At 62.6% G+C, this 48462-nt stretch carries 46 protein-coding genes; 24 read left to right on the forward strand and 22 right to left on the reverse strand.

Annotation, left to right across the window (positions count from 1 at the left end; all coding sequences use genetic code 11):
* The first annotated feature begins 240 nt into the window (after positions 1-240).
* The 3 genes from NKI16_RS30515 to NKI16_RS30525 all read left to right on the forward strand — a co-directional run bounded on the left by NKI16_RS30515 (position 241) and on the right by NKI16_RS30525 (position 1953).
* Positions 241-978 (forward strand): DUF899 family protein, encoded by a 738-nt coding sequence (locus NKI16_RS30515; RefSeq protein ID WP_352457556.1) that lies wholly within the window; start codon positions 241-243, stop codon positions 976-978.
* Positions 979-1098: 120 nt separating this feature from the next.
* Positions 1099-1482, forward strand: a complete 384-nt coding sequence (locus NKI16_RS30520; RefSeq protein WP_352457518.1) for a DUF6152 family protein — start codon at positions 1099-1101, stop codon at positions 1480-1482.
* Positions 1483-1953 (forward strand): DUF6644 family protein, encoded by a 471-nt coding sequence (locus NKI16_RS30525; RefSeq protein ID WP_352457519.1) that lies wholly within the window; start codon positions 1483-1485, stop codon positions 1951-1953. It begins immediately after the preceding gene.
* Between the two features lie 268 nt (positions 1954-2221).
* On the opposite strand, the gene NKI16_RS30530 is transcribed toward NKI16_RS30525, so the two are convergent.
* The 4 genes from NKI16_RS30530 to NKI16_RS30545 form a co-directional block, all read right to left on the reverse strand.
* Positions 2222-2803 carry a Swt1 family HEPN domain-containing protein gene (locus NKI16_RS30530; RefSeq protein ID WP_352782423.1) on the reverse strand — a complete coding sequence of 194 codons (582 nt, stop codon included), beginning with the start codon at positions 2801-2803 and terminating at the stop codon, positions 2222-2224.
* Positions 2800-3528: a DUF5343 domain-containing protein gene (locus NKI16_RS30535; protein ID WP_352782422.1), complete on the reverse strand. Its 729-nt coding sequence runs from the start codon at positions 3526-3528 to the stop codon at positions 2800-2802. Before NKI16_RS30535 ends, NKI16_RS30530 begins: the two co-directional genes overlap by 4 nt.
* A 254-nt stretch (positions 3529-3782) precedes the next feature.
* On the reverse strand, positions 3783-7286 hold the full coding sequence (carB, locus tag NKI16_RS30540; protein WP_352782420.1) for a carbamoyl-phosphate synthase large subunit: 3504 nt from the start codon (positions 7284-7286) through the stop codon (positions 3783-3785).
* A 263-nt stretch (positions 7287-7549) separates the two neighbouring features.
* Positions 7550-8440, reverse strand: a complete 891-nt coding sequence (locus NKI16_RS30545; protein WP_352783411.1) for an SH3 domain-containing protein — start codon at positions 8438-8440, stop codon at positions 7550-7552.
* Between the two features lie 263 nt (positions 8441-8703).
* Here NKI16_RS30545 and NKI16_RS30550 point away from each other — a divergent pair, with 263 nt between their 5' ends.
* Entirely contained in the window at positions 8704-11130 is a 2427-nt protein-coding gene (locus NKI16_RS30550; protein ID WP_352783413.1) for a DNA/RNA non-specific endonuclease, read from the forward strand.
* Positions 11131-11236: 106 nt separating this feature from the next.
* On the opposite strand, the gene NKI16_RS30555 is transcribed toward NKI16_RS30550, so the two are convergent.
* Positions 11237-11983 (reverse strand): metallophosphoesterase family protein, encoded by a 747-nt coding sequence (locus tag NKI16_RS30555; RefSeq protein WP_023678317.1) that lies wholly within the window; start codon positions 11981-11983, stop codon positions 11237-11239.
* 94 nt (positions 11984-12077) lie between these two features.
* On the reverse strand, positions 12078-12431 hold the full coding sequence (locus NKI16_RS30560; protein WP_352457526.1) for an ArsR/SmtB family transcription factor: 354 nt from the start codon (positions 12429-12431) through the stop codon (positions 12078-12080).
* Between the two features lie 193 nt (positions 12432-12624).
* Here NKI16_RS30560 and NKI16_RS30565 point away from each other — a divergent pair, with 193 nt between their 5' ends.
* Positions 12625-13803, forward strand: a complete 1179-nt coding sequence (locus NKI16_RS30565; RefSeq protein ID WP_023678315.1) for an MFS transporter — start codon at positions 12625-12627, stop codon at positions 13801-13803.
* A gap of 37 nt (positions 13804-13840) precedes the next feature.
* Here NKI16_RS30565 and NKI16_RS30570 read toward each other — a convergent pair whose 3' ends face one another.
* The gene (locus NKI16_RS30570; protein ID WP_023678314.1) at positions 13841-14299 is read right to left on the reverse strand and encodes a MarR family winged helix-turn-helix transcriptional regulator; all 459 of its coding nucleotides are present in this window, start codon (positions 14297-14299) and stop codon (positions 13841-13843) included.
* 197 nt (positions 14300-14496) lie between these two features.
* Between NKI16_RS30570 and NKI16_RS30575 the strand changes: the two genes are divergently transcribed.
* Entirely contained in the window at positions 14497-15288 is a 792-nt protein-coding gene (locus NKI16_RS30575) for an SDR family NAD(P)-dependent oxidoreductase (protein ID WP_023678313.1), read from the forward strand.
* A gap of 11 nt (positions 15289-15299) precedes the next feature.
* On the opposite strand, the gene NKI16_RS30580 is transcribed toward NKI16_RS30575, so the two are convergent.
* Complete coding sequence (locus NKI16_RS30580; RefSeq protein ID WP_084641358.1) at positions 15300-15941, reverse strand: LysE family translocator; 642 nt, start codon at positions 15939-15941, stop codon at positions 15300-15302.
* A 50-nt stretch (positions 15942-15991) separates the two neighbouring features.
* On the opposite strand from NKI16_RS30580, the gene NKI16_RS30585 reads away from it, so the two are divergent.
* A complete protein-coding gene (locus NKI16_RS30585) occupies positions 15992-16861 on the forward strand; it encodes a LysR family transcriptional regulator (RefSeq protein WP_023678311.1) in 870 nt (289 codons plus the stop codon).
* A gap of 56 nt (positions 16862-16917) precedes the next feature.
* On the opposite strand, the gene NKI16_RS30590 is transcribed toward NKI16_RS30585, so the two are convergent.
* Together NKI16_RS30590 and NKI16_RS30595 are read right to left on the reverse strand one after the other, a co-directional pair.
* Entirely contained in the window at positions 16918-17571 is a 654-nt protein-coding gene (locus tag NKI16_RS30590; RefSeq protein ID WP_023678310.1) for a dihydrofolate reductase family protein, read from the reverse strand.
* A gap of 151 nt (positions 17572-17722) precedes the next feature.
* Entirely contained in the window at positions 17723-19090 is a 1368-nt protein-coding gene (locus NKI16_RS30595) for an Nramp family divalent metal transporter (RefSeq protein ID WP_023678309.1), read from the reverse strand.
* Between the two features lie 236 nt (positions 19091-19326).
* Between NKI16_RS30595 and mntR the strand changes: the two genes are divergently transcribed.
* From mntR to NKI16_RS30610, 3 genes are all read left to right on the forward strand, one after another.
* The gene (gene mntR / locus NKI16_RS30600) at positions 19327-19782 is read left to right on the forward strand and encodes a manganese-binding transcriptional regulator MntR (RefSeq protein ID WP_023678308.1); all 456 of its coding nucleotides are present in this window, start codon (positions 19327-19329) and stop codon (positions 19780-19782) included.
* 223 nt (positions 19783-20005) lie between these two features.
* Complete coding sequence (gene ypfJ, locus NKI16_RS30605; RefSeq protein ID WP_023678307.1) at positions 20006-20923, forward strand: KPN_02809 family neutral zinc metallopeptidase; 918 nt, start codon at positions 20006-20008, stop codon at positions 20921-20923.
* A gap of 150 nt (positions 20924-21073) precedes the next feature.
* Positions 21074-22342 carry a TCR/Tet family MFS transporter gene (locus NKI16_RS30610; protein ID WP_352924312.1) on the forward strand — a complete coding sequence of 423 codons (1269 nt, stop codon included), beginning with the start codon at positions 21074-21076 and terminating at the stop codon, positions 22340-22342.
* A 55-nt stretch (positions 22343-22397) separates the two neighbouring features.
* Here the strand turns inward: NKI16_RS30610 and carA are convergent, their stop codons facing one another.
* Positions 22398-23615 (reverse strand): glutamine-hydrolyzing carbamoyl-phosphate synthase small subunit, encoded by a 1218-nt coding sequence (gene carA / locus NKI16_RS30615; protein ID WP_084641355.1) that lies wholly within the window; start codon positions 23613-23615, stop codon positions 22398-22400.
* Between the two features lie 319 nt (positions 23616-23934).
* Here carA and NKI16_RS30620 point away from each other — a divergent pair, with 319 nt between their 5' ends.
* Both NKI16_RS30620 and NKI16_RS30625 read left to right on the forward strand, forming a co-directional pair.
* Positions 23935-24384: a GatB/YqeY domain-containing protein gene (locus NKI16_RS30620; RefSeq protein ID WP_023678304.1), complete on the forward strand. Its 450-nt coding sequence runs from the start codon at positions 23935-23937 to the stop codon at positions 24382-24384.
* Between the two features lie 57 nt (positions 24385-24441).
* Entirely contained in the window at positions 24442-24999 is a 558-nt protein-coding gene (locus NKI16_RS30625) for a GNAT family N-acetyltransferase (RefSeq protein WP_023678303.1), read from the forward strand.
* Positions 25000-25001: 2 nt separating this feature from the next.
* Here the strand turns inward: NKI16_RS30625 and NKI16_RS30630 are convergent, their stop codons facing one another.
* The 3 genes from NKI16_RS30630 to NKI16_RS30640 all read right to left on the reverse strand — a co-directional run bounded on the left by NKI16_RS30630 (position 25002) and on the right by NKI16_RS30640 (position 28318).
* On the reverse strand, positions 25002-26183 hold the full coding sequence (locus NKI16_RS30630) for an MFS transporter (protein ID WP_023678302.1): 1182 nt from the start codon (positions 26181-26183) through the stop codon (positions 25002-25004).
* Between the two features lie 128 nt (positions 26184-26311).
* The gene (locus NKI16_RS30635; protein ID WP_023678301.1) at positions 26312-26521 is read right to left on the reverse strand and encodes a DUF2061 domain-containing protein; all 210 of its coding nucleotides are present in this window, start codon (positions 26519-26521) and stop codon (positions 26312-26314) included.
* Between the two features lie 132 nt (positions 26522-26653).
* Positions 26654-28318, reverse strand: a complete 1665-nt coding sequence (locus NKI16_RS30640) for a Na/Pi cotransporter family protein (protein WP_023678300.1) — start codon at positions 28316-28318, stop codon at positions 26654-26656.
* Positions 28319-28696: 378 nt separating this feature from the next.
* On the opposite strand from NKI16_RS30640, the gene NKI16_RS30645 reads away from it, so the two are divergent.
* From NKI16_RS30645 to NKI16_RS30665, 5 genes are all read left to right on the forward strand, one after another.
* Entirely contained in the window at positions 28697-29068 is a 372-nt protein-coding gene (locus NKI16_RS30645; RefSeq protein ID WP_352623558.1) for an RcnB family protein, read from the forward strand.
* A 156-nt stretch (positions 29069-29224) separates the two neighbouring features.
* On the forward strand, positions 29225-31186 hold the full coding sequence (gene dnaG / locus NKI16_RS30650; protein WP_352623560.1) for a DNA primase: 1962 nt from the start codon (positions 29225-29227) through the stop codon (positions 31184-31186).
* Between the two features lie 374 nt (positions 31187-31560).
* A complete protein-coding gene (gene rpoD / locus NKI16_RS30655) occupies positions 31561-33582 on the forward strand; it encodes an RNA polymerase sigma factor RpoD (RefSeq protein WP_023678297.1) in 2022 nt (673 codons plus the stop codon).
* Positions 33583-33787: 205 nt separating this feature from the next.
* Positions 33788-34081 carry a GYD domain-containing protein gene (locus NKI16_RS30660; RefSeq protein WP_023678296.1) on the forward strand — a complete coding sequence of 98 codons (294 nt, stop codon included), beginning with the start codon at positions 33788-33790 and terminating at the stop codon, positions 34079-34081.
* A 202-nt stretch (positions 34082-34283) separates the two neighbouring features.
* Positions 34284-34664 carry a thiol-disulfide oxidoreductase DCC family protein gene (locus NKI16_RS30665; protein ID WP_031212109.1) on the forward strand — a complete coding sequence of 127 codons (381 nt, stop codon included), beginning with the start codon at positions 34284-34286 and terminating at the stop codon, positions 34662-34664.
* A gap of 63 nt (positions 34665-34727) precedes the next feature.
* On the opposite strand, the gene NKI16_RS30670 is transcribed toward NKI16_RS30665, so the two are convergent.
* Complete coding sequence (locus NKI16_RS30670; RefSeq protein WP_031212108.1) at positions 34728-34985, reverse strand: DUF2798 domain-containing protein; 258 nt, start codon at positions 34983-34985, stop codon at positions 34728-34730.
* A 270-nt stretch (positions 34986-35255) separates the two neighbouring features.
* On the opposite strand from NKI16_RS30670, the gene NKI16_RS30675 reads away from it, so the two are divergent.
* Positions 35256-35939: a PadR family transcriptional regulator gene (locus NKI16_RS30675; protein WP_023678292.1), complete on the forward strand. Its 684-nt coding sequence runs from the start codon at positions 35256-35258 to the stop codon at positions 35937-35939.
* A gap of 113 nt (positions 35940-36052) precedes the next feature.
* Entirely contained in the window at positions 36053-36343 is a 291-nt protein-coding gene (locus NKI16_RS30680) for an HlyU family transcriptional regulator (protein WP_023678291.1), read from the forward strand.
* A gap of 8 nt (positions 36344-36351) precedes the next feature.
* Here the strand turns inward: NKI16_RS30680 and NKI16_RS30685 are convergent, their stop codons facing one another.
* From NKI16_RS30685 to NKI16_RS30695, 3 genes are all read right to left on the reverse strand, one after another.
* Positions 36352-37887: a polynucleotide kinase-phosphatase gene (locus tag NKI16_RS30685; RefSeq protein ID WP_502897640.1), complete on the reverse strand. Its 1536-nt coding sequence runs from the start codon at positions 37885-37887 to the stop codon at positions 36352-36354.
* Positions 37888-38016: 129 nt separating this feature from the next.
* Complete coding sequence (locus NKI16_RS30690) at positions 38017-39399, reverse strand: 3' terminal RNA ribose 2'-O-methyltransferase Hen1 (RefSeq protein ID WP_352623564.1); 1383 nt, start codon at positions 39397-39399, stop codon at positions 38017-38019.
* 130 nt (positions 39400-39529) lie between these two features.
* Complete coding sequence (locus NKI16_RS30695) at positions 39530-40174, reverse strand: FMN-dependent NADH-azoreductase (protein ID WP_352924314.1); 645 nt, start codon at positions 40172-40174, stop codon at positions 39530-39532.
* A gap of 110 nt (positions 40175-40284) precedes the next feature.
* Between NKI16_RS30695 and NKI16_RS30700 the strand changes: the two genes are divergently transcribed.
* Positions 40285-41241 carry a LysR family transcriptional regulator gene (locus NKI16_RS30700; RefSeq protein ID WP_352623568.1) on the forward strand — a complete coding sequence of 319 codons (957 nt, stop codon included), beginning with the start codon at positions 40285-40287 and terminating at the stop codon, positions 41239-41241.
* Here the strand turns inward: NKI16_RS30700 and NKI16_RS30705 are convergent.
* Positions 41174-41800: a TetR/AcrR family transcriptional regulator gene (locus tag NKI16_RS30705; RefSeq protein ID WP_352623569.1), complete on the reverse strand. Its 627-nt coding sequence runs from the start codon at positions 41798-41800 to the stop codon at positions 41174-41176. The two genes, NKI16_RS30700 and NKI16_RS30705, sit on opposite strands and share 68 nt — an antisense overlap.
* A 66-nt stretch (positions 41801-41866) precedes the next feature.
* On the opposite strand from NKI16_RS30705, the gene NKI16_RS30710 reads away from it, so the two are divergent.
* A complete protein-coding gene (locus tag NKI16_RS30710; protein ID WP_352623571.1) occupies positions 41867-42292 on the forward strand; it encodes a VOC family protein in 426 nt (141 codons plus the stop codon).
* Here the strand turns inward: NKI16_RS30710 and NKI16_RS30715 are convergent.
* The gene (locus NKI16_RS30715; protein WP_352623572.1) at positions 42289-43248 is read right to left on the reverse strand and encodes a S1C family serine protease; all 960 of its coding nucleotides are present in this window, start codon (positions 43246-43248) and stop codon (positions 42289-42291) included. The genes NKI16_RS30710 and NKI16_RS30715 overlap by 4 nt on opposite strands.
* 169 nt (positions 43249-43417) lie before the next feature.
* Here NKI16_RS30715 and NKI16_RS30720 point away from each other — a divergent pair, with 169 nt between their 5' ends.
* The 3 genes from NKI16_RS30720 (at position 43418) to NKI16_RS30730 (ending at position 45911) form a co-directional block, all read left to right on the forward strand.
* The gene (locus tag NKI16_RS30720) at positions 43418-44287 is read left to right on the forward strand and encodes a S1C family serine protease (RefSeq protein ID WP_352623573.1); all 870 of its coding nucleotides are present in this window, start codon (positions 43418-43420) and stop codon (positions 44285-44287) included.
* A 7-nt stretch (positions 44288-44294) separates the two neighbouring features.
* Entirely contained in the window at positions 44295-44930 is a 636-nt protein-coding gene (locus NKI16_RS30725) for a helix-turn-helix transcriptional regulator (RefSeq protein WP_352623574.1), read from the forward strand.
* 114 nt (positions 44931-45044) lie between these two features.
* On the forward strand, positions 45045-45911 hold the full coding sequence (locus NKI16_RS30730) for an SDR family oxidoreductase (RefSeq protein WP_352623588.1): 867 nt from the start codon (positions 45045-45047) through the stop codon (positions 45909-45911).
* Positions 45912-45965: 54 nt separating this feature from the next.
* Here NKI16_RS30730 and NKI16_RS30735 read toward each other — a convergent pair whose 3' ends face one another.
* Together NKI16_RS30735 and NKI16_RS30740 are read right to left on the reverse strand one after the other, a co-directional pair.
* Positions 45966-46481, reverse strand: a complete 516-nt coding sequence (locus NKI16_RS30735) for a TIGR00645 family protein (RefSeq protein ID WP_023678280.1) — start codon at positions 46479-46481, stop codon at positions 45966-45968.
* 239 nt (positions 46482-46720) lie between these two features.
* On the reverse strand, positions 46721-48462 hold a 1742-nt coding region (locus NKI16_RS30740), incomplete at its 5' end, for an OmpA family protein (protein WP_352844222.1).

The following is a 48462-nucleotide window of genomic DNA, read 5'->3' on the forward strand; positions in this document are numbered from 1 at the left end:
CTTCTCCCCGCCGGGGAGAAGAGGCTGGCATCAACGCCGCCGACCTCCTCTCCCCTCGGGGAGAGGTCCGCTTGCCCCGAATTTACGTTCGCAAATAGGTTGGCACTCCGGGTGAGGGGGACTTGAGCCGCCCGCCGCAAAAAATGTCGGAACCGCCCTTCGCCATGCGTCCTTGAGAGGCAAGGCGCGTTGCCGGAACCTTGGCGCGCGTGGTCAAAATCCTAAGAGATGGAGATGACGATGATCAGCTTTCCCAACGAATCCGCTGAATACCGCACCGCCCGCGACACCCTTTTGCAGAAGGAAATCGAGCTGCGCCGCGCCATGGAGGATGTAGCCGTCGCCCGCCGCGCGTTGCCCAAGGGCGGGCTGGTGCCGCAGGATTATGTGTTCGACGGGCTTGGCGCCGACGGCAAGCCGGCCAAGGTCAAGCTGTCGGAGCTGTTTGCGCCCGGCAAAGACACGCTGCTCATCTATAACATGATGTTTCCGCGCCATCCGAATGAGACACGCGACGTCGCGACCAGCGGCGGCACGGCGAAGCTTGCGCGGCAGGATCAGCCGTGCCCGTCCTGCACGGCGCTGCTCGATCAGTTCGACGGCGCCATCGGCCATCTCGAAGCCGCCGGATTCAATTTCGCCGTGGTCGGCAAGATGGCGCTGGAAAATCTGCTGACGCTCGGCCGCGACCGTGGCTGGACAAACATGCGGCTGGTCTCCTCGGCCGGCAACAATTTCAAGCGCGATTATCACGCCGAGGACGAAGCCGGCGCTCAACTCCCCGTCCTGTCGGTGTTCCACCGCGATGCCGACGGTATCAGGCATTTCTGGAGCTCCGAGCTGGGTTTCACGCTGCCGGAACCCGGCCAGGACCCGCGCGCCATCGGTACCTGCGAGATCTTGTGGAACCTGATGGATTTCGCGCCGGAGGGCCGGCCGGACTGGGACGAGCAGCTGCAGTATGATTGCTGCCACTGACCTTGGCATTCCCTGTCGGCGTATCGGGAAATCCTGCCGGTGCCGGGCTCTTGTCCCGATGTGATTTGACGCTGCGGCGCGCTGACCTACCCTCTAGTGCCGGAACCGGGGAGACGAGCGATGCAGTCACCTTTCAACCGGAGCGTCACGCTGGCAGCGGCGGTGATCCTTGCTGCCGTCACCGCAGCCTATGCCCATCACGGCTGGTCGTGGACGCAGGACGGGTTTTTCGAACTCAAGGGCAGGATCACGGCCATCTATATCGGCAACCCGCACGCCACGCTGGACGTCGATGCCGAGGGCGAGGCCTGGCGGGTGGAGATGGCGCCGCCGTCCCGCACGATCGCCGCCGGCTTCACCGAGGAGGTCGCCAAGGTCGGCGACGAGGTGACCGCGATCGGCCATCGCTCGCGCGACGAGAGCGAAAAACGCATGAAGGCAGTCCGCGTCATCGTCGGCGGCAAGACCTATGATGTCTATCCCGACCGCGTGCCGCCGGCTTGAATGGACGGGTTTTTCGCCGGCATTGAGCAACTCGCTTTGGTGCGGGGGCTGAAGGCCTCCTTCGTCGCCTACCCAATCGTCAACGCGCTCCACATCATGTCGATCGGCGCGCTGCTGACCAGCGTCTGGCTCATTGACCTCAGGATCCTGGGCGCCTTCCGCTCGCTGCCGCAGGCGGCGTTCGTGGCGCTGCTGCGCCGCACCGCGTTGGGCGCGTTTGGCGGCGCGCTGGTCACGGGGTCGCTGCTCTTTTCAGTCAGGGCGAGCGAGTATGCGGCGATGCCGATCTTCCTCGCCAAGATGACACTCATCCTCCTCGCCGGCGCCAATTTCCTTGTCTTTATGCGCCTCTGCCGCGCAAGAGGCGGTGACGAGCCGGCTGGCGGGACCGTCACAATTCTGGCGGTGCTCTCGCTGGTGCTGTGGACGTCGGTGCTTTTCGCCGGACGGTTTATTGGGTTTCTCGGCTAGGCTGAGCGTCGGCAATGGCCTTCCCCAGGCGAGAGATAAGCTCCCTGCAAATGCAGCCAGAGGGAGTTTGCTATAAATCATTGAGTTGCCGGTGATGTCGGCCAAGGTGCGGGCGCACGGCCTACCGTGTTCAACAGCGGTCCGGGCCAACGGTTATTCATCTCGGCGACGCCGCCGGTGGACATCGTGACGGGCGAGATGGTGCGTGGTGACATCGGGACACAGACCGAGGCATCGCTGATCCCTTGCATTCATTGGAGATAGAAAACTACTTTGGTCCTTCTAGAAGCCTGAACCAATCCTTTACAGTCAATTTCAAACGGTCAATTTCGTCTTCGGCAAGCAAGCCGCAGTGGGCGATAGGCCCCCGAAGGGTATTTAAGGAAAACATTACTCTGCCTAGCGCTTTCTGATTGCTAAGGATCCCACCGAACAGAATCCAATTCGATCGAATTATTTCGCCCAATTGACCGAACGAAACATAATCAAGCTCATTCTCCGAGCGGCTAGTAACAGCCGCTTCTTGCTCTCGTTGCTGGTTAAATTTACACTCTTCTTTTGCGCTACCGGGTGAATATTGATCCCACCAGTTAAGACCGTAAGCTTCAGATAAAGTTTCATCGATTAATTTTCTAATGTCATTTTCGAGCATAAAGAATAACTTGTAGTACCGGGACATAAGGTCGGCATTTGCGCGCACATCACTAGAAAACTGATTGATTGATGCGAAAATTTCCGGTTCTTTTTCAATCGTCCGAGCGCCGACGTCTGCAGGAGAGTTGCCATCGACAGACATCTTTAGAGAGGCGCACTTAAGTATAAATAGCTCTATCTTTTCGGCTTGTCTCATTTCATCAAATTCTCTTTTATGCTCTTAAATATCGCATTAAGAACATTCAGGTCTGATGTTTCTGGTAATACAATATTTATATTGTAAAGCAATCCGATTTCTCGCGACGGGCCATCGCGCACTTCAGGTCGTAAAGGCGCTTTGTTCTCCAAGGGTTCCGTCGCTTCATTGATTTCAGCGGTGGGGGCGTTTAGATCGAGATTTGACGGGACGTAGGATTTGATAACGTTGAATGTGCCGCGGATAGCCATTGCGACAGGATCGTTGGATTTTAGGCCTGTTATTTCGACGATTATGTCTTTGAGCTTCGATTCTTCCGCCGAATGTGCATATTCGCTCCGGCGAAAAATCTCTTGAAACGCGCTTCGCAGACCTTGCCAAGCTGCCATTCCCCGACCGCTATCTGTTCTAAATTTTGTGTACAGCTCGGTCGGCGTACCGTCGCTGCCAAGGAAGTTCATTTTCTTTAGTACTGGTATCGTAGCTCTCGCAGCTCCGCCCGAGAGCTTGAGTACATTCTCAAGAAAATCAACGCTGAATCTTTCTGGGCGTTGGGCTTCGATCAGGCGGTCTAGCGCTTTTTTTAGAGTTCCGCTGGCAGTCAAGTAAGGTAGATTGCCGGGTATTTTTCGTTGCACCGCAGTTTGTTTGTCTCCGCCATTTGCCGCCGGGTCTGGCATTTCAGAAGGTTCTTTGTTCTCATTATCCTCAATTTTCTTCGCCATTTTCTACCCCATTATTTGAAGCGAGCCTGACAGATAAATTGATGCTTATCAATTGTAAGCGTTGTCCTTTTCACGGTGATCCCGTGTTGAGGCACTCCTCCGGCGGAAAGACTCTCGATCTTGTGGGCGAGATGGATCGGCACTTTTCTGCCACGACGGATGGAGGCTTCTGGCTGGCTTGCAACGTTGGCGGGACAGCGCGCCCCTCTGGCCTGCCGGCCATCTCCCCCACAAGGAGGGAGATTGGCTAATTGTCAGGCAAAATATTCCTGCAACGGCCTGACCTCGAGGCTCCCCGCCTTCAGCGCAGCAATCGCCTCCGCCACCGCAGCCGCGCCCGAGAGCGTCGTGTAATACGGCACTTTCTGCATCAGCGTCGCCCTGCGCAGCGATTTGGAGTCCGACACCGCCTTCTGGCCGTCCGTGGTGTTGAAGACGATCTGCACCTGGCGGTTGCGGATGGCGTCCTCGATGTGGGGGCGGCCTTCCAGCACCTTGTTTATTTTCTCGGCGACGACGCCGTTCTCGGCGAGGAAGCGGGCGGTGCCGGAGGTGGCGAGTACTTTAAAGCCCTGGCCGGCGAGACGCTTGACCGCCGGCAATATGCCTTTCTTGTCCTCGTCGCGCACCGAGACAAACAGCGTGCCCGCGCGGGGGAGATCAACACCCGCCCCCAACTGGCTCTTGGCGAAGGCGAGCGCGAAGTCGCGGTCGAGGCCCATGACCTCGCCGGTCGAGCGCATTTCCGGGCCGAGCAATATGTCGACGCCGGGGAACCGGGCGAAGGGGAATACCGCTTCCTTGACGGCGATGTGGCCGGGGTTGCGCGGGTCGGGCATGGCGCCGTAGTGGGCGAAGGCGTCTTCCAAGCTTTCGCCGGCCATGATGCGGGCAGCAATTTTCGCAATCGGCCGCCCGATCGTCTTGGCGACGAAGGGCACGGTGCGCGACGCGCGCGGGTTGACCTCCAGCACATAGACGGTGCCGTCCTTGATCGCATATTGCACGTTCATCAGGCCGCCGACATTGAGCGCGCGGGCAAGCGCTGCCGTCTGGCGCTCCAGCTCATCGACGAGTTCCGAGGGGAGGGAATGCACCGGCAGCGAGCAGGCACTGTCGCCGGAATGGATGCCGGCCTCCTCGATGTGCTCCAATATGCCGGAGACGTAGGTCGACCTGCCGTCGCAGAGGCAATCGACATCGACCTCGATGGCGCCCGAGAGATAGGTGTCGAACAGAAGCGGGTTCTTGCCGAGCAGCGTGTTGATCTGGCCGGTCTTGTCGTTGGGGTATTTCTGCTTGATGTCCTCCGGCACCAGGCCGGGCACGGTGTCGAGCAGATAGGATTGCAGCATGCTCTCGTCGTGGATGATCTGCATGGCGCGGCCGCCGAGCACATAGGACGGGCGCACGACCAGCGGGAAGCCGAGCTCGCCGGCGACGAGGCGGGCCTGCTCGACCGAATAGGCGATACCGTTCTTCGGCTGGCTGAGGCCAAGCTTGTGCAACAGCTTCTGGAAGCGGTCGCGGTCCTCGGCCAGATCGATCATGTCGGGCGAGGTGCCGAGGATCGGGATGCCGGCCTTCTCCAGCGCATCGGCGAGCTTCAGCGGCGTCTGGCCGCCGAACTGGACGATGACGCCGACCAGCTCGCCGGACGCCTTCTCGGCGCGCAATATCTCCAGCACATCCTCCGGCGTCAGCGGCTCGAAATAGAGCCGGTCGGAGGTGTCGTAGTCGGTCGACACGGTCTCCGGGTTGCAGTTGATCATGATCGCCTCGAAGCCGGCGTCGCGCAGCGCAAACGCGGCGTGGCAGCAGCAATAGTCGAATTCGATGCCCTGACCGATGCGGTTGGGGCCGCCGCCGAGGATGACGACCTTTTTCCGCGATGAGACCTGCGCCTCGTTGGCGAGCGCGCCGGCGAACGGCACCTCATAGGTCGAATACATGTAGGCGGTGGGCGAAGCAAACTCGGCGGCGCAAGTGTCGATGCGCTTGTAGACCGGATGAACGTCGAGTGTACGCCTAATCTTCTCGATCTCTTCGACGTCCTTCCTGACCAGGGATGCGAGGCGGGCATCGGAGAAACCCATCGCCTTCAGCATGCGCAGATTGGCGGCGTCCTCGGGGATGCCGTGCTCGCGAATGCGCGCTTCCATGTCGAGAATGCCGGCGATCTGCTCGAGGAACCACGGGTCGATCTTGCACATGGCGTGCACGTCTTCCAGCGAGGTGCCCATGCGGATCGCCTGCGCCACCATGCGCAGCCGGTCCGGCGTCGGCGTGCCCAAGGCGGCGCGGATGGCGTTGCGGTCGTCGACGTGGCTGGCAGCTGTCGTCCCATGGCCGATGCCGGGGATCTCGATTTCGTCCAGACCGGTCAGGCCGGTCTCCAGCCCGCGCAGCGCCTTCTGCAGCGATTCCTGGAAGGTGCGGCCGATGGCCATGACCTCGCCGACCGACTTCATCGAGGTGGTCAGCACTGGCTCGGCGCCGGGAAACTTCTCGAAGGCAAAGCGCGGGATTTTTGTCACGACATAGTCGATGCTCGGCTCGAACGAGGCCGGCGTTGCTCCGCCGGTGATGTCGTTCTCGAGCTCGTCCAGCGTGTAGCCGACGGCGAGCTTGGCGGCGATCTTGGCGATCGGGAAGCCTGTCGCCTTGGAGGCGAGCGCCGACGAGCGCGAGACGCGCGGGTTCATCTCGATCACCACCAGGCGGCCGTCTGCCGGGTTGACGGCGAACTGCACATTGGAGCCGCCGGTCTCGACGCCGATCTCGCGCAGCACCGCGATCGAGGCGTTGCGCATCATCTGGTATTCTTTGTCGGTCAGCGTCAGCGCTGGGGCGACGGTGATCGAATCGCCGGTATGCACGCCCATCGGGTCGATGTTCTCGATCGAGCAGACGATGATGCAATTGTCGGCCTTGTCACGGACAACCTCCATCTCAAACTCCTTCCAGCCGAGCACGCTCTCCTCGATCAGCACTTCGGTGGTCGGCGAGGCGTCGAGGCCGGACTGGACGATCTCGAAGAATTCGGCGCGGTTGTAGGCGATGCCGCCGCCGGTGCCGCCCATGGTGAAGGAGGGGCGGATAATAGCGGGCAGGCCGACATGGTCGAGCGCTTGTGCTGCAATCGCCATGGCATGGCTGATATAGCGCTGCTTGCGGTCGCCTTCGCCGAGGTTCCAGCGCGTTTCCAGAGCATCGAGCGCGGCGTCGAGATTTTCGGGCTTCTCGGCCTTCAACTCGGCGCGCTCGGCCTCGTGCGTCTTGCGGTCGGCATTCTTGACGTCGGTGGCGTTGGCCAGCATCGACTTCGGCGTTTCCAGGCCGATCTTGTTCATCGCCTCGCGAAACAGCGCGCGGTCCTCGGCCTTGTCTATTGCAGTGGCGTCGGCGCCGATCATCTCGACATTGTAGCGGTCGAGAACGCCCATGCGGCGCAGCGACAGAGCGGTGTTGAGCGCGGTCTGGCCGCCCATGGTCGGCAGCAGCGCGTCGGGCCGCTCCTTGGCGATGATCTTGGCCACCACTTCGGGCGTGATCGGCTCGATGTACGTGGCGTCGGCCAGCTCCGGATCGGTCATGATGGTGGCCGGATTGGAGTTGACCAGGATGACGCGAAAACCCTCTTCCTTCAGCGCCTTGCAGGCCTGGGTGCCGGAATAGTCGAACTCGCAGGCCTGGCCGATGACAATGGGGCCGGCCCCGATGATCAGGATCGACTTGATGTCGGTGCGTCTTGGCATGTCGAGGGTCCGTTCGGCGGGCGGCTTGCACAAAAAGCCGGACGGGATGACCCGGCCGGTTGTGCTCGCGATTCTGGTATCAGGCTAGGAGGGCCTTATAGGGAAGAGTTTTGCCGGATGTAACCCCCTAAAATGCGGGTAGGGCAGTAGGGCAGTAGGGCGGTAGGGCTGTAGGGCAGTAGGGCAGTAGGGCAGTTGGGAAGTAGGGCTGTTGGGCAGTAGGGCAGTAGGGCAGAGGTCCGCGCCCCCTAAAGCAGATTGCCCTACTGCCCTACTGCCTTATTCCCCTTACCACTATCCCCCAGCGCCAACTGGTCCGTGATCTCGAAGCGTTCGGAAGCACCGACGCGGATCATGTTCAGGCTGCCCTCGCGGGTGAAGCGGAATTCGCCGGGCGCGTCCGCACCGGCCGGCTTGCCGGCCTGGAAGCTGATGATGCGCGTGCCGCCATCGGGCCAGGTCACGGTCACGTCGGTTTTGTCGCCGGTGCGCGCGACGCCTGCCTTGCAGCTGGTCATCGGCTGGCCGAGATAGCGCGCACAAGGAATGACGTTGCCAGCACCTGGGACCGGTGTCCCCGGCGGCTGCAGCCGCGCAACGGTCTGCGCGTCGGCCGGAGGCGCCGCATTGACCGCGCCGAAATTCCGGACGGGGTCCGCAGCCACGGGCGGCGATCCATCAACCTGTCCAGTCGAGGGGTTTCCAGCGGCCAGGGCCAAGCGGTAAGCATCCTCGATCGCCACCTTGCCGATTGCGTCAGCGGAGTTCAGCGCCGTTTCGGGACCGGTTGCGCCGAGGCGCGTTGTCAGGTCGGGCAGCGGTTGAGAGGCAGGGCTCTCCGTATCGGCTGCCGCCTGGGGCGTCACTTGCTGGGGATTAATAGGGTCGAGGTAGCGTGCGGGAGCCCATCCGCTCAGCTTCGGGTCGTCAATGTCTTGGACCTTGCACCACTTGTGGCCGCTGACGTCGCCGCAGCCGAGATTTTTCACGCTCGATCCACTCGGCAACCGCGCCTCGACCTTGCCCATGGCCGACGCCGTGGCGCGCACGTTCAGGAGATCATCCGGAGCAAGACCCGTCACAATCGAGATGATGGGCTCCGGCTCCTGGCCGTTGGCCGGCAACTCCGCCAGCATCAGCGGAGCGGCAACCATCGCAAGCAGCGTCGTCGGGAGTGTTACTGTGCGCCTAATCATCTGCCATGGGCGGTAGGTTCAATTGCCGAAGGCGCGGCCAGGCACGAAAGCGCCATCGCACGCCAGCCGGTTTTTATAGGCGACGAGACGGCGCTGTGTAAGCCCGAAAAGGTGCCGCGTGTTGAATCGCGACCAGGCCACTTCCGTGAACTAACAGCCGGCAAAATATTGCACATTTCATGTAAATATGCACTCTCTCAAGTAAGGTTGAGGAGGGCAATATGGTCGACCTTGAAACATTTGCGCAGGTGGAAAACATAGTTCGCCAGCGTATCAAGAAAACGCGCGCCGAGATTGAGGCTTCACTTGGTCACATCGCCAACGGCAATCCGCTGGCCGCCGAACAGACCCTCTCCAGGCGCCTCGACAGGTTGCAGGTAAAGGCGTCGCTCAGCCGCACCGAAGCGGAGATGATATCGGCAGCGATCGACATGAGGTCTGCCGGGGAAAGAAAGGCCGCCGCCAAGCAGCCAGGGCCGGAGGCAATTCTCGGCCCAACGCTCGATTTCATCGGGGTCGCATTCCTCGAGCGTGGGCGCCGTGCTGCCGATGCGGTCGGCCGCGTTGCCTTTCTCAACGGCAATCCACAAGGATCGGGTTTTCTGGTCGGGCCAAGGCTGTTCCTCACAAACAACCATGTGATTTCGTCGCCGGCGGATTCCCGGCGCTTCCAGGTCCAGTTCGATTATGAGCAGGACGGTGCGAATGCCGTGCGTACGCCGACGACGTTCCTGTTCGATCCTGAATCCTGTTTCGTGACCGATAGCATAGAGGGTCTGGACTATACGCTGATCGGGGTCGGCGAGCGGCGTTCCGGTCCAAAGGAACTGGGGGAGTTCGGTTTTATCTCGCTGTCGGATGCGCGCGACAAGCATATGCTCGGCGAAATCGCCAACATCGTTCAGCATCCCGATGGCCGCTTCAAGGAACTGGTGTTGCGTGAAAACCGGCTGGTGGCCCGCGACGAAACGGTGCAAGTCCTGCACTATGTCGCCGACACCGAACAGGGTTCGTCCGGCTCCCCGGTCTTCAACAATGAATGGGAACCTATCGCCCTGCACCATTGGGCCGGCCCATTCCACGAGGTGACGGGCATAGGTGGCTATGCGCTCGCGCGCGAGATCAACGAAGGCATACGGATCAGCGCCATCGTTGACCATCTGGGTGCTAGAAAGTCCAAGCTGCCGGGCTCCTCGGCATCGGCGGTTTCGCAAGCGCTGGCGATTTGGGCCGGCATGCCGCGCATGATGGACGAGACAGTTCGGCTGAACGCCGATATTCGCGAAGATGTGCCGGACAAGCCGGTGCAGCGGCCGGAACCGGATCGCAATCCGCCGGCGACGAGACACAATGCCGATGGCTCGGTCACCTGGACTTTTCCCGTCGAGATAAATGTCCGGGCGCCGCTGATCGACCGCGACGGAGGCGATGCTAGACGAAACGACGGCAAAGGCCCGGCAAGCGAACCCGGGAAGGTGGCCATCGCCGAGGCCGCGGGTTGGAAAACAGAGGATTTCGACGATCGTGGAGGGTATGAGCCCGGCTTCATACCGGGCTTTGTCCTGGCAATGCCGACGGTTGCCAATTCACCCTACCGGTTGGCCAAAAACCTTCTTGCCAAACCGGGAGAGGACCCACACGAATTGCGTTATCATCATTTTTCGATCTTGATGAACGCCGATCGCAGGCTTGCCTTCGTCACCGCCTGCAATATCGATGGATCCCGCACCAAGGCGGTCAATCGTGAGGACAAGACGGTCATCGACAACCCGTCGCTTGTCGAATTGGGGGTGGAGTCGATTTCCGGTTCGGAAGCCAGCGATGCTTTCCGGCCGGATCGGCGCATCGACCTTGGCGAGCAGATGAACCAGGAATTCTATTCGAGCCAGAATGTGCCTGGATTTCCCGTCGCAAAATCCAAGGAACGAATCGCTCGAATGTTCCAGAAGGGCCATATTACACTTCGCGGCGACCCCGCATGGGGCGTCGATCAGGAGGCGGTCGCGGCAGAACGCGACACGTTCTTTTATACCAATGCTGCGCCGCAAGTCGGCTTCTTCAATCAAGGAAGCTCGCTTAACCATCCCGGCTCCAAAGGGAAGTTGAGATGGCGCGCGGTAGAAACCTATGTGCTGCGCAACGCCTATACGACGCGAGGCCGTGTCACGGTGTTTGCCGGGCCAGTGTTCGGCGAGGACGATCCTCCCTACCGCTTCGACAGCCATGTTCCGCTGAAGTTCTGGAAGATCGCGCTGTGGTCCGATCAAGCTGGCCTGCGCGCCATCGCGCTGCTGGCGGACCAGAAGCCGGTTTTGGAAGTGATGCCCGAAGCGTTCGGCGAGCGTGCCGAGGCATTCGATGACCCGCTTGAAATTGCCAGGGTATCGGAGTTCCTTTCGACGGTGGCCGAGATTGAAGAGCTGACCGGCCTGAACTTTGGCCAGCAGGTGCGCGACGCCGACATTCGGGCCGGTTCCGAATCCGCCCCAGCACAGACTTTCAACCCAACGCAACTAGCGCCCAAGACGTCACGGCCAAAGCCTTCGGCGACCAAGACTTCGACGTCCAAGACTTCGACGTCCAAGACTTCGGCGGCCAGCACCCGACGTCCTGCCAAGCGATCGAAGCGATCGGCGTCTGACGACTGAAGATTGGACCGGTCGCGACTTCTGCCGCTCGAAGGCGGTCATCCGTTCAGCTAGGCATGAGCAAGCTCAGCCTGGGATGAGCAAGCTCAGCCTGGGATGAGCAAGCTCAGCCTGGGATGAAGCCGGTGCGCAGCGCGTGAGCCCATTCGGGCCGTCCCGCCTGCTCGGCCTGATACGCCGCCGCCTCATGGTCATAGTCGACGGCGATGGATTCGAAACGATCGGGATGCAAGTCGACGATGCCGTAGCGGGCGTGCGGCGAACCCTGTTCGGAGACATGCGCCGGCGGGGTTGAATCGTCATAGGCGGGGCAGCCGATGCTGCCCGGGTTGAAGATGACCGGACCGCCGGGAATGCGGACCAGCTCGCTGCGATGGCTGTGGCCGCAAAGCATGATGCGGCAGGCGGGATCGATCGCGCCGAGGCGCCGCTGGATTGCGACCAGCGGCGCGCGCACCAGCCGGCCGTCGACGATCGCGTCAGTCAGGTATTTTTCGTCGTGGTCGGGCCGGGCGTGGAAGGCGAGTATGCCGGGCGCCACCTCCAGCCTGACGGGCAGCGCAAATAGCGCCTCGCGTTGGCCTGCGGTCAGCCGTTCCTGCGCGTAGCGGTCGGACGGCCACATGGCCTCGTCGGCGGTGTCGCGGGCAACGCGGCGGTCGTGGTTGCCGCGCACCGTCGGCAGTTCGAGCGTCTCGAGCCGCTCCATGGTCTCGCGCGGCCAGAGCGGGCCGGAAACGCAATCGCCGAGATTGACGATGAGGTCGGCGCCGCCGCGCTGCCGCAGATCATTGAGCACGGCGTCGAGCGCCAGGACATTGCCGTGGATGTCGGCGAGGACGGCAATGCGCATGGCAGGCTCCGTTAATTGGAATGGCTGGAGGGCGGGTGAAGCTACTTTGCTCGCCTCGCGAGGCGGGCGAGAGCGGAACCCAGCTTCGGGTCGTTCAGGCGCGGACTTCGATCTCGTGGCCGCCGACCGCCGGCAACGATGCGTCGCCGGCCGCGGCAATAACACTGTCGAGCAGGCCCGGGAAGCGGCGGTCGAGATCGTCACGGCGCAGCGTGATCAGCCGGCTGGTTCCAACCGCCTCGGTGCGGGTGACGCCGGCCTCACGCAGCTTGGCCAAATGGTAGCTCAGATTGGTCTTCGAGCAGAGATCGAGGAACCGGCTGCAATTCAGCGGCACGCCCTCTTTGCTGGCGAGATAGCGCACGATGGCCAGTCGCGTCGGGTCGCCGAGCACGGCAAGCACGTTCGGCAGGCTGATCTGGTCGGCGGTGGGATGGGGCAAGGTCATGCCCAGGAATTAAGCACATTCGGAGCCGATTTCAACGCATCTCCTCTCGTGGCTAATGGACACATAGTTTCGTCCCGTCGCCCCGTCCTGACACCGGGCTGTCAGGATGGTTCGGCTATTTTGCAGCGGGTTTATTGACATCATGCCCTGTTATGTCCAATTGTTCAATAACCTTTGAACTAAGGAAATTGCCATGGATAAGCGCCTCATCTGGCTTGCGCTCGGATCGTTCACGATTTCGACCGAAGGTTTCGTCATCTCCAGCCTTTTGCCCGACATTGCAAAGGATGCCGCCATCTCCGTTCCGCTCGCCGGCACGCTGATCACCGCGTTTGCGCTCGCCTATGCGATCGGCACGCCGATCCTGGCAACGCTGACCGGCGAATGGGACCGGCGCCGCGTCATCCTGTGGACGCTGGTGTTCTTCGTGGTGGGCAACGTCGCCGCGGCGCTAAGCTCCTCCTTCGAATTGCTGTTGATCGCGCGCATCGTCATGGCGCTGTCGTCAGGCTTGTTCGCGGCGACCGCACAGGGAACGGCCGTTGCGCTTGTCGACGATCATCACCGCGCCCGCGCCATTGCCGTGGTCGTCGGCGGCACTACGGTTGCGGTCGCGGTCGGAGCACCGCTCGGCGCGCTCGTTGCGACGGTTGCCGGCTGGCGCGGCACCTTCTTTGCCATTGCCGGCCTTGGTGCGCTCGCCGGCGCGATCCTGTGGTACCGGCTGCCGCGCGGCATCGTCGGCACCAGGCTGCCGCTCCGGATGCGGCTGGCAGCGGCACTTCGCCCCGGCGTCATGCCTATCCTGGTGACGACCATCCTGGCCCTGATCGGCGCCTTCACCGTCTTTGCCTTTGTCGCGCCGTTCGCGATCGAAGGCGGCGGACTGAACCCGATCGCGCTTCCCGGAATGCTGCTCGCTTTCGGCGTTGGCGCGGTCATCGGCAATATCGGCGGCGGTCAGGCCGCCGACCGTTTCGGCGCGACGCGCACCGTCTGCTGGTCACTGGCGCTGAGTGCCGCGATGCTGGTCACGTTTTCGCTGATCCCGATGTTCCTGCCGCGCGAGATCGCCGGGCCGGCATTGATGGCCATGATGGTGCCGTGGGGCATCGTCGGCTGGGCATTCCCGCCGGCGCAGGCCAGCCGCATCATCAAGCTGGCGCCCGATGCCGCGCCAATCGTGCTGTCGCTGAACGCTTCGGCGCTCTACCTCGGCGTGGCACTGGGCGCCGTGGTCGGCGCCGCGGTGCTGCGCTATGGCGCACCGGCCGACCTCGGTGTGGTCGCGGCGGCATTCCCGATCGTCGGTCTGGGCGTCGTGCTGGCGGGCCACCTGGCGGCGCGACCGGTGGCGATGCCGGCCGAATAAGGCTGTCAGTGGAGCTTGGCTGCCGGCCGCCGATAGTTCAAGTCGCGGCCGGCGGTGCGTCAAAATTCAGCGCGGCGATTTCGTCCAGCGCCGCTCGCAGGCTTGCCGCCTGCTCTTTGCCAAACATCTCCTCGAAGCGCTGCTGAGCGACTTGCCACAGCTTCAGGGCTTCTTCGAGCTTGGTCCGGCCCTGCGGTGTCAGCCTGACGCGCCTGATGCGGCGGTCGGCAGGGTCGGCGAAGGTCTCGACATAACCGTCGCGGATCAGCGGCTTCAGCGTATGACCGAGGGCCGACAGGTCCATGACGAGGGCCGCGGCAATGGCACCCATCGTCGGTTCGTTGCCGACGTGGATTTGATAAAGCAGGCCCTGCTGCGTGGCCTTCAGACCCGATGGGGCCAGCACATCGTCATAGAACTGGCCGAGTTTCCGCGTCGCGCGGCGCAGCATGGCGTTATTGCAAAGCGCCAGGCCGGGCAGGGTGGTTTGGGACATTGGCGGATTTCCGATGAGGGACCGGAAGGGACCCCTCGATGCAAACCAGAAATAGTCCTTGCTCCCCGGATTGACAAGATGGTGGCATATGCCTACGTTAAAATAGTGGCATATGCCAATAATTCATGTGCCAGTCGAAGCAGGGTGTGTTGCCGTGCGGCACTGGCATTTGGAATCGAACCAGAAGGAGCAAGACAATGAGCAATCAGGACAAAGGTACAGCGGTCGTCACCGGCGCCTCGTCCGGCATCGGCGCGGTCTATGCCGACCGGCTCGCCGGCCTAGGTTATGATCTGGTGCTGGTGGCGCGGCGCGCCGATCGGTTGGAGGAATTGGCGGAGAGGCTCCGCTACGCGTATGGCATCAAGGTCGGCGTCATCAGCGCCGACCTGGCCGACGACGGCGATCTGCGACGGGTCGAGCAGGCGATATCAACCGACGACAGCGTGACGCTGCTGGTCAACAATGCCGGCCTTGGCGGCGCGCAGATGGTGGCAACGGCCGACGCTGATGTGGCCGAGCGCATGATCAAGGTCAATGTCGTGGCTTTGACTCGTTTGACCCGCGCGGTCCTGCCGGAGCTGCTGGCGCGCAACCGCGGTGCCATCGTTAACATCGCGTCGGTGCTGGCCTTCGACACCTCGTTCGGCGGCATCTACAGCGGCACAAAGGCTTATGTCGTCAACTTCACCGAGGCCTTGCAGCGGGAAGTCGCCGACAGCAAGGTCGCCATACAGGTCGTGCTGCCGGGGGCTACGCGGACCGAGTTCTGGGAAGTTGCCGGAAGCGATATTGCCGACCTGCCGGCAGAGATCGTTATGACTGCCGACGATCTGGTCGATGCAGCGCTTGTCGGCCTGGCCAAGGGCGAAACCGTCACCGCGCCCGGGCTCTCCGATCCGGCTGGGTTGGAATCCTATCTTGGTGCGCGGCAAGGTTTCTTCGGCAGCCTGCTGGCCGGCAAGCCGGCGGCACGCTACGCTGCCTGAAATAACTTATCTTACGCTGTCCGCCACATAGGAATGATCGAGGCGGCCAGCAGCAGGCCAAGCACGGCGTTGAGCATGCGCCACTGCCGCTCGGTTCGCAGCAACCGGGCGAGCAGCGTGCCCGCCACGCACCACGCCGCCAGCGATAGGGCCGCTGCAAGACCGAAGACCGTGCCGAGCAGCACGGCGAGCTGCAGCGGCCCGTTGGCGAGCGCGGCAAAGGATGCCGCCGCTCCCAGCCCCATGGCCCAGCCCTTTGGGTTCATCCATTGCAGGCCGGCGCCGCCCAAAAAGCTGTTCGGCTTTGCCATGGCCACGTCCAGGTTGGGCGGACCGCTGCGGCCGATCTTGAGGGCAAGCCACGTCAGATAGAGGGTACCGGCCATTTTCATTGCCAGTTGCAGCGAAGGAGCGGCAGCCAGCAGACCGGCGAGCCCGGCAGCACCTGCCGCAGCCACCGTAGCCAGGCCGGCCGCACTCCCGGCCATCAGCGGGATAGAGCGGCGAAAGCCGAACTGCGCGCCGGACGCCGTCGACAAGGTCGTGGCCATGCCGGGCGTTGAGGTTGAGACCAGCGCGAACAGGACGAGGGGAAGGCCGGTTTCAAATATGCTGCTTCCTTTGAAGCCTGCACCGTAGGCTGTTCGGCTCATCAGTAAATGCAATGTTTGCTATGACAGGCATTAGCAAATATAATAGCCGGATGCTCCGCAACCTCGATACTGCCCTGGTTCGAACCTTCGTCACCGTTGCCGACAAGGCTAGCATGACGGCGGCGGCCAACGTGCTGCATTTGACGCAAGGTGCCGTCAGCCAGCAGATCAAGCGTTTGGAAGAGGTTCTCGGCTGCAGCCTGTTCGATCGCGATCGGCGCGGATTGCGATTGACCCGCTCCGGCGAGCGATTGTTCGGCAAGGGCAAGCGCCTGCTTTCCCTCAATGACGAGATCCTGGCGGAGATGGCGGGCGATGCGGTTGCCGGTCAGGTGCGGCTCGGGGTGCCGTACGACCTTGTCGGCACCTTGCTTGCGCCGGTGCTGAAGGCCTATGCCGAGGCCTATCCGCAGGTCGAGATCTCGCTTGTCTGTGCTTCGTCGCCAGAGTTGGCCGCAGCCTTGGCGAGCGGCACGATAGAGCTCGCGGTGATCGAGGAGCCGATCGGTCGGTCGGCCGGTGAATGCCTTGTTGTTGATCGCCTGGTCTGGGTCGGCGCCAAAGGCGGCGCCGCCCGCGGCAAGCGGCCCTTGCCGGTTTCGATGGTCGCCGAGACCTGTGCGTTCCGCCCGGTGGTGCTGGAGGCGCTTAACGAGCATGGGCTGGAATGGCGCACCGTATTCGAAAACGGCAGCATCGACGCGACGACGGCGACAGTGCGTTCGGACTTGGCCGTCACCACCTGGTTGGCGTCGACCGTGCCTGTCGACCTCGACATTTTGGCCAACGATCCGGAGCTGCCGTCATTGCCGAATTTTTCGATCAATCTGCATTTGCCGAAGCACGACGTCGCGCCGGCTGCACTGGCATTCGCGGGCCACCTCCGCGATGGGTTGGCAGGGCGACGAGAGGCGGCTTAAAAACAGCAAAAAGGACGGCCAGTGTTCAGCCGTCCTTGATCGCCCCGCGGCGGCATCTACTTCCAGTTCTTTCGCCGCTCGATCTCGGCTTCGGACGGCTGCTCCGTGGCAAATGACCCGGTCTTGATCTCGCCGGAGCGTTCATAGCTCGCCATGAGGACGCCGGTGGTCGATGCCTGCGAACGGGTCAGCTTGAAGGCGGCAGGTATCGTGCCGCTGCCGAACAGTTTTTTGCCCTTGCCCAGCACCAGCGGGAAGATCAGCAAGCTGATCTCGTCGATCAGGTCATTGGCGAGCAAGGTCTGGATCAGCTCGCTCGATCCCTGAATGAGCAGGTCGGGGCCGTCCTCCTGCTTCATCCGGCGCAACGTCGCCACGACATCGCTGCCGAGCGGCTGGCTGTTTTGCCAGGACAGCGAATCCGGCCTGTGCGTCGCCACATATTTGGTGACGGCGTTGAAGCTGTCGGCGATCGGATCATTCTTCTGATAAGGCCAGTGGGCGGCGAAGATGTCGTAAGTCTTGCGGCCGAGAAGCAGCGCGAACGGTTTTGAAAACGTCTCGCCCATCGCGGCGCCCATCACATCGTCCCAGTAGTGAAACGTCCAGCCGCCGAATTTGAAGCCGCCGACAGGGTCCTCTTGCGGGCCGCCAGGCGCCTGCATGACGCCGTCGAGGCTGACGAATGTTGCGGCGATGATCTTCCTCATTGGAGCTCCCTTTCCCTGGTCCGTGCCGTCATGGCCGGAGTTCGAGCCAAGGACGGGCGAACGGACATTTGTCCGACAGCGGCCGGCAAATTTCTAGGACCGGGGGCAGGTGACTGCCGACCTTATCGTCTCAGCTTGGAGCCGAGAACGCTCAGCCCAAGCCAACGACCGTATCGTAGAGCAGCTTGAAGTTGAGCACCAGGATGAGCGCGGCAACCACCCAGGCCAGCACGGCAACAGCGCGGGAAATGGCGAAATTGCCCATCTTGCGCTTGTCCGAGACGAACTGCACCAGCGGTACGACAGCGAAGGGGAGCTGCATCGACAGGATTACCTGGCTGAAGACCAGCAACTGGCCGGTTCCCTTCTCGCCATAGAGCGCGGTGACCACCACCACCGGAATGATGGCGATGCCGCGCGTCAGCAGGCGGCGCGCCCATTGCGGGATGCGCAGCCGCAGGAACCCTTCCATCACGATCTGGCCGGCGAGCGTCGCCGTCACCGTCGAGTTCAGGCCGGAGGCGAGCAGCGCTACGGCAAACAGGATGGAAGCGATGCCGAGGCCAAGCAGCGGCGACAGAAGCTCGAAGGCCTGGCCGATCTCGGCAACGTCATGATGACCGGTGCCGTGGAACGCCACCGCCGACACGATCAGGATGGAAGCATTGACGAACAACGCCAGTATCAGCGCGATGGTCGAGTCGGTCGTCGCCCATTTGATGGCGTCGCGCTTACCGCGATCGGTGCGCTCATAGGCGCGGGTCTGCACGATCGAGGAATGCAGATAGAGATTGTGCGGCATCACCGTGGCGCCGATGATGCCGATGGCGATGTAGAGCATGGCCGGATTGGTGACGATCTCGGACGACGGCACGAACATCGAATGCAGGATGGAGCCGACCGGCGGGGCGGCGGCAAAGATCTGGATGGCGAAGCAGCCGAAGATGATAATCAAAAGCGCTATGATGAAGGCCTCGAGGAAACGGAAGCCCTTGTTCATCAGCAACAGCAGCAGGAAGGCATCGAGCGCGGTGATAATAGCGCCGCCGATCAGCGGAATCCCGAACAGCAGTTGCAAGGCGATCGCCGTGCCAATGACCTCGGCCAGGTCGCAGGCGATGATGGCCAATTCGCAAGCGACCCAAAGCATGAAATTGACCGGTCGCGGATAATAGGCGCGGCACGCCTGCGCAAGGTCGCGGCCGGTGGCGATGCCGAGCCGGGCGGCGAGTGCCTGCAGCAGGATCGCCATCAGGTTCGACAACATGATGATGAAAAGCAGCGTGTAGCCGAATTGGGCCCCGCCGGCGAGGTCGGTCGCCCAATTGCCCGGATCCATATAGCCGACCGAAACCATGTAGCCCGGCCCCATGAAGGCGAACAGCCGGCGAAGCCAGATCCCCGAGTGCGGCACCGAGATCGTTGCGTTGACTTCGCGAAGGCTGGGCTGCTCGTCGTCATCCGGGCGGGCAAATCGCCACATGGACCGGGGGGCTGAGGTGGCTTCGGCTTCCGACATGAAATGGCTTTCCACTGGAACGATCGATGTTGTCTCCTTATCTATGCCACGGCTGAACATTATGCAATATGCTATATTTCATTGTCTGAGCTTTTTCCTGTGGCCGCTTGGCCGTGCGGCCGGAACGGCAGTGAACGCCGGTTGCGCCGGCCACCGAATGGAAATAAACGGCCAGAACCAATAGGGTTCCGTGTTATGACCGCAATGTCGATTCAAACTGCCGGGAGGAGCGCGTATTGGCGCTGAAGAAAAGACCGGTTCCTCGCGAAAAGCCGCTGCCTGACGCAGAAATCCACTCGGAAGGCTTCAGGCAGACGCGTGAAGCGCGCCGCAGCGCGCTGGTCGAGGATTATGTCGAGCTCATCGCCGACCTGATCGAGGATGGCAACGAGGCGCGCCAGGTCGATATCGCGGCACGGCTCGGCGTCGCTCAGCCGACGGTGGCGAAAATGCTGACGCGGCTGTGCGCCGACGGGCTGGTCTCCCGGAAGCCTTATCGCGGCGTGTTCCTGACCGATGCCGGCCGCAAGGTTGCGGAAGAGAGCCGCATTCGCCACCAGACGGTCGAGGCCTTCCTGCGCTCGCTCGGGGTCAGCGCCGAGACGGCGCGCATCGACGCCGAGGGCATCGAGCATCATGTCAGCGCCGAGACGCTCGAAGCCTTTCGCAAGGCAATAATCGCCGCCCGCTGAAAAGCACGGCCAGCGTATCTCTTCGCGCGACTCGTTTCCCACGAGCAGGGTGAACGGCACAGACCTTGCGATGTCTCGGCCAGAGCAGGCAAGCGTCAGCAAGCATTGCTTGTTCGCACGAAAAATACTGTGACTTGGCGTAACCATTGAGATAATTGTTGTCGTGTCCGATCGAACCGGGACACGGCCCGAACGGCCGGAAAATTGCATCACGGGGGTTGCCATGCTCTGGAAGGGCCGTCGTCAGAGTGACAATGTCGAGGACGAGCGCGGCCAGAGCGGCGGGCTTGGCGGCGGGCCGGGGCAGTTTCGCATCCCGATCGGCGGTCGTGCCGGCGGCGGCGGCATGTCGGGCATTATCATCGTAGGGTTGATTTTTCTGGCAGGGTGGTATTTCGGCTTCGACCCGAGTCAGATCCTCGATAACAGCGGCTTGCAGCCCGGCGGCGGCCAGATCACCGACAATAGCGGCGAGCAAGGCGGCGGCACCGGTGCGCCGGCATCCGACGAGATGAAGCAGTTCGTGTCGACCGTGCTGGCCGAGACCGAGGATACCTGGACCGGTATTTTCCAGTCCGAGGGCCTGACCTATCAAGATCCAAAACTGGTCCTGTTCAGCGGCCAGATTCGCTCCGCCTGCGGTTCTGCCTCGTCAGCGGCCGGACCATTCTACTGTCCCAACGATCGCAAGGTCTATCTCGACACCACCTTCTTCCAGCAGCTCGATCAGCAGTTCGGTGCCTCGGGCGATTTCGCACAGGCCTATGTGATCGCGCATGAGGTCGGCCATCACGTGCAGAACCTCGTCGGCATCCTGCCCAAATTCAACCAGATGCGGCAGAGCATGGGCGAAGCGGACGCCAACCACTTGTCGGTGCAGGTCGAGCTCCAGGCCGACTGCTTTGCCGGCATTTGGGCACATTTCACCGGCCAGAAGGGCATTTTGGAGCAGGGCGACATGGCGGAGGCACTGAACGCCGCCAAGCAGATCGGCGACGACACGCTGCAGAAGAAGATGCAGGGCTACGTCGTGCCGGAAAGCTTCAACCACGGAACGTCGCAGCAGCGGCAGACCTGGCTGGCGCGCGGGTTCCAGAACGGCAAGCTTTCGGACTGCGACACGTTCAACAACCCGATCTGAGCCGACGGTTTTCTCGTAATCCGAGAGACTGGACCGCAGTCAGGGGATGTCAGGATGAAAGCACTCTGCCCGTTCCCTCATTGTTCCCAGCGATGTGCTCGCCTATAAGGTGTGTTCCCGTTCGCTCGGGCGGCCCGAGGAGATACCATCATGATAGACCCCAAAACCGCCAGGCGGGGCCTTGCGCTTGTTTTCACCACCCTGCTGCTCGACATCATCGGCTTCGGCATGATTATGCCGGTGCTGCCGGCCTATCTCAGGGAATTGACCGGCGTCGGCATCAGCGAGGCGGCTATCGAGGGCGGCTGGCTGTTCTTCGTCTATGCGGCGATGCAGTTCGTTTTCGCACCAGTGATGGGCGGGTTGAGCGACCGGTTCGGGCGGCGGCCAATTCTGCTCGCCTCGGTGCTGACGTTCGCTATCGACAATCTGATCTGCGCTATCGCCTGGTCCTATCCGATGCTGTTCATCGGCCGCGTGCTGGCCGGCATTTCCGGCGCCAGTTATTCCACGACATCGGCGTTCATTGCCGATATCTCGACCGACGAAAATCGTGCGAAGAATTTCGGGCTGCTCGGCATTGCTTTCGGCGTCGGCTTCGTCATAGGGCCGGTTCTGGGCGGGTTGCTCGGCACGTTCGGGCCGCGTGTGCCGTTCTATTTCGCTGCCGGGCTTGCTTTCGCAAACTTTCTGATCGCGCTGTTTCTGTTGCCGGAAACACTTGATAACAAGCACCGTCGCCGCTTCGAGTGGAAACGCGCGAACCCGGTCGGCACGCTCGTCCAGATGCGCAACTACGAAGGTATCGGCTGGATCGGACTTGTCTTCTTTCTGATGACTCTGGGGCACATGATGTATCCTGCGGTCTGGTCGTTCGTCTCCAGTTATCGCTATGGCTGGAGCGAACAACAGATCGGCTTCTCGCTCGGCGCTTTCGGCCTGTGCGGGGCGATCGTCATGGCGACAGTCCTGCCGCGCGTGATCCCTAAGCTTGGCGAGTGGAAGACGGCGGTAATCGGTCTGGCATTTACCGCACTCAGCGCCTTCGGCTACGCCTTCGCGTCACAAGGCTGGATGATCTATGCAGTGATCGTCGTCGGATGTCTCGAGGCGTTGGCCGACCCGCCGCTCAGAAGCCTGGCGGCCGCCAAGGTGCCACCTTCCGCCCAAGGCGAACTCCAGGGCGCGATGACCTCGATCTTCTCGATCACCTCGATCATCACACCGCTGCTTTATACGGCGATCTTTTCCTGGTTCACGGGGCCGAACGCGCCCGTAGCTTTCGGCGGTGCCCCCTATCTGCTCGGCGCGATTTTCCTCACGCTGGCGCTCGTCGTCTTCGTCACCAGGGTGGCCAAGCCGACGCCGAAGGAAGTCAAACGCATGCACGCGCAGGAAGCGGTGACAGACGTGGCTTGATCGGCGCCGGGAGCCCGGCCGGCGCCGTCAGTCAAATCCGTTTTTACGCAATGCGCTAAACACGCTCGGCCAGTGCCGGCTCGCCGCGCTTTTCGCGGATCAAGTTGACGAAGCGGCGAAACAGATAGTGCGAATCCTGCGGGCCCGGCGAGGCTTCGGGATGATGCTGGACCGAGAAGACCGGTCTGCCGGTGAGCGCAATGCCGCAATTCGAACCGTCGAACAGCGAGACATGGGTTTCCTCGACGCCGCTCGGCAATGAGTCGGCGTCGACGGCAAAGCCATGGTTCATCGAGACGATCTCGACCTTGCCGGTGGTGTGGTCCTTGACAGGATGATTGGCGCCGTGGTGGCCCTGATGCATTTTTGCGGTCTTGCCGCCCAGCGCCAGCGCGAGCATCTGGTGGCCGAGGCAGATGCCGAAAAGCGGGATTTCGGTCTTCAACAGATCCTGGATGACCGGAACGGCGTAGTCGCCGGTGGCTTCCGGATCGCCAGGGCCGTTGGATAGAAAAATGCCGTCGGGCCGCATCGCCAGGATCTCCTCGGCGCCGGTTTTTGCCGGCACCACAGTGACCTTGGCGCCGAGGCCGGCCAGCAGGCGCAATATGTTGCGCTTGACGCCGTAGTCGACGGCAACGACGTGCATCGACGGATCAGCCTGTTCGCCAAAGCCCTCGTTCCAGACCCAGGGCGTCTCGCGCCAGACCGAGGACTGGCCGGAGGTCACCTCCTTGGCGAGATCAAGCCCGATAAGCCCTGACCATGCGGCGGCGCGGCGCTTGAGGTCATCGACGTCGAAGATACCGTCGGGCGCGTGCGCGATGACGGCATTGGGCATGCCCTTTTCGCGGATCAGCGCGGTCAGCGCCCGCGTGTCGATGCCTGAAAGTGCGACGATGCCGCGCTTCTTCAGCCACTGGTCGAGACCGGTTCCGGCGCGGTAATTCGACGGGTTGGTGACATCGGCCTTGAACACGGCGCCGACGGCGCCGGCGCGGGCCAGCGGGTTGAGGTCCTCGATGTCTTCGTCATTGGTGCCGATATTGCCGATATGCGGAAAGGTGAAAGTGACGATCTGGCCGGCATAGGATGGGTCGGTGAGTATCTCCTGGTAGCCGGTCAGCGCGGTGTTGAAGCAGACCTCGGCGACGGCGGAGCCGGTGGCGCCCAGACCGCGGCCCTCTATGACAGTGCCGTCCGCCAGCACCAGCAGGGCTGTCGGTCTCTCGCTGGCCCAAGGGGGGGTCGACGCGGCTGTCATCGTTGCCATGGCGGCACTCCTAAAGGTTGCGCCCTCAGTCGGCGCAACAAAAGGCGCGAAGCGGCGATCTCACAGCCTCGGCGCGCTAAGTTTTCATTTGTGCCTGTCGTTGCCCAAAACCGCTACGCATTTTTGGGCGACGTGCACTAGAATTCAATTCATGCAAGGCCCAGTACATAGGGGAAGGCGCCAAGGCGGTCAATGATGCCGCGCCGTGCGAGCCTGGATTTATTTCGTCGAATAATATCAGCGGTTTGCCGGACGCTATCGAGTTTGCGTTGAGCTATCGGCACGACTATTGTCCGCGGCATTCGAAGGAGAAAGCACCATGCGAGGCAAAATCGCCGAATCCCTGAAGAGTGCGATGAAGGCGCAGGACAAGCGCCGGCTGCCGACATTGCGGCTGATCCAGGCGGCCATTCATGATCGCGACATCGCCAATCGCGGCGCCGGCAAGGAGCCGGCCAGCGACGACGAAATCCTGCAGATCCTGGCCAAGATGGTGAAGCAGCGCGAAGAATCGGCCAAGGCGTTCGATGACGGCAAGCGGCCGGAGCTTGCAGCGCAGGAGCGCGACGAGATGGCCATCATCCGCGACTTCCTGCCGACGCAACTGGGTCAGGCCGAGACGGAAAGCGCCGTCCGTTCCGCCATCGCCGAGACCGGCGCTAGCGGCGTCAAGGATATGGGCAAGGTGATGGCGGCGCTCAAGGAGAAATACGCCGGTCAGATGGATTTTTCCAAGGCGAGCGGCATCGTCAAGAGCCTGCTTCAGTAAGCTGCCGAAGGCCCTTGCCGTCGCGCCCGCAATCCGGCAGCCAAAAAGCTCGCGCCCGTGATCGAACTCGTCAAACCGGCGCTTGAACACCTGCCGTCCTACAAGGCGGCCCTCGAGCGCGGCTGGTCGCCGGACAATGTGCGGCTGCTCGACGCGACGCGCGAGCAGCTTGCGGCTATCGAAAAGGATCCAGCGACTTTCCTTGGCGATCTCGACGATTCCGATGGCAAGGGACCGCCGATCACCTTGCCCGACGGTTCGACGGTGCCGCGGCTGCCCGGATTCCGGCGCTGGATCTGGGACGGGGAAGTCGCAGGCTCAATCGGCCTGCGCTGGCAGTACGGCACCGCGGCGCTGCCGTCGCATGTGCTCGGCCACATCGGCTATGCGGTGGTGCCGTGGAAACGGGGACGCGGCTATGCGACCGAGGCGCTGCGGCTGATGCTGGTGGAGGCGAGGGCGGTTGGCCTGCCCTTCGTCGAAATCACCTGCAAGCCTCACAATGTGCCCTCGCAGAAGGTCGTTCTGGCCAATGGCGGCCGGCTCGTCGGGCGTTTCTTCGAGGACGCCGCCTATGGCGGCGCGGAAAGCCTGCGCTACCGGATCGATCTGTAGCCCTATTCGGCGGCAGCCGGCAGCGGCGGCGCAGCCCGGCTTCGCCATTCCCAGACATGCGAGGCAAGCGCAACCGCGACCGCGACCAGCATGGCGATCGCGCCAACCACCGGCAGGCTGCGATAGCCATAGCCGGCATTGAGCATCGCCGCGCCGAGCGATGCGGCGAGCGCGATGCCGACATTGAAGCCCGACGGGATGAGCGACGAGGCAAGGTTGGAGGCGTCCGCGGTCCAGGTCAGGATGCGGGTCTGGATCGGCGTGCCGATGGCAAAGTTGAGGCCGCCCCAGACGAAGATCGCTATCACCATCGGCAGCGGGTAAGGGCTGACAGCGTAGATCAAGGCGAGCATTGCCGCCTGTAGGAAAAGCATGGCGATGAGCGACGGCATCAGCTTCCAGTCGGCGAGCCGCCCGCCGACGAAGACGCCGATCGTTGCGCCGACCCCATTGAGCAAGAGCACCCAAGGTATCCATTTCTCGTCGAGGCCTGTGACCTCAAGCAGCGTCGGCGTGATGTAGGTGAACAGGCCGAACTGGCCGATCATCAGCATCAGCATAATAATGAGCGAGGTCCAGACCTGCTGGCGTGCGAGCACGCGGACCTCGCTTCCAAGGCTCGCCGACGGGCTCGACGATCCCGTCTTGCGCGGCAGCAGGGCGCCGATTGCCGTGAAGGCCACCACACCGAGCGCGCACATCACCCAGAATGTCGCATGCCATCCCCAGATGTTGCCGATTGCCGTGCCGGCCGGAACGCCGATTACGTTCGATACGGTGAGGCCGGACAGGATCAGCGCCACCGCCATGCCGCGCTGGTCTTCGCGCACGAGGCCGACGGCCACCACCATGGCAACGCCGAAATAGGCGCCATGCGCCACGGCCACCGCTATCCGCAACAGCAGCATCGAGGCGAAGTCGGGCGCCAGCGCGCAGGCGGCCTGGCCGATGGTGAAGGCTGCAGTCAGTCCAAGCAGCAGGGCCTTGCGGGAGAACCTTTTGGTGGCGAGCGCCAGCAGCGGGCCGCCGACTGCAATGCCGCCGGCATAGCCGGAAACGAGATAGCCGGCGGTCGGGATCGCGACGCCAAGGCCCTCCGCCACCTGCGGCAGCACGCCGGCGATGACGAATTCGGTGGTGCCGAAGGCGAAGGCGGCAATGAACAGGGCAATGAGGGGGAGCATGGCGGAATGGCGATCCTCGGATAAGGTCGCCTCAAACCACGGATGAGGGCAGCGGGCAATCCAGAAATTGTCGACGCCGCTTTAGCTTTTCTTGATCGCCGGTCAGGCGCCCGCCGCGGAGGCAAGAGCTAGGCGGCTGCCTTCCTTCCATAAGGAATTTTCAGCCACGCTCGCTCGTGAAGATAGTAGAGCAGCGACTTGGTGACGACCTCGGTCAGGCCGATGGCCGCGGCGAGCTTGATGCTTCCGGTCACGACGAGCGAAATGATCATCGTGTCGATGGTGCCGGTGACGCGCCAGGAAAGCGCTTTGGCGAAGCTGCGAGAATGGGTGTCCATCGACTTTCCTTGCGGTAGATGCGGCGATCTTTAGCCGACAGACAGGAGGTGGCGCAAAGATAATTTTTGCGCATTGGCCCACAGCAATTTTCATAGGCGATGTTCTGAAGCTACCCGGCCTGTGGACGCAATCTATCCAGCCTTCAGCCGCGAACCGGTGAGCAGGCCGCGCTCCTCAAGCACGGGATAGGCCATCGAGGCGAGCAGCGAGTTGATCTGCTTGAGGTCGCGAATGGTGTCTAGATGAATGGAGCTGGTCTCGACGCTCTTGGGGGTGCCGTCGCGCAGCCGCACGAAATGGCTCTGGCTGGTTTCCTTCTCGCGGTCGCGCAGCCGGTCCTTTTCCAGCACCAACTGGCGAGCGGTCTCCGGATCGCGGGATACCAGCACGTTGAAGGCAAGCCTGGCATTGGCAAGCACCAAGCCATGGAAGGCGCAAAGCTCACGCCAGCCTTCCGGCGTGAACTCCAGCCCGCGCTCGAATTTCTTCTTCACGTGGACCAGCATGTTGCGCACGATGATGTCGCCGACCTGCTCCAGCTTGACGCAGGCGCCGATCAGCTCCTGGCAACGCAGCGCCTCGTCCTCGCTCAACGGGTTCTTGGTGACCTTGGCCAGATAGAGCTTGATCGCAGCGTGCTTCCTGTCGACACGGTCGTCGAGTGCGGCCAACGCGCCGATCTTGTCGGCATCGGCGCTCTCATAGAGCTCGATGATCCGTTTCAGCATGATCTCGACCGTTTCGCAGACCCGCACCACCTCGCGGGTGGCGTTGGCCAATGCCTGGCTCGGCACGTCGAGCGCACTTTCGTTGAGCGCCGAAAGCTCGACGACGTCGAGCGCGTTAGCTTCCTGGGGCTTGGTGCCCAACGCCACGATCCTTTCCGAGGCGCGATAGACCAGGCTCGCCAGCGGTAGGCCGGCGATCAGGATCAGGATGTTGAAGACAATGTGGGCATTGACGATCTGCTCGGGCACCGTGCTGCCCAAGAAGGCGACCGGCGGCTTGAACGTCAGGAACAGGATCAGCATGATCAGCGAACCCATGCCGCGCATCAGGAGATTGCCGATCGGCACGATACGAACGCCGGGTTCTGCGTTGCGGGTTAGAAGCGGCGCGATGATCGAAGAGCCGAGATTGACACCGAGCACCAGCACGATGCCGAGTTCGGGCGGGATGAAGCCGCGGCCGGCCAGCGTCACCATCAGCAGCACCGCGGCGATCGAGGAATGGAACAGCCAGGTGACCAACGCCGCCAGAAGATAGGCGGTGACCGGATCGCCGGAGAAGTAATCGACGATGAGCGGCATCAGCGTGCTCTGGCGCAGTGGCTCCGACGCCTGGCCGATCATCTCCAGCGACAGAAGCAGCAGGCCGATGCCGACCAGGATGCGGCCGAACTGGCGCCAGTCGCGCCGCTCGGTGGCCATGAACATGACGGTGCCGGCGACCAGGCAGATCGGCACCAGCAGCGACAGATCGAAGGTGAGCAGCTTGACCACCAGTGCTGAGCCGATCTCGGCGCCGCGCACCGCAAGCTGGCCCGACATGCCGCTGACAATACCGGAGCCGGCGAATGAGCCGACCAGCAAGGTGACGGCGGTCGAGCTTTGCAGCGCGACAGCCAGGCCGCAGCCGGCCAGAACCGCCATGAACGGATTGCGCATTGTGGCGCGCAGTTTGTGGCGCAGCACATCGCCATAGGCGCGCTCGACGCCGGTCTTCACCAAACGGGTGGCAAACAGCATCAATGCGACCGCACCGGCAAGGTGCAGCAAAACGACAGAGCCACTCATGCCCGACCCCGCAACCCAACAGATGCCAGCGACGCGGGCGCCGTGACGTCAAGGGTGCAAAAGTGGGCGCGAATCGTGGACATTGCAGAGGTTGATATTACTCCGATTTATTTTAGCCGAATAATAAATTTTGCCCGGTTCCGACGCCTGTTGGCACGCGACGGAGCGTGTCGGAAATGGATGGCTGACAAAATGGTTGCATAGACTGCGGAGTTGCGGCGGGTCATGCGTCCATTCGCGGATGCCAGCTTTAAAGGTAGCGCTGAATTAGTCGTTCTAAATATAAGAAATCATTACGAAAACGTAATCTCGGTGTTCAGTTTCGGTTCATCCTCCCGGCTCTATCCCGTAGGCATCGACAACCAAGGAGTACCCGCCATGAAACGTATCGTTCTTTCCGCCATTGCCTTCTCGATGCTGGCTGCAACCACCTGGCAGGGCCAGACTGCACCTCTGAACACACCAAACGCGTCGCAGTCGAACTACAGCCAGGTCGACTGGCAAAGGCCCGGCAGGCATGTCGACGTGAACAAGTGCGTCGTAGTGAAGAAAAAGATCGTCGTGAAGCGCAGCCATTGGCGCAACGGCCAGAGATATTCCAGCTGGAAGCGTCACCAGCCGATCCGCGACTATCGCCACTATGGCCTGCGCCGTCCGGGTCCCGGGCAGGAATGGATCCGGGTCGGCAACGACTATCTGCTGGTCAGCGTTCTCTCCGGCCTGATCTTCGGCGCCATCGCCGCGCAGTGAGCCCGGAACGGCTGACCGCGCTGCGTCGGTTTAGATCGAGAAGGCGGCCCGCGGGCCGCCTTCTCTTTTTGGCCTGTGAAAACCGGGTATGATCGCCATTAGGAGTCGTCGGGCTTCGACCGTGTGATTATATGGAGGCCAAACGAGCTGTCCCCCATGCGCTTTCCGCCTGCTTTCCTCGACGAGATCCGCGACCGCGTGCCGATTTCTTCGGTGATCGGCCAGCGCGTCGCGTGGGACAGGAAGAAGACTAACGCGCCGCGCGGCGACTATTGGGCGTGCTGTCCCTTCCATGGCGAGAAGAGCCCGTCCTTCCACTGCGAGGACAAAAAGGGCCGCTACCATTGCTTCGGCTGCTCGGTTTCGGGCGACCATTTCAAGTTCCTGACCGAACTTGACGGGATGAGCTTTCCTGAAGCGGTCGAGAAGATCGCCGACATGGCCGGCGTGCCGATGCCGGTTCGCGATGCCCAGGAGGAGCGGCGCGAAAAGGAACGCGCCAGCCTGACTGACGTCATGGAGATGGCGACGACGTTCTTCCAGGAACGGCTGCAGGGACCGGAAGGGGCAAAGGCCCGCGCCTATCTGCGCGACCGAGGGCTGACACCGGCGACGCAGCAGTCTTTCCGCCTCGGCTATGCCCCCGACAGCCGCAATGCGCTGAAGGAGCATCTTGCCGCCAGGGGTGTCCCCAAGGCCGACATCGAGGCGTGCGGGCTGGTGCGCCATGGCGACGACGTCCCGGTTTCCTACGATTGGTTCCGCGACCGCATCATGTTCCCGATCCCGGATTCCAGGGGCAAGATCATCGCCTTCGGAGGGCGGGCACTGGCGCCGGATGCGCTGGCCAAATATATGAACTCGCCCGATACGGAGCTCTTCCACAAGGGCAACGTGCTCTACAATTTCGCCCGTGCGCGGCAAGCACTGGGAAAGGGGGCGCTGGCCAAGGGCGGCACCGTCATTGCCGTCGAAGGCTACATGGATGTGATCGCGCTGGCGCAGGCCGGCTTCGAAAACGTGGTGGCGCCGCTCGGCACCGCGTTGACTGAAAACCAGCTCGAACTTCTATGGCGCATGGCTGGCGAGCCGGTGCTGTGCTTCGACGGCGACCAGGCCGGGTTGAAGGCAGCGTGGCGCGCCGCCGACATGGCGCTGCCGGCGGTCCAGGCAGGCCGCTCCGTGCGCTTCGCCCTGCTGCCGGAGGGCAAGGATCCCGACGATCTGGTCAAGGGTGACGGGCCGGATGCGTTCCGCGCCGTGCTTTCCGAGGCACGGCCGCTGGCCGACCTCTTGTGGATGCGCGAGACCGCCGGCGGAATCTTCGACACGCCGGAACGGCGGGCGGAGCTCGAAAAGACTCTACGCGAACTGACCAGCCGCATCCGCGACGAGAGCCTTCGCTATCACTACCAACAGGAAATGCGCGAGCGCGTGCAGAGCTTCTTCGGTGCCCAGCGCGGACGCCAGGGACGTCAGGACGGACGGCCAGGTGAGCGCTTCCCGGGCAGGGTCTCAGCACCCGGCGGACAGTTTGCACGTGGCGGCAATGCCGGTGGGCGCACCGCGATCACCGAAAGCCTCGGCCGCTCGGCGCTGGTCAAACGCGGCGGCGAGGGCATGTCGGTGCGCGAGGCGACGATCATTGCGGCCCTCGTCAACCATCCCGTGCTGATCGACGAGAATTTCGCCCATGTCGAGTTCCTCGATCTCGCCAATTCCGATCTGAAGCGGCTGCATGCGGCCATCCTCGACGCCATGGCGCACGATATGGCCAACAACCGCGAGGCTGTAATCGCGACGATCGAGCGGGCCGGCTGCGGTGAGATCTGGCAGCGCGCGGTGGCACTGATCAAACGTGCGCGGCAATGGCCGGCGCTGGAAACGGCAGCACTCGACGATGCTCGCGATGCGTTCAGCCAAGCTCTCCACTTGCAGCGCAGCGCGCGCACCTTACATAAGGAGCTGAAGCAGGCGGAAGCAGCGCTCGCCAGCGATCCCACGGACGAAAATTACCGGCACCTGGTCGAAATCCAGGCGCAATTTCGTGATGTGCAGGCAACGGAAGCGCTGATCGAAGGGTTTGGCGTTTCGTCGGGCAGAGCTGGGCGCGTTTAGATCGAAGCCTCCAGAAGACTGAAATGTAAGGACGTGCTTGCGCGTTGAATCAAGCGTGCGGTGCTCTAAGTCGGGTAATTGATTCGCTTTTTTCATGCGAATCATGCGAGAGGCGCTTGACCTTCCGCCAGAATGGCGGAATCAGGTCGATTCGAAACGTTAACCCGCCCCGGCATCGACGGGAATGCAGCGATGTAAGGTACTGATCACTGGACAGGCAGTCAGCTTGCCACAGATATCAGGGTTAATCTGGACTTAACGAGAGATGCAGTTACTGGCCCGGTAAAGCGCGTTCTGGAAGGAGCGCATCCAATTTGACCGGACCGGCAGCTTACGCGGCTTTGATACTCAGCCGCTTGGAGAAAATAAAGACTATGGCGACAAAAGAAAAGGAAGAAGTCGAGACCGAACGCGAGGCCGCGACCGATGGCCCTCTGCTCGACCTTTCCGACGATGCTGTCAAGAAGATGATCAAGGCCGCCAAGAAGCGCGGTTATGTCACCATGGACGAGCTGAATTCGGTGCTGCCCTCGGAGGAAGTGACCTCCGAGCAGATCGAGGACACGATGGCCATGCTTTCCGACATGGGCATCAACGTGGTCGAGGACGACGAGCAGGGCGAGGAGCCCGAAGCCGCCGACACCGCCGCTGATGCCGAGGAAGACGCCAACGAGCTCGCCGAGCAGACCGGCACCGCCGTCGCCGCCACCACGACCAAGAAAGAGCCGACCGACCGAACCGACGACCCGGTCCGCATGTATCTGCGCGAGATGGGCTCGGTGGAGCTTCTGTCGCGCGAGGGCGAAATCGCGATCGCCAAGCGCATCGAGGCCGGCCGCGAGACGATGATCGCGGGCCTTTGCGAAAGCCCGCTGACTTTTCAGGCCATCATCATCTGGCGTGACGAGCTCAACGAATCGAAGATCCTGCTGCGCGAGATCATCGACCTCGAGGCGACCTATGCCGGGCCGGAGGCCAAGCAGGCGCCGGTTGTCGAGCGTATCGAGGAAGCCAAGACCGAGGAAAAGTCGCGCCGTTCGCGCGAGGACGAGGACGACATCACCAATGTCGGCGGCGACACGCGTGGCCTGGTGGACGACGACGAGGAAGACGATGACGAGGCGAGCCTGTCGCTGGCGGCGATGGAAGCGGAACTGCGCCCGCAGGTGATGGAGACGCTCGACGTCATTGCCGACACCTACAAGAAACTGCGCAAGCTGCAGGACCAGCAGGTCGAGAACCGGCTGGCCGCCGCCGGCACGCTGTCGCCCAGCCAGGACCGCCGGCTGAAGGAATTGAAGGACCAGCTGATCAAGGCGGTGAAGTCGCTGTCCTTGAACACGGCGCGCATCGAGGCGCTGGTCGAGCAGCTCTACGACATCAACAAGCGCCTGGTGCAGAACGAAGGCAAGCTGCTCAGGCTGGCCGAAAGCTATGGCGTGCGCCGCGAGGAATTCCTCAAGGAATATCAGGGCTCGGAGCTCGATCCGAACTGGACCCGCTCGATCGGCAATTTGACTTCGCGCGGCTGGAAGGAATTCACCAAGAACGAGAAGGACGCCATCCGCGACCTGCGCGCGGAGATCCAGAACCTCGCCACCGAGACGGCGATTTCGATCCAGGAATTCCGCAAGATCGTCAACCAGGTGCAGAAGGGCGAGCGCGAAGCCGCGATCGCCAAGAAGGAAATGGTCGAGGCCAATCTGCGCCTCGTCATCTCCATCGCCAAGAAATACACCAATCGCGGCCTGCAGTTCCTCGACCTGATCCAGGAAGGCAATATCGGCCTGATGAAGGCGGTCGACAAATTCGAATACCGCCGCGGCTACAAGTTCTCGACCTACGCGACGTGGTGGATCCGGCAGGCGATCACCCGCTCGATCGCCGACCAGGCGCGCACCATCCGCATTCCGGTGCACATGATCGAAACGATCAACAAGATCGTGCGCACCTCGCGCCAGATGCTGCATGAGATCGGCCGCGAGCCGACGCCAGAAGAACTGGCGGAAAAGCTCGCCATGCCGCTGGAAAAAGTGCGCAAGGTGCTGAAGATCGCCAAGGAGCCGATCTCGCTCGAAACGCCGGTCGGCGACGAGGAGGATTCGCATCTTGGCGACTTCATCGAGGACAAGATGGCGATCCTGCCGATCGACGCAGCGATCCAGGCCAATTTGCGCGAGACGACGACGCGCGTATTGGCCTCGCTGACGCCGCGCGAAGAGCGCGTGCTCAGAATGCGCTTCGGCATCGGCATGAACACCGACCACACGCTTGAAGAGGTCGGCCAGCAATTCTCGGTCACCCGCGAGCGTATCCGCCAGATCGAAGCCAAGGCGCTGCGCAAGCTCAAGCACCCGAGCCGGTCGCGCAAGCTCAGAAGCTTCCTCGACAGCTGAGGCCAACAAGGGTTAGGGATTCAAAGGGCGCCGTCGGCGCCCTTTTTCGTTTGTGCATAGGCGATCGGCTATTCGACGCTATCGCTCTTGCGGCCTGCGGCTTGCGGGAGGATAATTTCGTATCGGATGCATTTCTGGGCGACAAACCCGGATGCCCGCCCCGGCGGTTGACGCCGTGCTCCGTGGCCCCGGAGGGAGGTGTGCCATGACAACTTACATCGTGCTGATCAACTGGACGGAACAAGGCGCCAAAAACGTGCGCGAGTCGCCGAAGCGGCTCGATGCCGCCAAGAAGATGCTGGGAGACATGGGCGGATCATTCAAGGCATTTTATCTCACCATGGGGGATTGCGACATGGTGGCGGTGCTCGAAGCGCCCGACGATGCCGTCCTGGCTCGTTTCTCGTTAATGCTGGCGACGGCTGGCAACGTCAGGACTCGGACGCTCAAGGCTTTCCCGGAGGATGCCTATCGCGAGATCATCACCTCGCTCGGGTGAGCCGCTGCTCCTGAAGCGCGTCGCGCTGAACGGCCTTTGCGACGCGCTTTAAGCTCATGCATGTCGTTATCGTAAAACCGCTGCATACCCTTTGGGCGACCTGGATCAGCGAAACCGGCCATTCCGCCGGTATCGTGTCACGTTGCGGCGCAACGGCATTTCTCGGATAATCCGTGCGTGTCCTCTGGTGCCGTTTCGAAATATGAGCAAGCCTCTGCTGACCGTCTGGTATAATACGCGCTGTCCGGTCTGTGATGCCGGTATCAACCGGCAGAAGCGGCGGCTGATCGAGGCGGTCAAGGCCGGCCGGATCGAATTTCGCGACATCAATGCCGAACCGGCGGCGCTGGCCGGATACGGCATAAGGCTGGAGGACATCCGGCGCCGGCTGTATGCGATCGACGCCGACGGCAAATTGCTGGCCGGCGCCGATGTTGCCATTGCTGTATGGCGGACGACGCCCGGCGAAGGCTGGCTCGCAACGCTGTTCGGCAATCCCGGCGCACGGCCGTTGACGCGCTATGGCTATGATCGCTTTGCCGATCTGCTCTATGCCTGGAACCGGCGCAAAGGCCGCTGGTAACGGGTATTATTCGCTCCGCACCGAAAGGTCCGGAGATTGTTTCCAGGCCTTTCGCGTGCCCTGCTATCGAGCCACGGGCTCGCAAAGCCAGCCAACGATGCGGCGCACCGCCGGCAGCACCAGCAGCAGCGTCGGAAAGGCCACCAGCCAGGACAGGCCCCAAGCCGTCAGCCAAGTGGCCAGCATGTCGGGCTGGAAGCCAAGGCTTTTCAGTGTCGAGATGAACGACACGATGAACGTCATCAGCAACGACAGCACCAGCGGGCCGAGCACGGCGGCATAGCGCGCAGGCAGCTTGCTGCGCGGGGTTTTCATGGTCATTTGGATTTCCCTGAAGCATCCGGTTCGTCGCCTTGCATCCTTTCGCCGGTATTGTCGGCGTAACTGCCCGGAACGACCGGGGTGGATGCGTTGCTTCACGTCAGACGCTTACGGAGCGGCCTTCGGCCCTCATGCACCCTCTAGCTGCCCTCGCTGGCGAAATCAATCCTGCTGGTGCCATTTTCAGATACATCGTAAGATATATCTTGACTCGACCGTGGCGGGCACTTAGGTGAGATATATCGTAAGACATAACTCAAGGAGCAGACAATGCACAAAGACAATCATTTCAGCCATCATCGTTTCGGCGAACGCGCCGAGCGCGTCTTCATGCATATGGCCGGCAAGTTCGGCGGACGTGGCGGCGGCTTTGGCCCGTTCGGGCATGGCATGAGAGGCGGCGGACGCGGCGGGCCGGGCGACATGTTCCGCGCCGGCCGCATGCTGGCCGACGGCGATCTCAAGCTGATCACGCTGTCGCTGCTGGCCGAGGCGCCGCGGCACGGCTACGACATCATCAAGGCGCTGGAGGAGCGCACCAGCGGCTTCTACAGCCCGAGCCCCGGCGTGGTCTACCCGACGCTGACCTTCCTGGAAGAGGCCGGATACGCCGTTTCTGCGGCGGAAGGCAACAAGAAGGTGTTTTCAATCACCGAGGCTGGGCAGGCGCACCTCAACGAAAATCGCGAGATGATCGACCACGTGCTCGAACATCTCGAGCGCTTCGGCCGCAAGATGGCGAAGGCGCGCGACTGGTTCGGCTGGAACGATGACGGCGACGGTGGCCGGCGCGGCCGCGGCCGCTCGGAAAAGCGCGACGAGTTTCGCGCCGTGCGCCACCGGCTGCGCGCCGCGCTCGGCGAGATCGTCGATGCGCCTGAAGCAAAGCAGGCCGAGGCAATCAGCATATTGGAAGCTGCCGCAGAGGCCTTGGAAGCGTTGGCGCGCGACTGATCTCTGGCTGCCAAGCAAGCTGCGGCCCTTGCCCGCTCGGCCAAGGACCGGTACTGAAAATCATCCTGCACCGCGCTATGTGGTGCAGGATGATTGCCGTTGGAGGATCCCCCATGTCTTTTCTGAAGCGTCTTTTCGGCGGAGGCAACGAAGCCGCCGAGCCAAAGACAGCGGCGCCGGCAAAGCAGATCGAGCACAAGGGATTTTTGATCAGCGCCACGCCCTACAAGGCGGAGGGCCAGTACCAGACCTGCGGCGTGGTTTCGAAGGAGATCGACGGCGTGATGAAGGAGCACAAATTCATCCGCGCCGACCGCTTTGCCGGGCTTGATGACGCTGTCGACATCTCGATCAAAAAGGGCATCCAGCTGGTCGACGAGCAAGGCGAGAAGATCTTCGGATAGATCGGCTACTACAGCCTTGGGTCGATTGGCTCGCTTTCCAACGCCAGCACGGCGAAGACACACTCGTGAACCCGGCGTAGCGGCTGCTTGGCGACAAATCGCGTTAGCGCTTCGTGGCCAAGCGCGAACTCTCTGAGCGCCAGGCTGCGCTTGCCGGCCAGGCCGCGTTCTCGGAGGCGGACGAGATTGTCGGGCGCGTCATATTCGGGACCATAGGTGATGCGCAAATATTCCGGGCCGCGGACCTTCAGCGCCGGCTGGATGAGCCCCTTCTTGCCACGGCTGACGAAGTCGCGTGGTTTGACCACCATGCCTTCGCCGCCTACGCCAGTCAGCGCTTCCCACCAGGCGACGGCCTCGGCACACGCGCTGCCGTCGGCCAGATCAACCATACGGCATCGAGTCGGCGTGACCACGCCGCCACGGGCGGCCAGACGGTCCGCGAGCGACATGTGCCAGACATGGTCCTGGTCAAACCAAACACGTCCCTCGCTGGCCAGCAGGTGGAAAGGCGCGGCCTTAAGGTCCTCGACGCCCGAAACCGGCCATACGTAGGGCGCCCAGGCGGTGGCGTATTTGGCTGCGCGGACGGCCCGGTCTTCAAGGCGTGCGTTCAGGCCGGCTGCATCGACGCCTCGCGCCATCGCACGGGCCAGCGCCTCGCTGCTGGCCTTGAGACCGGCGGCAGAGGATGTGGCCACAGGCGCATACTGGCTTTCGATCAGACTGCCGGCTTTGGCCGACCAAGGCATTATCTCGGCGTCCAGCAGCAGCCAGTCGCTGTTCAATTCTTTCCACAGATCCGCCGTGTCGACCTCGGCGCGGAGACGGGCGAGCAGGCCCTCCGTCATGGCACTGTCGTTGAAAAAGGAGCGTCCGGTGCGGGTCCAGATTGCGCCGGTTTCGTCGCCAGGGACCCCGAAGCGGCTGCGTGCCGCCTGCGCGTTCCGGCAGAGCGCGATCACTGCCCGCGAACCCATGTGCTTCTCCTCGCACACGATCTGCGCAACGCCGCGCTCGCGGAAGTAAGCGAAGGCATCCTCCGGACGTTCCAGCCAGCCGTCCTGGCTGCTGGTCTCGGACGGCGACATGGTCGGCGGCAGATAGATCAGCCATTGCGGCGAGAGCGCGAAGCGGCTCATCACCTCCAGTGCTGCCGACGCGTTCTCCTCGGCCACGACAATCCGGCCCCTCAGTCCGGTCTCGATCCAACGGCGACCGGAGACATCCTGATAATCGAGCACGCCGTCGGCGTCGGCCTGTGCCGATTTACCGGGACCGGACCCGCCCAGCGGACGTATCGGCTCCGACCAGGTCTGGATTGCCGGCACCTCGACCAGTTCGCGTTCCGGCCAGCGCAAGGCCGTCAGCTTGCCGCCGAATACGCATCCGGTGTCGATGCACAGGGTGTTGTTGACCCATTCGGCCGATAGCGTGGGCGTATGTCCATAGATAATGGCCGTCTTGCCACGATAGGCCGCAGCCCAGTCGGCACGGACGGGCAGCCCGAACTCGTCGGTCTCGCCTGTGGTCTCGCCGTACAGAGCGAACTGAGATAATCTCGGTCGTCAGGAAATGCTTGGCGGCGAAAGTCGACTTGCCCGATCCGGTCGAGCCGATCAGCACGACGAGGGCGAAGTCAGGAATGGTGAGGTTGGTCTTATCGGGTTCTCTCATCGGGTGAACACCGCCATCTGTGTGGGGGCGCCGAGGGTCGGGTCCTCGGCTCCGATACCGCTGAAGTTGGCTGCATAGCCATAGATCTCGCCGATTTTGGCCGCCCAGGCTTGGAACTGAGCCCGGCTCCATTCGAAACGGTGATCGGGATGGCGAAATGCGCCAGGGACCAGTCTTGGAAACAGAGCGTTGTAGTCCGCATTCGGAGTGGTCACGATGACGGATTTGGGCGCCGTCTCACCGAAAACGATGCGTTCGACCAGGGGCAGCCTGTCCTCGTCGAGATGCTCGATGACCTCGACCAGAACGGCGACGTCGGCTGCGGCCCAACGGCTGTCCCGGTAGGTCAGCGATCCATGCAGCAGCGTGACCCGGCCCTCGGGCGGCCCGCCTAATTCGTTCAGCTTGAGACGCTTTGCGGCCCATTCCAGTTCGCGCGCCGCCGGATCCAGACCGAACAGCTTATGGATCCATCGCTCGCGCACCAGCCTGTCGAGCAGCTTGCCTTCACCGCATCCCAGGTCCGCAACCGTGGTTCCTCCCGTCGCCCGAATGGCGTGGACAACTGCGTCCATGCGCAGATCGTTGAGCCGGATAGGCGTCTCAAGCGCTTCCTCGGGCGTGACGCGCAACTCGGCAGGTTGTGCCTCGCCAGCCGTCTCGGGAGCCAGCCGCTCCAGGGCGATGCGGGTCAAGGCCCTGCGATAGCCAAGATAGCGGCGCACGATCAGGTCTTTGGCCGGATGGTTTTCCAGCCAGCCTTCGCCTTTGGACAGCAGCTTGTCGATCTCTGCTTCGCCGACCCAGTAATGCTTGGCATCGTCCATCACCGGGATCAGCACATAGAGGTGGTTCAACAAGGCGCTGAGTCGGCCCGTGCCAGTCAGCTTCAGATGGCCATATCGGGGCTCGCCTGCAGCACCCCCGTTTCCTTCGATTGGCGTCAGATCGACTGTCCAGCCCATGGGTTCGAACAAACTTCGAACCAGAACCTCACCGCCGCGCATTGGCAGTGGAGTAACCACGGCTTCCAGCGGCAGTTCGCTGTCGGCCAGTTCCTGGCGCTCCTTCAATATACCGGTCATCGCCGTCCGCAGCATTTTGTTCAGCGCCACCGACAGGAAGGATGATGCTGCGTAAGGCCGGTCGTTCACATATTGGTCGAGCAGGCCTTCTGCCTGGCCCTTGCCCCGCACCAGTCCCACAGGATCGACATCGAGCAGGAGTGCAGCCTCGCAACGGTCTTCGGTTGCCTCGGGATAGAACAGCCACGCCTTGCCGAAAGACAGGTCGGTCTCGTGCAGGCGATCCGGATGCTTGTGCAGCAAGAAACCGAGATCGGTGGCCGGACGGTGCGTTGTGGCAACGGAAAGGAACATCCGCGACCGATAGCGCAGACAAGCGGAATAACCAATGGCGGTTGTGTGGCCCACCACAATAGGTTGTCGCCAACTACAACAAGGGCAGGCGCCGGCGCCTGCCCTGTACAATTCAGACGATGCTGACGCTTTATGCCGCGGTGGCCACGCGCTCGGCATTTCCGGTCGCGGCCACAATGGCGTCGACCCTGGTCGAGGCCTTGGCCAGCGCTGCTGCCACCGCATCGGCGCCCATGCCGACCCCTTCGATGCGGATGACCTCGACATCGGTCATGCCGAGGAAGCCAAGCACGCTGCGCAGGTAGGGAATGGCGTGATCGAACTGCACGGCCGCACCTTCGGAATAGATGCCGCCCGAAGCCAGTACGATGTAGACCTTCTTGCCGGTGACGAGCCCCTTGGGGCCGTTCTCGCCATAGGCAAAGCTCTTGCCGGAACGGGCAATGTGATCGACCCAGGACTTCAGCGTCGAGGAGATGTTGAAGTTGATGAAGCCGGTGGCGAGAATCACCTTATCGGCCGCGAACAGTTCATCCAGCACGACATCGGAGACGCCAACGACTTCAGCCTGGCGTGAGGTGCGCGCTTCGGCCAGCGTGTAGATGCCGGTCGCATAATCGGCATCGATGTGCGGCAACGGATTGGCGACGAGGTCGCGCACGACAAGCGTGTTCGACGGATCGGCGGCAACAAGCTTTTCAGCGAATTCAGTAGCAATTCGGGTCGAGTGCGAGGCAGCGCCGCGCGGGCTCGATGTGACAAGAAGGATGGACATAATTGGGTCTCCAGGGTTGGATTAAAATCTCTTGGCAAATATGTGTGCGCAGACCCATTTGAAAAACTGGTATATTTTGCATATTATCCATCTAAAATGTGGATTGAACGATGCAACCGAACCCGACGCTTGACCAACTGCAGATCCTGGTTGCTGTGGCCGAGACCGGCAGCTTCTCGGCCGCCGGGCGCAAATTGAATCGCGCGCAATCGGTGATCAGCTACGCCATCGCCAACCTCGAAGCGCAGCTCGGGCTGAAGCTGTTCGAGCGCGAGGGCACGCGTGAACCGCAACTGACCGATGTCGGCAAGGCGACGCTGGAAGATGCGCGGCGCATGGTCGGCGTGCTGCAACGCATCCGCTCGCGTGTCGACGGATACCGGCAGGGATTGGAGGCGGAAGTTACGCTGTCGGTCGACGTGACGCTACCGTCGCCGGTGCTGGTTCGGGTGCTAAAGGCATTCGAGGCGCAGTTCCCGGCCGTGACGCTGCGTCTCCATATCGGCTCGCTTGGCCTTATCCTCGATCATGTTGTCGGCGGACAGGCCGATCTCGGCATCGGGGGGCTTCTGGGTGAGACGGACGTGAATCTGCTTCGCATCGGCTTCTTCTCCCTGGTGCCAGCCGCAGCGCCTGATCACCCTCTGGCGCTGCTGCCGAGGCCAGTGGCGCTAGAGGATGTCCGCGAACACGTCCAACTGGTCGTCTCGGACCAGTCCGAGCGTACGCGCGGGCGTGACTATGGCGTCTTCGCCTACCGCACCTGGCGGCTGACGGATGTGCGCACCAAGCACGTGCTGATGCGCGAGGGGCTGGGCTGGGGCGGGCTGCCGCGATGGCTGATTGCCGATGATCTGGCGACCGGCCGGCTCGTCGAACTCGATCTCGAGCCTTACAGCGAAGTCCGCTCGCCGCTCTATGCCATGCACCGCGCCGATCGCAGCCCAAAACCGGCGGCCGCCTGGCTGATCGACCAGTTCAAGCGCCAGCTAGGCTGTTTCAACGAGTTCGAACCGGGTGAGGTGCCTGAGGAGGAGCCGGAGACAGGCCGTCGATCAGCGCTATGAGAACGGCGCGATAGTCCTCGATCGATGCTCCAGTTTCGATGGCGAGCGCTGCGCGGTCGAAGGCGGCAGCGAGCAAAGCGGTCAGTGCTTCCACAGGCAGTCTCGTCGTGGAGTGCGAGCGCATCGCGGCAACAAGGCCTTCGCGCAGCGAACGGTTGCCATGGCGATTGTCGATCGCATCCATGGCGGCGCGGCCGAGCACGGCCGGGCCATCAAGCAGCAAGAGCCGCGTACGGCCGGGGGCACGCATGGCAGCCAGATAGGCATCCGAGCCGGCAATCAGCGCATCGCGGGCAAATAGCGAAGGCGGCGACGCGCGTTCGATCTCTTCCGAGACGGCTTGCGCCTCCTGTTCGACCACAGCGGCAAACAACGCCTGCTTGTCGGCAAAGTGATGATAGAGCGCGCCGCGCGTGACGCTGGCAGCGGCGACGATCTCGGGTGTGCCGGTCTCGGCATAGGACTTTTCGGTGAACAGTTTGCGAGCCGCGGCGATGAGCTCGGCGCGTGTCGCCGCGGTGCGATCACGGTTGGAGCGACGAGCGGATCCTTGTTGCATACATGCAGCCTGTATGTTATTGCCATTTACATGCAGACTGTATGTTATTTGCCGGGAGAAGGAAAGATGAGGACGACGAGCTATTATCCGGTGCTGATGACGAGCGACGTTGCCGGCACGGCAGCCTTTTATGTTGCGCATTTCGGCTTCAAGCCGCTGTTTGAGGCCGACTGGTACGTGCATCTGCGCTCGGCCGAAGACCGTCGCGTCAACCTCGGCATCGTCCAGGGCGATCATGAGACGATCCCGGAGGAAGGGCGGGGCCGCACATCTGGCCTGCTGATCAATTTCGAGGTCAGGGATCCGGATGCCATCTATGAGCGGATCACCGCCGCTGGCCTGCCGATCCTGCGAACGCTGCGCGACGAACCCTTCGGCCAGCGCCATTTCATCACCAGGGATCCCAACGGCGTGCTGATCGACGTGATCAGGCCGATCCCGCCGAGCCCAGAATTTATGGCGCAATATGCGCAGGGTGCTGCGGTGCGCTAACTCGCCCGCGCCAACGGCATCACGGTGACCTGAGCAATGCCGGAGCGGCGCACCACCGTGCACAGTGTCTCGCGGCCGATTCGCTCGGCGTCGAGCATGCGCACCAGATCGTCGACGCCGGTGACCGGGCGGCCGTCGATGGCGGCAATAATGTCGCCTTCCCTGAGGCCGGCTTTGGCCGCCGGGCTGTTCTTTTCGACGGTGCGCAGGCGCACCGCCGTGCTGCTCGACACTTGCGACAAAAGGGCTGCGCGGCGTTGCAGGTTGGTGGTGTCGGCGGAAACGCCGATGAAGGCACGGCGCACACGGCCGAAGCGGATGATTTCCGAGATGACGAAATTGGCGGTGTTGGAGGCAACCGCGAAGGCGATGCCTTGCGCACCGTGGATCATCGCGGTGTTAACGCCGATCACCTCGCCAGCCGAGGACACCAGCGGTCCGCCAGAATTGCCGGGGTTGAGCGCGGCGTCGGTCTGGATGACGTCGTCGATCAGCCGGCCGGTGGAAGCACGCATCGAGCGGCCGAGTGCCGAGACGACGCCGGTGGTGACGGTCCATTCGAAGCCGAGCGGGTTGCCGATGGCAATGGCGATCTGGCCGCGCCTCAGACGCTTGGAATCGCCAAGCGGCGCAACGTCGGCAAAGTTGCCGTCGGCGCGCACCAGCGCAATGTCGGTGTCGGGATCGCGGCCGAGCACGCAGCCTTCCCTGGAGGCGCCGTCCGGCATTGACACGCGCACGCTGCGCGCATCGCCGACGACGTGGAAGTTGGTGACGACCAGCCCGTCCTGCGCGATGACGAAGCCGGAGCCATGGCCACCCGGGCCACCGATGCGCTCGATGCGCTCGATGCGGCAGACGGCGGGCCCGATGCGGTCGACGGCATCGGCGACCGTTGCCGAATAGGCATCGAGAAGGGCATCGTCATATTGCAATTGCTGGGCGGGCAGGGCCATCCGAGGGCTCCGTTTGGAACAAGATGAACAACGCCTATATGTGCGGAGCGGCCGGACCGGCCGCGACCTGACCAGATGGCCAGTCAAATGCCCAACTAGCCGTCAGGCGAGTATCCGCCATCGCCCTGCCGGGCGATATCTGGGTCACGAAGAACCCAGGAGATAAATCATGAGCGATTTCAATCTGAGCACGTTTTCCGACGCCATTGCCGACATCGCGGCAGCCGCGGCACCAGCGACGGCCAGCTTCGCGACGCACCACCGGACGTCAACTGCTTTCCACTGGCGGGACGGCTATTTCGTCACTGCCGAGGAGGCGGTCGAGGCCGGCGAGGAGATCGAGCTGACGTTTTCTTCGGGCGAAGCCGTCAAGGCGGAACTGGTCGGCCGCGACCCGTCCACCGGCACGGCCGTTTTGAAACCGGCCGGCGCGCCGGGCGCCCCGTCACTGGTAAAGGCGGATGCGGTGCGGCCGGGCAACCTGGCGGTCGTGGCGGGCAATAGCGACGGCACCTCGCTCGCTACCTTCGGTACGGTCGGCGAGGTCGGCCCGGCCTGGCGTTCAATGCGCGGCGGCACGATCGACCGGCGCATCAATCTTGCCGTCAATGCCGGCGGCCGTTTCGAGGGTGGCCCTGTGCTCGACGCCAAGGGTGGACTGATCGGCATGCTGCTGTTCGGGCCACGCCGGCGGGCGCTGGTCATGCCTTACGAAACGATCGAGCGGGCAGTCACGACGCTGCGCGAGAAGGGTCATGTGGCGCGCGGCTATCTTGGCGCCGGCCTGCATCCGGTCCGCAATGGTGATACACAGGGCGCCATGGTGATGAGCCTCGACGATAACGGGCCGGCGAAAGCAGCCGGTCTCAGTCTCGGCGACATCATCGTGTCGTGGAACGCAGAGACGGTGCATGGGCCGCGCGAGCTGATCCGCAAGCTCGGGCCGGACAGCGCCGGTGCCTTGGTGACACTCGGCGTGGTGCGCGGCGGCGAGAATCGTGAGGTTTCCCTGACCATCGGTGAAAAACCACTGAGCTGAGGGATTGATGGTAAGCGGTGAGGTCGCTGGCAGACGGCTGACGGTGCTGATCGCGCTCGGTGACGCCGAGCGCGCACGAAGTCTGTCTGCGGCTCTCGCCGCGACCGATGATCTGCGGCCGGTTCTGGCCGGCGAAGTCGACGGGCGTGAGGCGGCGGATGTCGCCATCGTCGGTGATCATGGGCTACAAGGCGGGCTCGTCGACGCGGCTATGCCTCGCGTGCTGCTATCGTCGCGAGCGGCCCGCGAACGGCCGGCCGATACAGTGTTTGCCGTGCTGCCGGTGCAAGCGGACGAGTTGCTGATCGCCGCCGCCGCGCGGCTCGCGGCTGCGGGCTACCGGATTTCGCGCGACAGCCATGCTCTATCCGATCGGCATCACGATTTGATCTTCCATGACAGCGACCGGTTCGAAGAGGAACCGACTGACGAGCATATCGTCCGGCCGACGCTTTCGCCGCGGGAAGGCGAGGTGCTGGCGCTGCTGGCCGAGGGCGCCCCCAACAAGGTCATCGCGCGGCGGCTGAACATCTCCGTGCATACGGCGAAGTTCCATGTCGCAGCGATTCTGACGAAGCTCGGTGCCGCCAACCGCACCGATGCGATTGCCATCGCCATGCGGCAGGGCCTGGTGCTGGTCTAGCTCAGATTGTCTCAAGGCCGACGCAGCGTAACCCGCATGCGGTGTGTTGGGCCTTGCGCGGCGGTTCTCAGCCGCGCAAGGATCGTGTCTTTCATGTTGCAGGAAGGCGCAAGGATGTCGCTCAAGGGAAAGACGCTTTTCATCTCCGGCGGGTCGCGCGGCATCGGGCTGGCGATTGCGCTGCGCGCCGCGCGCGATGGCGCCAATGTGACGATCGCGGCCAAGACCGCCGAGCCGCATCCGAAGCTGCCCGGGACGATCTACACAGCGGCGCACGAGATCGAGCAGGCCGGCGGCAAGGCGCTGCCGGTGCTGTGCGACATTCGGGATGAAGAACAGGTCGCCGAAGCGGTCGCCAAGACCGTGGAGAGGTTCGGCGGCATCGATATCTGCGTCAACAACGCCAGTGCCATCCAACTCACCGGCACGCTGGAGACTGATATGAAGCGCTACGATCTGATGCACCAGATAAACGCGCGCGGCACTTTTCTCGTCTCCAAAATGTGCATTCCGCACTTGAGGTTGGCGGAAAATCCTCACATCTTGAATCTGGCGCCGCCGCTCGACATGAAGGCCAAGTGGTTCAAGAACCATGTCGCCTACACGATGGCGAAGTTCGGCATGTCGATGTGCACGCTGGGCATGAGCGCCGAGTTCGCCAGGGATGGCATTGCGGTCAATTCGCTATGGCCGATCTCGACCATCGACACGGCGGCGGTGCGTAACCTCCTGGGCGGGGCGACGGTGGCGGCGATGAGCCGTTCGCCCGACATCATGGCCGATGCGGCATACGCCATCCTGGTCAGGCCGTCGCGTGAGGCGACCGGCAATTTCTACATTGACGAAGAAGTGCTGCGCGCTGAGGGCGTCAGCGATTTCTCGGCCTATGCGCCGGGTGCGACAGGCCCGCTCGCCGGCGACTTTTTTGTGCCGGACGAGGTGTTCGGCCGGTCGGATACCAAAATCAAAGGTATCTACTGACGGAAAGTATCTCGCTACAGAAGTATCTCTCAAAAGACCGGCACAGACGCGTGCTCACTCCTCGGCTTTCTTGGCTTTGCCAAGACCCATCAGCCGGTCGATATAGGCAAGCATCAGTGCCGACAGAACGAAGGCCAGATGAATGATGGTCAGCCACATCAGCTGGTCGGTCGTGTAGGAGACCGAGTTCAGGAACACCTGCAAGAGGTGGATCGAGGAGATCGCTACGATTGTCGAGGCGACCTTGACCTTCAGCGAGCCGACATCGATCGTGCCCAGCCAATGCACCTTGCCGTCATTTTCATCGAAGCGGCTGACGAAGTTTTCGTAACCCGAGATGATCACCATCACCACCAGTGAGGCGACCAGCGCGGCATCGATGAGGCCGAGTATTTTCAGGATGGTGTCGGTGTCATCGAGCGTGAAGGCGACGGAGACGAACTCGAACAGCTTCTTGCCGAAGGACACGGCATAGATGGCAAGTGCCGCACCCAGTCCGAGATAGAAGGCGACCAGCAGCCAGCGCGAGGCGAGAATGATCGATTCGATGGCGAGTTCGAGGCGCTTCATGCGGCGATACGGGCTCCGTTGTCGGAGTGCCGTATTTCGGGCAGGCTGCGGCGGTTTGCAAGGTTGCAAAAAAACGAAACCCCGCCGGGGAGGGGAACCGGCGGGGCTCGTGTGTCCCGCTGGAGTCGGGACAGGGCAGGGAACGCCCTTTCCAGAATCTGGGATGGGTAACCGCGCGTTTCAAGATTGATGACCGCGCGATTCAATGGTTGATCAAATCGCGCGGTTCACATTGCGGTTTATTGGGCGCTGGCCACCGGCGCTACCAGGGGGGTAATCCGGCGGATGGCGACGCGGCGGTTCTCGCGGTTGGGTCCCGACGTGTTGACCTTGAGATACTCCTCGCCATAGCCCTGCGTCGTCAGGTTCTCCGGCGGGATGCCAAACGCGTTGGTCAAGGCTTCGGCGACCGCCTCGGCGCGGCGGTCGGACAGAGCAAGGTTCGCTTCCGGTGTGCCGACAGCGTCGGTATGGCCCTCGATCAGGAAGCTCTCGGCCGGGTTTTTCTTCAGCAGCTTGTCCATGGCGTTGGCAACACCCTCCAGCTTCTGGACCTCGGTGTCGGAAATCGAGGCCGAACCGAATTCGAAGTTGAGCGTGTCGAGGTCGATGCGGCGGGCGATGTCGCGCACGCGGGCCGAGCGCTTGACCTCGTCGATCGAATAGAGGCGCTGGACCCTCTCGACCGGCGGCCGTTCGAGGAAGGTGTAGTAGTCGTCCGGATCCTCGACCTCTTCGGAATCCAGAATGTATTCCTCTCGCGGGATGGTAAGGCGCATCGGCGGCAGGTCGTCGCCCGGGTCGCGCCAGTCTGCATCATCGTCATAGTTCCGCTCGTCGACATAGCTCAGCACATATTCGCGGCCGTCGGGCGCGATGCGTGAACGCTGGATGACGTCGCCGTAGCGGTTGCGGATGGTGACGATCCGGACACCATTGTCACGCTCGACGATTTCCCGGGTGCGATCGCCCGACAAGTCCTCATAATAGACATTCCTGGCGCCGCGGTGCATGCGCGGTGCATCGCTGCTTTCGACGAACGTCTGGTTGTTGAACTGGAGGATGACGCGGTCGCCGAATTCCCTGAGGACGTTGGCACCCTGGGGGCGCGGACGACGACGAACATCCTCAATGTCCGGCGCACGCTCGACGCGCTTGCCTTTTTCCTCGGTCACCGGAACGATCTTTTCAGGCTTGATCTCCCGCTGGGCTGCCCGGTCGTCGGTGGGTGGCGGCCCCTGATCGACCGGAGCCGGCTTCGGGGCTTCCACCTGGTTCTCGCCCTGCTGGGCGGGCTGGTTGCCCTGCTGCTTACCGGCATTTTGGCCGCGCTCCTTGCCACCCTTGCGCTTGCGCAAGACATCTTTCTGGCTGTCCAGAACAGGTGCCTCGTTCGGATTGGCCTGGGCTTCACCCTGGACCGGATTTTCACCCTGGACAGGCGCGGCCTGGCCAGTCGAAGGCTGTTCGCCGGTCGAGGGCTGTTGCTCTCCTGTCACCGGCTGTTCGCCGACAGGCCTCTTACCACGTTTCTTGATCTTGTCCTGGGGCTGTTCGCCCTGGACGGGAGCGGCCTGCTGCTCGGTCGGAGCCGGTTGGGTCTGTGGGGTCGCTTCCTTATTGGTCGGCGCCGGCTGGCCTTCCGGCTCCGTGGCGGGTCCGGTCAATTCAGCAGGCTTCTTGCGCTTGCCCGGCTTTTGTCCGGGCTCGACAGTCGGAGCCTGTTCTACCGGGGCAGCCTCGATCTGCTGGTTCTGTTTTTGCTTCTTCTTGCGCGGATTGACGTTGGGCTGGTTGTCGTTTGCCGGCGCTGCCTGCTCGGCCGGTTGTTCCGATGGGGCCGCTTCGATCTGCTGCCGATTGCGCCGCTTCTTGCGGGGTTGCTCGGACTCGGCCGGAGCGATCTGCTCGGCCGGAGCGGATTCTGTTTGCTGCTGCTGATTGCGCCGCTTCTTGCGGGGTTGCTCGGACTCGGCTGGAG

This window comes from Mesorhizobium sp. M0698, assembly GCF_040320455.1.
GTDB lineage: Bacteria > Pseudomonadota > Alphaproteobacteria > Rhizobiales > Rhizobiaceae > Mesorhizobium.

What these genes read in the sequence shown, in the direction of transcription:
- NKI16_RS30515 (WP_352457556.1), top strand. Translation starts at nt 241, where the DNA reads ATGATCAGCTTTCCCAACGAATCCGCTGAATACCGCACCGCCCGCGAC.
- NKI16_RS30520 (WP_352457518.1), top strand. Translation starts at nt 1,099, where the DNA reads ATGCAGTCACCTTTCAACCGGAGCGTCACGCTGGCAGCGGCGGTGATC.
- NKI16_RS30525 (WP_352457519.1), top strand. Translation starts at nt 1,483, where the DNA reads ATGGACGGGTTTTTCGCCGGCATTGAGCAACTCGCTTTGGTGCGGGGG.
- NKI16_RS30530 (WP_352782423.1), bottom strand. Translation starts at nt 2,803, where the DNA reads ATGAGACAAGCCGAAAAGATAGAGCTATTTATACTTAAGTGCGCCTCT.
- NKI16_RS30535 (WP_352782422.1), bottom strand. Translation starts at nt 3,528, where the DNA reads ATGGCGAAGAAAATTGAGGATAATGAGAACAAAGAACCTTCTGAAATG.
- carB (WP_352782420.1), bottom strand. Translation starts at nt 7,286, where the DNA reads ATGCCAAGACGCACCGACATCAAGTCGATCCTGATCATCGGGGCCGGC.
- NKI16_RS30545 (WP_352783411.1), bottom strand. Translation starts at nt 8,440, where the DNA reads ATGGTTGCCGCTCCGCTGATGCTGGCGGAGTTGCCGGCCAACGGCCAG.
- NKI16_RS30550 (WP_352783413.1), top strand. Translation starts at nt 8,704, where the DNA reads ATGGTCGACCTTGAAACATTTGCGCAGGTGGAAAACATAGTTCGCCAG.
- NKI16_RS30555 (WP_023678317.1), bottom strand. Translation starts at nt 11,983, where the DNA reads ATGCGCATTGCCGTCCTCGCCGACATCCACGGCAATGTCCTGGCGCTC.
- NKI16_RS30560 (WP_352457526.1), bottom strand. Translation starts at nt 12,431, where the DNA reads ATGACCTTGCCCCATCCCACCGCCGACCAGATCAGCCTGCCGAACGTG.
- NKI16_RS30565 (WP_023678315.1), top strand. Translation starts at nt 12,625, where the DNA reads ATGGATAAGCGCCTCATCTGGCTTGCGCTCGGATCGTTCACGATTTCG.
- NKI16_RS30570 (WP_023678314.1), bottom strand. Translation starts at nt 14,299, where the DNA reads ATGTCCCAAACCACCCTGCCCGGCCTGGCGCTTTGCAATAACGCCATG.
- NKI16_RS30575 (WP_023678313.1), top strand. Translation starts at nt 14,497, where the DNA reads ATGAGCAATCAGGACAAAGGTACAGCGGTCGTCACCGGCGCCTCGTCC.
- NKI16_RS30580 (WP_084641358.1), bottom strand. Translation starts at nt 15,941, where the DNA reads ATGAGCCGAACAGCCTACGGTGCAGGCTTCAAAGGAAGCAGCATATTT.
- NKI16_RS30585 (WP_023678311.1), top strand. Translation starts at nt 15,992, where the DNA reads ATGCTCCGCAACCTCGATACTGCCCTGGTTCGAACCTTCGTCACCGTT.
- NKI16_RS30590 (WP_023678310.1), bottom strand. Translation starts at nt 17,571, where the DNA reads ATGAGGAAGATCATCGCCGCAACATTCGTCAGCCTCGACGGCGTCATG.
- NKI16_RS30595 (WP_023678309.1), bottom strand. Translation starts at nt 19,090, where the DNA reads ATGTCGGAAGCCGAAGCCACCTCAGCCCCCCGGTCCATGTGGCGATTT.
- ypfJ (WP_023678307.1), top strand. Translation starts at nt 20,006, where the DNA reads ATGCTCTGGAAGGGCCGTCGTCAGAGTGACAATGTCGAGGACGAGCGC.
- NKI16_RS30610 (WP_352924312.1), top strand. Translation starts at nt 21,074, where the DNA reads ATGATAGACCCCAAAACCGCCAGGCGGGGCCTTGCGCTTGTTTTCACC.
- carA (WP_084641355.1), bottom strand. Translation starts at nt 23,615, where the DNA reads ATGGCAACGATGACAGCCGCGTCGACCCCCCCTTGGGCCAGCGAGAGA.
- NKI16_RS30620 (WP_023678304.1), top strand. Translation starts at nt 23,935, where the DNA reads ATGCGAGGCAAAATCGCCGAATCCCTGAAGAGTGCGATGAAGGCGCAG.
- NKI16_RS30630 (WP_023678302.1), bottom strand. Translation starts at nt 26,183, where the DNA reads ATGCTCCCCCTCATTGCCCTGTTCATTGCCGCCTTCGCCTTCGGCACC.
- NKI16_RS30635 (WP_023678301.1), bottom strand. Translation starts at nt 26,521, where the DNA reads ATGGACACCCATTCTCGCAGCTTCGCCAAAGCGCTTTCCTGGCGCGTC.
- NKI16_RS30640 (WP_023678300.1), bottom strand. Translation starts at nt 28,318, where the DNA reads ATGAGTGGCTCTGTCGTTTTGCTGCACCTTGCCGGTGCGGTCGCATTG.
- NKI16_RS30645 (WP_352623558.1), top strand. Translation starts at nt 28,697, where the DNA reads ATGAAACGTATCGTTCTTTCCGCCATTGCCTTCTCGATGCTGGCTGCA.
- dnaG (WP_352623560.1), top strand. Translation starts at nt 29,225, where the DNA reads ATGCGCTTTCCGCCTGCTTTCCTCGACGAGATCCGCGACCGCGTGCCG.
- rpoD (WP_023678297.1), top strand. Translation starts at nt 31,561, where the DNA reads ATGGCGACAAAAGAAAAGGAAGAAGTCGAGACCGAACGCGAGGCCGCG.
- NKI16_RS30660 (WP_023678296.1), top strand. Translation starts at nt 33,788, where the DNA reads ATGACAACTTACATCGTGCTGATCAACTGGACGGAACAAGGCGCCAAA.
- NKI16_RS30665 (WP_031212109.1), top strand. Translation starts at nt 34,284, where the DNA reads ATGAGCAAGCCTCTGCTGACCGTCTGGTATAATACGCGCTGTCCGGTC.
- NKI16_RS30670 (WP_031212108.1), bottom strand. Translation starts at nt 34,985, where the DNA reads ATGACCATGAAAACCCCGCGCAGCAAGCTGCCTGCGCGCTATGCCGCC.
- NKI16_RS30675 (WP_023678292.1), top strand. Translation starts at nt 35,256, where the DNA reads ATGCACAAAGACAATCATTTCAGCCATCATCGTTTCGGCGAACGCGCC.
- NKI16_RS30680 (WP_023678291.1), top strand. Translation starts at nt 36,053, where the DNA reads ATGTCTTTTCTGAAGCGTCTTTTCGGCGGAGGCAACGAAGCCGCCGAG.
- NKI16_RS30690 (WP_352623564.1), bottom strand. Translation starts at nt 39,399, where the DNA reads ATGTTCCTTTCCGTTGCCACAACGCACCGTCCGGCCACCGATCTCGGT.
- NKI16_RS30695 (WP_352924314.1), bottom strand. Translation starts at nt 40,174, where the DNA reads ATGTCCATCCTTCTTGTCACATCGAGCCCGCGCGGCGCTGCCTCGCAC.
- NKI16_RS30700 (WP_352623568.1), top strand. Translation starts at nt 40,285, where the DNA reads ATGCAACCGAACCCGACGCTTGACCAACTGCAGATCCTGGTTGCTGTG.
- NKI16_RS30705 (WP_352623569.1), bottom strand. Translation starts at nt 41,800, where the DNA reads ATGCAACAAGGATCCGCTCGTCGCTCCAACCGTGATCGCACCGCGGCG.
- NKI16_RS30710 (WP_352623571.1), top strand. Translation starts at nt 41,867, where the DNA reads ATGAGGACGACGAGCTATTATCCGGTGCTGATGACGAGCGACGTTGCC.
- NKI16_RS30715 (WP_352623572.1), bottom strand. Translation starts at nt 43,248, where the DNA reads ATGGCCCTGCCCGCCCAGCAATTGCAATATGACGATGCCCTTCTCGAT.
- NKI16_RS30720 (WP_352623573.1), top strand. Translation starts at nt 43,418, where the DNA reads ATGAGCGATTTCAATCTGAGCACGTTTTCCGACGCCATTGCCGACATC.
- NKI16_RS30725 (WP_352623574.1), top strand. Translation starts at nt 44,295, where the DNA reads ATGGTAAGCGGTGAGGTCGCTGGCAGACGGCTGACGGTGCTGATCGCG.
- NKI16_RS30730 (WP_352623588.1), top strand. Translation starts at nt 45,045, where the DNA reads ATGTCGCTCAAGGGAAAGACGCTTTTCATCTCCGGCGGGTCGCGCGGC.
- NKI16_RS30735 (WP_023678280.1), bottom strand. Translation starts at nt 46,481, where the DNA reads ATGAAGCGCCTCGAACTCGCCATCGAATCGATCATTCTCGCCTCGCGC.